At 57.7% G+C, this 57,671-nt stretch carries 53 protein-coding genes and 1 pseudogene; 27 read left to right on the top strand and 27 right to left on the bottom strand.

Translation table 11 applies throughout. The annotated features are described in order from the left end of the window. Positions 1-800: 800 nt before the first annotated feature. Complete coding sequence (locus tag RRF55_RS01290) at positions 801-929, top strand: hypothetical protein (protein ID WP_032409999.1); 129 nt, start codon at positions 801-803, stop codon at positions 927-929. A gap of 647 nt (positions 930-1,576) precedes the next feature. Continuing rightward, entirely contained in the window at positions 1,577-2,779 is a 1,203-nt protein-coding gene (gene dacC / locus RRF55_RS01285; protein WP_004191175.1) for a serine-type D-Ala-D-Ala carboxypeptidase, read from the top strand. A 38-nt stretch (positions 2,780-2,817) separates the two neighbouring features. Here dacC and deoR read toward each other — a convergent pair whose 3' ends face one another. Both deoR and ybjG read right to left on the bottom strand, forming a co-directional pair. Beyond that, positions 2,818-3,576: a DNA-binding transcriptional repressor DeoR gene (gene deoR / locus RRF55_RS01280; protein ID WP_004151717.1), complete on the bottom strand. Its 759-nt coding sequence runs from the start codon at positions 3,574-3,576 to the stop codon at positions 2,818-2,820. A gap of 101 nt (positions 3,577-3,677) precedes the next feature. Continuing rightward, positions 3,678-4,271 (bottom strand): undecaprenyl-diphosphate phosphatase, encoded by a 594-nt coding sequence (gene ybjG / locus RRF55_RS01275; RefSeq protein ID WP_004141974.1) that lies wholly within the window; start codon positions 4,269-4,271, stop codon positions 3,678-3,680. A 327-nt stretch (positions 4,272-4,598) separates the two neighbouring features. Here ybjG and kdeA point away from each other — a divergent pair, with 327 nt between their 5' ends. Further along, positions 4,599-5,831, top strand: coding sequence for a multidrug efflux MFS transporter KdeA (gene kdeA / locus RRF55_RS01270; protein WP_004141972.1), 1,233 nt, complete (start codon positions 4,599-4,601; stop codon positions 5,829-5,831). Positions 5,832-5,868: 37 nt separating this feature from the next. Here kdeA and RRF55_RS01265 read toward each other — a convergent pair whose 3' ends face one another. Then, on the bottom strand, positions 5,869-6,681 hold the full coding sequence (locus RRF55_RS01265) for a Cof-type HAD-IIB family hydrolase (protein ID WP_004141971.1): 813 nt from the start codon (positions 6,679-6,681) through the stop codon (positions 5,869-5,871). Continuing rightward, positions 6,681-7,883, bottom strand: a complete 1,203-nt coding sequence (locus RRF55_RS01260) for an MFS transporter (protein ID WP_004151719.1) — start codon at positions 7,881-7,883, stop codon at positions 6,681-6,683. Before RRF55_RS01260 ends, RRF55_RS01265 begins: the two co-directional genes overlap by 1 nt. 82 nt (positions 7,884-7,965) lie before the next feature. On the opposite strand from RRF55_RS01260, the gene RRF55_RS01255 reads away from it, so the two are divergent. Beyond that, complete coding sequence (locus RRF55_RS01255) at positions 7,966-8,529, top strand: TetR/AcrR family transcriptional regulator (RefSeq protein ID WP_004223846.1); 564 nt, start codon at positions 7,966-7,968, stop codon at positions 8,527-8,529. A gap of 177 nt (positions 8,530-8,706) precedes the next feature. Here RRF55_RS01255 and RRF55_RS01250 read toward each other — a convergent pair whose 3' ends face one another. Then, entirely contained in the window at positions 8,707-10,392 is a 1,686-nt protein-coding gene (locus RRF55_RS01250; protein WP_060613111.1) for an aspartate:alanine antiporter, read from the bottom strand. A gap of 266 nt (positions 10,393-10,658) precedes the next feature. Here RRF55_RS01250 and ybjM point away from each other — a divergent pair, with 266 nt between their 5' ends. After that, positions 10,659-11,042: an inner membrane protein YbjM gene (gene ybjM, locus RRF55_RS01245; RefSeq protein ID WP_002896351.1), complete on the top strand. Its 384-nt coding sequence runs from the start codon at positions 10,659-10,661 to the stop codon at positions 11,040-11,042. A gap of 6 nt (positions 11,043-11,048) precedes the next feature. Here ybjM and RRF55_RS01240 read toward each other — a convergent pair whose 3' ends face one another. Next, positions 11,049-11,312 (bottom strand): GrxA family glutaredoxin, encoded by a 264-nt coding sequence (locus tag RRF55_RS01240; protein WP_002896352.1) that lies wholly within the window; start codon positions 11,310-11,312, stop codon positions 11,049-11,051. A gap of 202 nt (positions 11,313-11,514) precedes the next feature. Between RRF55_RS01240 and RRF55_RS01235 the strand changes: the two genes are divergently transcribed. From RRF55_RS01235 to RRF55_RS01180, 12 genes are all read left to right on the top strand, one after another. After that, positions 11,515-11,802, top strand: coding sequence for a YbjC family protein (locus tag RRF55_RS01235; protein WP_002896354.1), 288 nt, complete (start codon positions 11,515-11,517; stop codon positions 11,800-11,802). Further along, complete coding sequence (nfsA, locus tag RRF55_RS01230) at positions 11,786-12,508, top strand: nitroreductase NfsA (protein ID WP_016529763.1); 723 nt, start codon at positions 11,786-11,788, stop codon at positions 12,506-12,508. Before RRF55_RS01235 ends, nfsA begins: the two co-directional genes overlap by 17 nt. 114 nt (positions 12,509-12,622) lie before the next feature. After that, the gene (rimK, locus tag RRF55_RS01225; protein WP_002896363.1) at positions 12,623-13,525 is read left to right on the top strand and encodes a 30S ribosomal protein S6--L-glutamate ligase; all 903 of its coding nucleotides are present in this window, start codon (positions 12,623-12,625) and stop codon (positions 13,523-13,525) included. Between the two features lie 88 nt (positions 13,526-13,613). Beyond that, on the top strand, positions 13,614-14,093 hold the full coding sequence (locus tag RRF55_RS01220; protein ID WP_002896365.1) for a YbjN domain-containing protein: 480 nt from the start codon (positions 13,614-13,616) through the stop codon (positions 14,091-14,093). A gap of 348 nt (positions 14,094-14,441) precedes the next feature. Continuing rightward, complete coding sequence (gene potF, locus RRF55_RS01215; protein ID WP_002896368.1) at positions 14,442-15,554, top strand: spermidine/putrescine ABC transporter substrate-binding protein PotF; 1,113 nt, start codon at positions 14,442-14,444, stop codon at positions 15,552-15,554. Between the two features lie 163 nt (positions 15,555-15,717). Next, the gene (potG, locus tag RRF55_RS01210) at positions 15,718-16,851 is read left to right on the top strand and encodes a putrescine ABC transporter ATP-binding subunit PotG (RefSeq protein ID WP_002896370.1); all 1,134 of its coding nucleotides are present in this window, start codon (positions 15,718-15,720) and stop codon (positions 16,849-16,851) included. A gap of 10 nt (positions 16,852-16,861) precedes the next feature. After that, positions 16,862-17,815 (top strand): putrescine ABC transporter permease PotH, encoded by a 954-nt coding sequence (potH, locus tag RRF55_RS01205; protein ID WP_002896371.1) that lies wholly within the window; start codon positions 16,862-16,864, stop codon positions 17,813-17,815. Further along, on the top strand, positions 17,812-18,657 hold the full coding sequence (gene potI / locus RRF55_RS01200; protein WP_002896372.1) for a putrescine ABC transporter permease PotI: 846 nt from the start codon (positions 17,812-17,814) through the stop codon (positions 18,655-18,657). Before potH ends, potI begins: the two co-directional genes overlap by 4 nt. A gap of 57 nt (positions 18,658-18,714) precedes the next feature. Then, on the top strand, positions 18,715-19,203 hold the full coding sequence (locus tag RRF55_RS01195; RefSeq protein ID WP_002896376.1) for a YbjO family protein: 489 nt from the start codon (positions 18,715-18,717) through the stop codon (positions 19,201-19,203). Positions 19,204-19,244: 41 nt separating this feature from the next. Next, entirely contained in the window at positions 19,245-20,372 is a 1,128-nt protein-coding gene (gene rlmC / locus RRF55_RS01190; RefSeq protein WP_002896378.1) for a 23S rRNA (uracil(747)-C(5))-methyltransferase RlmC, read from the top strand. A 78-nt stretch (positions 20,373-20,450) separates the two neighbouring features. Further along, positions 20,451-21,167 (top strand): response regulator transcription factor, encoded by a 717-nt coding sequence (locus RRF55_RS01185; protein ID WP_002896380.1) that lies wholly within the window; start codon positions 20,451-20,453, stop codon positions 21,165-21,167. Next, entirely contained in the window at positions 21,164-22,636 is a 1,473-nt protein-coding gene (locus RRF55_RS01180) for a sensor histidine kinase (RefSeq protein WP_016531909.1), read from the top strand. The genes RRF55_RS01185 and RRF55_RS01180 overlap by 4 nt, the downstream gene beginning before the upstream one ends. Before the next feature lie 86 nt (positions 22,637-22,722). On the opposite strand, the gene artJ is transcribed toward RRF55_RS01180, so the two are convergent. The 7 genes and pseudogenes from artJ to yahO all read right to left on the bottom strand — a co-directional run bounded on the left by artJ (position 22,723) and on the right by yahO (position 27,774). Continuing rightward, the gene (gene artJ / locus RRF55_RS01175; protein WP_002896384.1) at positions 22,723-23,454 is read right to left on the bottom strand and encodes an arginine ABC transporter substrate-binding protein ArtJ; all 732 of its coding nucleotides are present in this window, start codon (positions 23,452-23,454) and stop codon (positions 22,723-22,725) included. Positions 23,455-23,638: 184 nt separating this feature from the next. Beyond that, entirely contained in the window at positions 23,639-24,307 is a 669-nt protein-coding gene (gene artM, locus RRF55_RS01170; protein ID WP_004141917.1) for an arginine ABC transporter permease ArtM, read from the bottom strand. Continuing rightward, positions 24,307-25,023, bottom strand: a complete 717-nt coding sequence (gene artQ, locus RRF55_RS01165; RefSeq protein WP_002896386.1) for an arginine ABC transporter permease ArtQ — start codon at positions 25,021-25,023, stop codon at positions 24,307-24,309. Before artQ ends, artM begins: the two co-directional genes overlap by 1 nt. A gap of 6 nt (positions 25,024-25,029) precedes the next feature. Further along, entirely contained in the window at positions 25,030-25,761 is a 732-nt protein-coding gene (gene artI / locus RRF55_RS01160; protein WP_002896390.1) for an arginine ABC transporter substrate-binding protein ArtI, read from the bottom strand. Between the two features lie 20 nt (positions 25,762-25,781). Continuing rightward, entirely contained in the window at positions 25,782-26,510 is a 729-nt protein-coding gene (gene artP / locus RRF55_RS01155; RefSeq protein ID WP_002896392.1) for an arginine ABC transporter ATP-binding protein ArtP, read from the bottom strand. A 226-nt stretch (positions 26,511-26,736) separates the two neighbouring features. Next, the gene (locus RRF55_RS01150) at positions 26,737-27,252 is read right to left on the bottom strand and encodes a lipoprotein (RefSeq protein WP_002896394.1); all 516 of its coding nucleotides are present in this window, start codon (positions 27,250-27,252) and stop codon (positions 26,737-26,739) included. 252 nt (positions 27,253-27,504) lie between these two features. Next, positions 27,505-27,774: pseudogene (gene yahO / locus RRF55_RS01145) on the bottom strand (DUF1471 family periplasmic protein YahO). A gap of 356 nt (positions 27,775-28,130) precedes the next feature. On the opposite strand from yahO, the gene RRF55_RS01140 reads away from it, so the two are divergent. Beyond that, positions 28,131-29,270: a GGDEF domain-containing protein gene (locus RRF55_RS01140; RefSeq protein ID WP_048987165.1), complete on the top strand. Its 1,140-nt coding sequence runs from the start codon at positions 28,131-28,133 to the stop codon at positions 29,268-29,270. Positions 29,271-29,301: 31 nt separating this feature from the next. Further along, a complete protein-coding gene (locus RRF55_RS01135) occupies positions 29,302-30,132 on the top strand; it encodes an N-acetylmuramoyl-L-alanine amidase (protein WP_004209681.1) in 831 nt (276 codons plus the stop codon). Here the strand turns inward: RRF55_RS01135 and RRF55_RS01130 are convergent. The 4 genes from RRF55_RS01130 to poxB form a co-directional block, all read right to left on the bottom strand. Beyond that, positions 30,129-31,142: an NAD-dependent epimerase/dehydratase family protein gene (locus RRF55_RS01130; protein WP_064153589.1), complete on the bottom strand. Its 1,014-nt coding sequence runs from the start codon at positions 31,140-31,142 to the stop codon at positions 30,129-30,131. The two genes, RRF55_RS01135 and RRF55_RS01130, sit on opposite strands and share 4 nt — an antisense overlap. 87 nt (positions 31,143-31,229) lie before the next feature. After that, a complete protein-coding gene (locus RRF55_RS01125) occupies positions 31,230-32,672 on the bottom strand; it encodes an SDR family oxidoreductase (protein WP_021313342.1) in 1,443 nt (480 codons plus the stop codon). A 10-nt stretch (positions 32,673-32,682) separates the two neighbouring features. Then, positions 32,683-33,684, bottom strand: a complete 1,002-nt coding sequence (ltaE, locus tag RRF55_RS01120; RefSeq protein ID WP_004176702.1) for a low-specificity L-threonine aldolase — start codon at positions 33,682-33,684, stop codon at positions 32,683-32,685. Between the two features lie 38 nt (positions 33,685-33,722). After that, entirely contained in the window at positions 33,723-35,441 is a 1,719-nt protein-coding gene (gene poxB, locus RRF55_RS01115; RefSeq protein ID WP_004176700.1) for a ubiquinone-dependent pyruvate dehydrogenase, read from the bottom strand. A gap of 151 nt (positions 35,442-35,592) precedes the next feature. On the opposite strand from poxB, the gene RRF55_RS01110 reads away from it, so the two are divergent. Then, positions 35,593-36,027 carry a DoxX family protein gene (locus RRF55_RS01110; RefSeq protein ID WP_012068500.1) on the top strand — a complete coding sequence of 145 codons (435 nt, stop codon included), beginning with the start codon at positions 35,593-35,595 and terminating at the stop codon, positions 36,025-36,027. Positions 36,028-36,238: 211 nt separating this feature from the next. Here the strand turns inward: RRF55_RS01110 and hcr are convergent, their stop codons facing one another. From hcr to aqpZ, 4 genes are all read right to left on the bottom strand, one after another. Further along, positions 36,239-37,207 (bottom strand): NADH oxidoreductase, encoded by a 969-nt coding sequence (gene hcr / locus RRF55_RS01105; RefSeq protein WP_004147771.1) that lies wholly within the window; start codon positions 37,205-37,207, stop codon positions 36,239-36,241. 10 nt (positions 37,208-37,217) lie between these two features. After that, positions 37,218-38,870: a hydroxylamine reductase gene (gene hcp, locus RRF55_RS01100; protein ID WP_004176696.1), complete on the bottom strand. Its 1,653-nt coding sequence runs from the start codon at positions 38,868-38,870 to the stop codon at positions 37,218-37,220. Between the two features lie 143 nt (positions 38,871-39,013). Further along, positions 39,014-39,913, bottom strand: a complete 900-nt coding sequence (locus tag RRF55_RS01095; RefSeq protein WP_004147773.1) for a lysine exporter LysO family protein — start codon at positions 39,911-39,913, stop codon at positions 39,014-39,016. Between the two features lie 115 nt (positions 39,914-40,028). After that, positions 40,029-40,724: an aquaporin Z gene (gene aqpZ, locus RRF55_RS01090; RefSeq protein ID WP_002896434.1), complete on the bottom strand. Its 696-nt coding sequence runs from the start codon at positions 40,722-40,724 to the stop codon at positions 40,029-40,031. Between the two features lie 419 nt (positions 40,725-41,143). On the opposite strand from aqpZ, the gene RRF55_RS01085 reads away from it, so the two are divergent. From RRF55_RS01085 to macB, 3 genes are all read left to right on the top strand, one after another. After that, positions 41,144-42,802, top strand: a complete 1,659-nt coding sequence (locus RRF55_RS01085; RefSeq protein WP_004176693.1) for an ATP-dependent endonuclease — start codon at positions 41,144-41,146, stop codon at positions 42,800-42,802. Positions 42,803-42,948: 146 nt separating this feature from the next. Further along, positions 42,949-44,064: a macrolide transporter subunit MacA gene (gene macA / locus RRF55_RS01080; RefSeq protein WP_002896440.1), complete on the top strand. Its 1,116-nt coding sequence runs from the start codon at positions 42,949-42,951 to the stop codon at positions 44,062-44,064. Continuing rightward, positions 44,061-46,001 (top strand): macrolide ABC transporter ATP-binding protein/permease MacB, encoded by a 1,941-nt coding sequence (macB, locus tag RRF55_RS01075; RefSeq protein ID WP_004150848.1) that lies wholly within the window; start codon positions 44,061-44,063, stop codon positions 45,999-46,001. The genes macA and macB overlap by 4 nt, the downstream gene beginning before the upstream one ends. Positions 46,002-46,077: 76 nt before the next feature. Here the strand turns inward: macB and cspD are convergent, their stop codons facing one another. After that, positions 46,078-46,299 (bottom strand): cold shock-like protein CspD, encoded by a 222-nt coding sequence (cspD, locus tag RRF55_RS01070; RefSeq protein WP_002896516.1) that lies wholly within the window; start codon positions 46,297-46,299, stop codon positions 46,078-46,080. A 325-nt stretch (positions 46,300-46,624) separates the two neighbouring features. Here cspD and clpS point away from each other — a divergent pair, with 325 nt between their 5' ends. Together clpS and clpA are read left to right on the top strand one after the other, a co-directional pair. Next, on the top strand, positions 46,625-46,942 hold the full coding sequence (gene clpS, locus RRF55_RS01065) for an ATP-dependent Clp protease adapter ClpS (protein WP_002896520.1): 318 nt from the start codon (positions 46,625-46,627) through the stop codon (positions 46,940-46,942). A gap of 30 nt (positions 46,943-46,972) precedes the next feature. After that, complete coding sequence (gene clpA / locus RRF55_RS01060; protein WP_002896522.1) at positions 46,973-49,252, top strand: ATP-dependent Clp protease ATP-binding subunit ClpA; 2,280 nt, start codon at positions 46,973-46,975, stop codon at positions 49,250-49,252. Positions 49,253-49,370: 118 nt separating this feature from the next. On the opposite strand, the gene infA is transcribed toward clpA, so the two are convergent. The 5 genes from infA to trxB all read right to left on the bottom strand — a co-directional run bounded on the left by infA (position 49,371) and on the right by trxB (position 55,260). Beyond that, entirely contained in the window at positions 49,371-49,589 is a 219-nt protein-coding gene (infA, locus tag RRF55_RS01055; RefSeq protein ID WP_001040187.1) for a translation initiation factor IF-1, read from the bottom strand. A gap of 353 nt (positions 49,590-49,942) precedes the next feature. Then, positions 49,943-50,644, bottom strand: coding sequence for a leucyl/phenylalanyl-tRNA--protein transferase (aat, locus tag RRF55_RS01050; RefSeq protein ID WP_032414724.1), 702 nt, complete (start codon positions 50,642-50,644; stop codon positions 49,943-49,945). Positions 50,645-50,688: 44 nt separating this feature from the next. After that, entirely contained in the window at positions 50,689-52,410 is a 1,722-nt protein-coding gene (gene cydC / locus RRF55_RS01045) for a heme ABC transporter ATP-binding protein/permease CydC (protein ID WP_032414725.1), read from the bottom strand. After that, positions 52,411-54,177, bottom strand: coding sequence for a heme ABC transporter permease/ATP-binding protein CydD (gene cydD, locus RRF55_RS01040; RefSeq protein ID WP_021441488.1), 1,767 nt, complete (start codon positions 54,175-54,177; stop codon positions 52,411-52,413). Between the two features lie 114 nt (positions 54,178-54,291). Beyond that, positions 54,292-55,260, bottom strand: coding sequence for a thioredoxin-disulfide reductase (gene trxB / locus RRF55_RS01035; RefSeq protein ID WP_002898019.1), 969 nt, complete (start codon positions 55,258-55,260; stop codon positions 54,292-54,294). Between the two features lie 532 nt (positions 55,261-55,792). On the opposite strand from trxB, the gene lrp reads away from it, so the two are divergent. Together lrp and RRF55_RS01025 are read left to right on the top strand one after the other, a co-directional pair. Further along, entirely contained in the window at positions 55,793-56,287 is a 495-nt protein-coding gene (gene lrp / locus RRF55_RS01030; protein WP_000228469.1) for a leucine-responsive transcriptional regulator Lrp, read from the top strand. A gap of 135 nt (positions 56,288-56,422) precedes the next feature. Next, positions 56,423-57,671, top strand: a 1,249-nt coding sequence (locus RRF55_RS01025; protein WP_020317985.1) for a DNA translocase FtsK 4TM domain-containing protein, incomplete at its 3' end; no start/stop codon positions are given.

Here is a 57,671-nt window from a genome sequence, read left to right as displayed (position 1 = left end):
GGGTAAGTGGTATATAATGCAATAATCAGTATTTGAATCTATAGCGTTAAACGAGCAGAGCCTGGTAGAGGACTTTACTTTCCCCGGAAGGATTTGAAAAAGGCGGTTAAAATGAATGACTGATAAGGATGGCCAGCATACTATCGCGGTGCTATCAAAACATCCCTGCAAAACGAAATAGGGATAAAAGAAGCACTGGCGAACTGCAGTCTGGAAGAGCGAGTCGTAGAGCTCGATATGGCATCGGACGAGACGGGTAGGATATTACCCGGGAAGAGATGTTAACCTTTTCATCAAACCGGCGTGATTAATAACGGGCAACAGTATCAGAGCGGCCCGGGGTTTTGAGAGCAATACTTCTGTAAAGGCCACGGCTGTGGATGCGCTGTTATGAATGTATTTGTAAAATTTATCACCATCCAGAGTCGCCTTGAAAAAAAAAGCCCAGCGACAGGCTGGGGTGTAATTACACGCATAAAGGGATATGCCATTTTCAACACAATATGCGAATCTTAATTTATGGAATAACTGCGGGTGAGCTACCCGCTTCCATAAAGATTGCAGGGGAAACTATACTGTATTTAATGACCAGGAATCCATCCTTATCGATGTGCTATTTTTCTTACTTGTGTAATACGGAAAGGGAAAATAGCCCGATAAACTATCTTTTACCGATATGCCGACTAAAACAGGAAAGCCGTCTGCCTGCTTATCCAGTGGGCGAATAATTCATATCATTAGCGGGAGGCTCTCCCTTCCTGACCTCAATTCCTGAGGGTGGCGTATAGGGGGATAGCTGATTGATATGCTTTATCAAGGATATTGCGCCTCCATCGGCGGAATGCTATGGCAATCGAAGCCCTGCTGAACATGGCGATCGGGCAGGCCCGATGGAGAGAAAAGTGCGGGCGTTGTTGCTAATTTCCTGAGACGGGCGTAATGACCGTCTCAAGCATAGCCCGGGAGTTCTCAACTGCATTTCAGGCGTAAATAGGGCCTACAGAACCTTCAGGTTTATATTTAAGCGTCTGAGACTTCTACAGCAGCAAGTCAGATGTGGTTATTGTGAGTTCGGAAGTTGAGCTGGGCCTCATGGAATGCAACCGGGCCGACATTTTGAGTTTTGTGAAGGGTATCAGCAGTAACAACCATCCCCGGTTCTCAGGTGAAGGGGGGCGAGGCGACTGGATATCACTGGCCAGGCTTTCGCTTACCCCACACGCTCCCGCCATAATGTGAATCTATAACCAGGCAAACCACAATGAAAGACACGCTTGCGACCTCTCTTTAGTAGCATTTTTCCCGAAGAGAAGTGAGCTATGTCATTGAAATTTCGGTGACTAATTGGTTTTGAAAGGCGATTTTTTTCTTGCCATAATAAAGTTAACATTAAGGCGATTTCGATCAAAAAAATTGTTCTGATTAAAGCACAGCGGCATGTTATTGCGTAAACTTTAAAAACTTTACCAACTCGCTGTTTCTTTAAGGTCATTTGTACGCTTTACTCACCGGTTGCTGCGGCGCGGTCAGAGTGGCGCGGCATATTTTGTTTGGAAAGGATACTTGGGTGGCTCTTATGATGCATGACGCTTTTTCCCTTCGCGGCCTCGCGGCAGGTTGCGCGCTGTTATTTCTTGTCGCACCTGCGGTGCAGGCTGCGGAACAACTCCCCGACGCCCCTTCAATTGACGCTCGCGCCTGGATCCTGATGGACTATGCCAGCGGGAAGGTGCTCAGCGAAGGCAATGCCGATGAAAAACTCGACCCGGCCAGTCTGACGAAGATCATGACCAGCTACGTGGTAGGGCAGGCAATAAAAGCGGGAAAAATCAAACTGACCGATATGGTGACCGTTGGACGCGATGCCTGGGCGACCGGCAACCCGGCGCTGCGCGGCTCATCGGTGATGTTCCTCAAGCCTGGCATGCAGGTTTCCGTAGAAGATCTGAACAAAGGGGTGATCATTCAGTCCGGTAACGACGCCAGCATTGCAATTGCTGACTACGTAGCGGGCAGCCAGGACGCTTTCGTTAGCCTGATGAACGGCTACGCCAAAAAAATGGGGCTGACCAACACCACCTTTATGACCGTCCACGGCCTTGACGCGCCGGGGCAGTTCAGCACCGCCCGCGATATGGCGCTGCTGACCAAAGCGATGATCCACGACGTACCGGAAGAGTATGCGGTACATAAAGAGAAAGAGTTCACTTTCAATAAAATTCGCCAGCCGAACCGCAACCGCCTGCTGTGGAGCAGCAACCTCAACGCCGATGGCGTGAAAACCGGGACCACCGCCGGGGCCGGCTATAACCTCGTCTCCTCGGCCACTCAGGGTGATATGCGTTTGATCGCCGTGGTGCTGGGGACCAAAACCGACCGCATTCGCTTTAACGAGTCAGAAAAACTGCTGACCTGGGGCTTCCGCTTCTTTGAAACCGTGACGCCGATTAAACCAGATGCCACCTTCGTTACCCAGCGCGTGTGGTTTGGCGATAGCAATGAAGCGAAACTGGGGGCTGGCGAGGCGGGCTCTATCACTTTGCCGAAGGGCCAGCTGAAAAACCTGAAAGCCAGCTATACCTTAAATCAGCCGCAGCTTACCGCGCCGCTGGAGAAGGGGCAGGTGGTCGGGACTATCGACTTTAAGCTAAATGATAAAACCATTGAACAGCGTCCGCTGATTGTCATGGAGTCGGTAAAAGAGGGCGGCTTCTTCAGCCGGATGATCGACTTCGTGCTGATGAAACTGCACGGCTGGTTCGGCAGCTGGTTCTCCTGATGCCTGCCCGCGCCCTGCGGGGCGCGGGCAGCGACGCTTCAATACAGTAGGGAAATCTGCTGCGCCTTCGCCAGCGCGACCAGCTCATCATCCGGGCAGATATCGCTGGCGATCACGTCAAATTTCGCTAACGCCCCCATGCGCGCCGGACGCACTTTGCCAAACTTGCTGTGGTCGACCACCAGCACGTGGTAGCGCGCGTGACGCATCGCCCAGTGCTTAACCGGCAGCTCTTCCAGGTTATAGCAGGTCGCCCCCTGCTCGCAGTCGATCCCCGCCGCCGAGTAAAAGGCGATATCAGGGCTCAGATGGCTGAGGGTATCCTCAAGGCTCAGCGGCATAAAAATCGCGTTGCTGGCATGAAACTCCCCACCGCACAGGACCGCGCGGCACTGGGGTTTTTCCTGCAGGGCCAGAAAGGTGTTCAGGGAGTAGCAGACGCCGGTGAAGGGCAGGGCATCGTCAATGGCGTCAATAATCCACGGCGTGGTGGTCCCGCAGTCGAAGAAGGCCATCTGATGGGCCTCCAGCAGCGCGGCCGCATGGCGAGCGGCACGGCGTTTTTCCTCGACCAGCCGGGTTTTTTGATCGCTGAGCAGGTAATGGGTGGCGCTGCGCGGCTCCAGCACAATGTATCCGCCGAGCAGCACAACCGGGCCGCTGTGACCATTGAGGTCGCGACGAATGGTCATTTCCGACACCCCAAGCAGGGAAGCGGCTTCTTTCAGATGCAGCTTATCGCTGCGTTTAAGTGCCTGAATGAGCTGACTGATACGTTCGTCACGGCGAGTTTCCATATTCCCTCTGCGCTAAAATCGCCCTGCAAGGGCAGGGCGTTAGCGGGATTTTACCTGTCGCTTGCGGGTTAGTCACGCGGTGGCCGCAGCGACGGCGGCGTTTAGCCGCGCACCCAACCTTTGCGGATTGGCAAGGAGAAGCAGAGACGATACAGCCGCTGCAGCTGATGGTATAGCGCCGGGCCGAACGTATGCCAGATCAGCGCCGCGCCAAGGCAGCCGCACATCCCGGCCAGCAGCCCGCCGACCATATCCAGCGGCCAGTGCACGCCGAGATAGACACGGGACCAGGCGATGGCGGCGGCAATGGCCATCAGCAGGGCGCCGGACCACAGGCGATGCCAGAACAGGAAGGCCAGGGCAAAGGTAAAGCTGACGGTGCCATGGTCGCTGGGGAAGGAGTCGTCCGCCGCGTGGTGCAGGAAGTTATAGCCTACGCCGGCGACAAACGGCCGATCGTGCGGATAGAGGTGGCCGATCGCCCACGACACGGTCAGGCTGATCGTCAGCGCCAGCATCAGCTTAAACACCATCTGCCGCTGGGCAGGCCCCCACAGCCACAATGTCACCACCAGCAGAGGCACGATCAGAATCAGATCTTTAGCGATGAAGATCGCCATCTCAATGGCCCACTGCGGCGAGGCAGGCGTCGCGTTGAGCAGGGCGAACAGCGCATAGTTAATATTTTCCAGCATAGACTTCCAGGCTCGTTGGTCCGATAGCAATTAAGCCGCCTACCCTAAATAAAAGCGGTGCGGAGATAAAGGCGGCATTGTCTTAAAGATCAGGTTGTTATGAAATCCACTACCATAAAGTCTACGGCTAACAGCCTGAAAAACGTCAGTATATCGTTTGTCACATTGCTGAAACATAAACGGAATATATACACAGGCTGAATAACAGGGGAGAGGCGGGACGATGGCGCACGGCTCGTAATATTGTGCGGTGTCACCCACAATTCACTATCTCCGCGCCGGGAGTTTCATTACACTTTGCGCGATTTTTGATAGATAAGAGATTTCATGCAAAATTATTCGCTTTCAGGCCGCCGCCTCGGAAGGCAGGCGCTGTTGTTCCCGTTATGTCTGGTGCTGTACGAGTTTTCCACTTATATCGGCAACGATATGATTCAGCCGGGCATGTTAGCCGTGGTGCAGGAATTTCAGGTGGGCAACGAATGGGTACCTACCTCAATGACTGCCTATCTGGCAGGCGGCATGTTTTTACAGTGGCTGCTGGGGCCGCTGTCGGATCGTATTGGCCGCCGTCCGGTGATGTTGACCGGCGTAGTATGGTTCATCGTTACCTGCCTGGCGACGCTGCTGGCGCAGACCATTGAGCAGTTTACCCTGCTGCGCTTCCTGCAGGGGATCAGCCTGTGCTTTATCGGCGCGGTGGGCTATGCGGCGATACAGGAGTCCTTTGAGGAGGCGGTATGTATCAAAATCACCGCCCTGATGGCTAACGTGGCGCTGATTGCCCCGCTGCTGGGGCCGCTGGTGGGCGCCGCCTGGGTGCATATCCTGCCGTGGGAGATGATGTTTGTCCTGTTCGCCGTGCTGGCGGCCATCTCGTTCTTCGGCCTGCAGCGGGCGATGCCGGAGACCGCGACGCGGCTGGGCGAAAAGCTGTCGGTGAAAGAGCTGGGCCGCGACTATCGGCTGGTGCTGAAGAACCTGCGCTTCGTCGCCGGCGCGCTGGCCACTGGCTTTGTCAGCCTGCCGCTGCTGGCGTGGATTGCCCAGTCGCCGGTGATTATTATCAGCGGCGAACAGGCCACCAGCTATGAGTACGGCATGCTGCAGGTGCCGATTTTCGGGGCGCTGATTGCCGGCAACCTGGTGCTGGCGCGCCTGACTGCGCGTCGGACCGTGCGCTCGCTGATTATCATGGGCGGTTGGCCGATCATGTTTGGCCTGATCCTCTCTGCGGCGGCGACTGTGGTCTCTTCCCACGCTTATCTGTGGATGACGGCCGGTCTGAGCTTCTACGCCTTCGGGATTGGCCTCGCGAACGCCGGCCTGGTGCGTTTAACCCTGTTCGCCAGCGAGATGAGTAAAGGCACGGTCTCGGCGGCGATGGGAATGCTGCAGATGCTGATCTTCACCGTCGGCATCGAGCTCAGCAAACATGCTTACGAGCTGGGCGGCAACGGGCTGTTCAGCCTGTTTAACCTGCTGGGTGGGGTACTATGGCTGGGGCTGATGATTTACTTTCTGAAAGATAAAAGCGTGGGCAATTCGCAGCAGGGGTAGTTGTTTTCAACCCGGATGCGCTCGCATCCGGGTCTTATCAGGCGAACGGCGCTTCGCGATCCAACACCTTATCAATAATCTGCAGGACACCTTCTTCGTTGTTATGCGGCGCCTGATAGCGGGCGACGGCTTTGACGTCTTCCCGGGCGTTGGCCATGGCAAAGCCAAACCCGGCGTGCTGCAGCATTTCGATATCGTTGCCGCTGTCGCCGAACGCCACCACCTCGTGATCCTCAATGCCCCAGCGCTGCTGCAAAATGCGCAGCCCGTTGGCTTTGTGCACACCCGGGATAATTAAGTCGATGCTGCCGTAGCCGGTGGCCACCGCGGTGACCATGTCCCCCAGCGCCGCGTGCAGCTTCGGCTGAATTTCCGGGATCAGGCTGTCTGGCACGTTGAGACCAAATTTGAGGATGGTGTCATCGAGATGGTTAAAATCATCCACCAGTTCTAGGCGGTGATAATACTTCGCCGCCACCGTCTTCAGCGCGTCGTTGTAGCGATTGAGGGTGTAGGCGCTGCGCTTCCCGCAGGCGATGATTTCGATATTCGGCAACGTCTGCAGATGGTCGACCACGGCGTTGAAGTGGTGAACCGGCAGTTGGCAGTTGAAGACGTCTTCATTGCCGCTCACCACCCAGCCGCCGTTTTCCGCCACGAAGGCGATCTGATGGGCGATCTCCGGGAAAAAGGAGATCAGCTGATAATATTGGTTGCCGCTGGCGACCACGAAGCGAATATTCTGTTCGCGCATTCGCTGGTACTGGGCGAGGAAGCGCGGCCGGTTGTAAGTTTTGGCATCGCTTAAAAAGGTGCCGTCCATATCCACCGCAATCAGTTTGATGCTCATTAGCTGTTCTCCATAACGGGTTCAGATTGTGGCTTAGCCACCGCGCGGGCGACCAGCGCCGCCACCATCACCAGACCCAGCACCACCATCATGGCGCTGCGCAGGCCGAAGTGTTCGCCGAGGAAACCCAGCAGCGGCGGCCCGACGAGGAACGCGAGATAGCCGGTGATCGCCACCACGCTGACGCGCTTGGGCGCGTCCGGCCCGGTATCGCTGGCGGCGGAGATGGTCAGCGGGAAGCCGAGCGAGGCGCCAATGCCCCACAGCAGCACCGAGATGCCCGCCACCCAGGGGTTATCGACGAAGATGATCAGGCCTATGCCGAGGGCGCCCATCACTGCGCTGCCGCGGACCACCGCCACCCGGCTGTAGCGATCGATAAACCAGCCGCCGGTAAAGCGGCCCAGCGTCATGCCGAGGGTGAAACCGGCATAAATCAGGGAGCCGGAGGTGGGGCTAAAGCCGTGGCCATCCACCATCAGCAGCGGCAGCCAGTCGTTGGCCGAGCCTTCGGCAAAGGCCATCGCCAGGACAATGACGCCGATCAGCAGCAGCTGCGCGTCGCGCCACACCGGCAGACCTTTCGCCTCACCGTGGGCGACTTCGGCGGCATTTTTACCGGTGCCGTCGGGAATGGCGCGGATAGCAATGGCGATGGGCAGGATAGCCACCAGCGCAGCCGCCAGGATGTGCGGGGCGGCCGGCAGACCGAATCCGGTCACTGCCATGCCCACCCCGGCGCCGAACAGGGTGCCAAAGCTGTAGAAGCCATGCATCATCGGCAGCACCGTTTTATTCATCTCCCGCTCGATCGCCGCGCCTTCGACGTTGATAGCGACCTCTGCGGAGCCGAAGCTGGCGCCGAAGATAGCCAGACCGAAGGCGAACAGCGGGGCGGAAGTGACCCACAGCGCCAGGCTGAGCACCAGCATGCCAAGCACGGCGAAGGACATGGTGGTGCGGATGACCTTGCGGGTACCAAAGCGCTTCACCAGCCACGCCGAGCAGAGAATACCGCTCATCGACCCCACCGACAGACCAAACAGCACCACGCCCATCTCTGCGGTGGATAGCGCCAACAGATCGCGGATCGCCGGCGTGCGGGTGGCCCAGGAGGCCATTAACAAGCCGGGGATGAAAAAGAACATAAACAGCGCCCACAGCCGAAGCTGCAGCGCTCTGCGCGAGGATTGCGTCGTCATCCGTAAACGCCTTAAAGGAGAAGAGTGAAGACAACAGTAGCAAGTAAGTGTACATTTGTACATAAACCGGAAGAGGAAAATCATGGCCCGTAGACCAAACGATCCGCAGCGCCGCGAGCGCATCCTGCAGGCGACGCTGGATACCATCGCGGCGCACGGCATCCATGCGGTGACGCACCGTAAAATCGCCACCTGCGCGAATGTGCCGCTGGGATCGCTGACCTACTATTTCAGCGGCATTGAGGCGTTAATTGAGGAGGCGTTCAGCCTGTTTACCGCCGAGATGTCGGCGCAGTATCAGCAAGGCTTCGTCGGGGTAACGAACCGGGAACAAGCCTGCGATGCCATCGCGGATCTGATCTTCAGCGCCCAGGTGACCACGGCGCGCAATATGGAGCTGATGTACCAGCTGTACGCGTTCTGCAGCAGTCAGCCGGCGCTGAAGGCGGTGATGCAGAACTGGATGCGGCGCAGCCAGCAGACGCTGGAACAATGGTTTGCCCCCGATACCGCCCGCGGTCTCGACGCCTTTATTGAAGGGATGACCTTGCACTTTGTCACCGACCGCGCGCCGCTGTCGAAGGCGGCAATCCGCATGATGGTCGGGCAGCTGGCAGGGGAGAGGGCGCAGGAAGAGAGGCGCTGAAGCGGCGTTTCACCCGGAATGGCTAAACGCAGGCAACAAAAAACCCATCAACCTTGAACCGAAGTGGCGGGGTTGATGGGCTCCACAAAATGGGGACATCAAAGAAAAGCAGTGGCATTACTTATGACTGATGCCCTGAGAAAAAGTTCTGCCTGTGACGGCTTTTTTCTCAAAAAATTATTGTAGCCCTGGCCAGATGATCACGATGAGCGTCCCGGCAAGGGTAAGCAGCACGTTGGCGATGGCGTAGGTGCCTGCGTAGCCGAGCGCTGGAATATTGCTGCGCGCGGTATCGCTGATGATCTCCATCGCCGGGGCGCAGGTGCGGGCTCCCATCATGGCGCCGAACAGCATCGCCCGGTTCATGCGCAGCACGTAGGCGCCGAACAGGAAGCAGATCACCACCGGCACCAGGCTGACGATAAGCCCTGCCGCCAGCATCTGGCCGCCGACGGCGCCCAGCCCGTTATTGATCCCGGCCCCGGCGCTGAGACCGACCCCGGCCATAAACACCATCAGACCAAACTCTTTCACCATGTTCAGCGCCCCCTGCGGGATATAGCCGAAGGTTGGGTGGTTGGCGCGCAGGAAGCCAAGCATGATGCCGGCGAACAGCAGGCCGGCGGCGTTGCCGATGCCGAAGCTGAAGGAGCTGAACTGGAAGGTGATCATGCCGATCATCAGGCCAACGATAAAGAAGGCGCAGAAGGCCAGCAGATCGGTCACCTGGCTGTGAATGGAGATAAAGCCGATGCGGTCGGCCACGGTTTTTACGCGGCGGGCGTCGCCGCTGACCTGCAGCACGTCGCCTTTGTTCAGTACGACGTTATCGTCGATAGGCATCTCGATCTGGCTGCGAATAACCCGGTTTAAGAAGCAGCCGTGGTCGGTAAGCTTGAGCTGCGCCAGGCGGCGGCCGACGGCGTTGTGGTTTTTGACCACTATCTCTTCAGTGACGATGCGCATGTCGAGCAGATCGCGGTCGAACACCTCTTTACCGTTGCGGAAGCTCGGGTCGAGGCGGGCGTGGGCGTCCGGGTAGCCCACCAGCGCAATATCGTCACCCATCTGCAGCACCGCGTCGCCGTCCGGGTTGGCCAGAATGCCGTTGCGACGAATGCGTTCAATATAGCAGCCGGTCTGGCGGTAAATACCCAGTTCGCGCAGATTTTTGCCATCCGCCCAGGCCACCAGCTCCGGGCCGACGCGGTAGGCGCGGATCACCGGCAGGTAGACTTTACGTTTGGAATCGGTATCGAGGCCGCGCTCGCGGGCGATTTGCTGGGCGCTGGTCTGCAGATCCTGATGCTGCAGCTTGGGCATATAGCGGGCGCCGACGATCAGGCTCACCAGACCAACCAGATAGGTCAGGGCATAGCCGAGGCTCAGATGGTCAAGCGACTGCGCCAGCTGAGCGCTGGGCAGGCCGAAATGGCGCAGGGTGTCGCCCGCGCCCACCAGCACCGGGGTGGAGGTCATGGCGCCTGCCAGCATACCGGCGGTGAGCCCGATATCCCAGCCGAACACTTTACCCAGCACCATGGCGATCAGCATCGCGCTGCCGACCATCACCAGCGCCAGCATCAGGTAGTTTTTCCCGTCGCGGAAAAAAATAGAAAAAAAGTTGGGCCCGGCTTCTACGCCAACGCAAAAAATAAACAGCATAAAGCCGAGATTAAGGGCATCGGTGTTAATCGCGAAATGCTGCTGGCCTAATAATAGAGAAACGACTAAAACGCCAATGGAATTACCAAGTTGTACTGAGCCGAGACGCAGTTTTCCCAGGCATAGTCCTAATGCAAGTACAACGAATAATAACAGGATGTAATTCCCGTTTAACAAATCTGCGACGTTTATATTCACGAAAGCCAACTTCTCATTTACTAGTAAGTTGTTGAAGGAAATGGTTATTTGGTCTAAGGTTGCTCAGGCGTTCGCGTTGTCGCGAACCTATTCTGGCACCCTGTTATAACCAGCAAAAATATACCGCTAGTTTAATCCTTCCTGGATGCGGCGGCTAGTGACAATCGTTTTTAGGCTGGTAGGGGAGTTATTGGCATGGATTGCCGAAATGCTTTATCTGACTGGGCGACGTGGACGTGAGTTAGAGGCAACATCAGGAGGATACGGTGAAATCTGAGCGTAGTTGGGCCGGCATTATCTGTGGCTTCGTTCTGTTCATTGTGGTGTGCTTATCGTTGTTGTTACATATGAAAGGGGCATTTCGCGCCAGCGGCAACCCGGAGCTGGGCCTGCTCTTCTTTTTGCTGCCAGGGGCGGCGGCGAGCTGTCTCTCTCCCGGACGGCGGGTGCTGCGTCCTTTGCTCGGCGCGATACTGGCGGCGCCGGTCTGCATGGTGACGATGCGGCTGTTCTTCGTGACCCACCGGACGTTCTGGCAGGAGATGGCGTGGGTGTTGAGCGCCGTGTTCTGGTGCGCGCTTGGGGCATTGTGCTTTTTGTTTATCTGCGCCTGGCTTGATACCTGGCGCAGTCATTCATCGAGCAAATAAATTGACTCAGGCAAACAGGCCGAGATTCTCTTTTGCCCAGGCTTCAAAATCGGTGCAGCCGCCGATGTGTTTCTGGTCGACGAAAATCTGCGGCACGGTTTCAACCGGTTTGCCAACGGTTTTTTCCAGGTCAGCTTTGCTGATGCCTTCGGCATGAATATCCACGTAGCGGTAGTTGAAATCATCACGCTCGTTGGTCAGTTTTTCTGCCAGTTCTTTAGCGCGAACGCAGTAAGGGCAGCCTGGACGACCAAAAATAACGGTAAACATTGCTTCTCTCCTTAAACCTCAGCCGGATGGCGAATGGCGCTTATGATGCCTGCAACGGGCGGGGAGGGAAAGAAGGTTCTGCCTTTTACTTCGATGGTTTACGGCTATGTTTGATAAATGTCGGACTGTCAAAACCCGTATACTGGCCCGACGGCGCGGTGGAATTGGCTGGCGCGCCGCGTTTATCAACCGGAGAGGCGTGATGCGAAAATTTGCCCCATTGCCGAAAAGCATTCTGCTGGTTGAGATCCTCGGGATGGGGCTGTTAACCCTCGCCTGGCTCTCCCTTAACCAGTATGTCCAGCTGCCTGCGCCCATTGCCAGCCCGACCGCGGCGCTGGTGATGCTCTTTGCCGGGATCGTGCTGATGATCCCCGCCGCCCTCGTCGTTATGTGGCGGGTGGCGCAGATCGTGGCCCCGCAGTTAACGCACTCACCTAAGCCTGAATCCTTGTCTGACAGAGAAAAACGAAATGACGCCGACCATTGAGCTGCTGCGCAGCCACCGTTCTATCCGCCACTTCACCGATGCGCCCGTGAGCGACGAACAGCGCGCGGCGATTATCGCCAGCGCGCAAGCGGCATCTACCTCGAGTTTTTTACAGTGCACCTCCATCATCCGTATTACTGACCCGGCGCTGCGTGAACGTCTGGTCCCGCTGACCGGCGGCCAGCAGCACGTCGCCCAGGCGGCGGAGTTTTGGGTCTTCTGCGCCGACTTTAATCGCCACCTGCAGATCTGCCCACAGGCGCAGCTGGGGCTGGCGGAACAGCTGCTGATCGGCGTTGTCGATACGGCGCTGCTGGCGCAAAACGCGCTGACCGCCGCCGAGTCCCTCGGACTAGGGGGCGTCTATATCGGCGGGTTGCGCAACAGCATTGAGGCCGTCACAGAGCTGCTGGAGCTCCCGCAGCACGTCCTGCCGCTGTTCGGTCTTTGCCTTGGCTGGCCGGCGGATAACCCGGATATCAAGCCGCGGATGCCGGCGGCCATGCTGGTGCATGAGAACCGCTATCAGCCGCTGGATAACGCGCTGCTGGCGGAGTATGACGAACAGCTGGCGCACTATTATCTGTCGCGCGGCAGCAACGCCCGCCGCGATACCTGGAGCGACCATATCCGGCGCACTATCGTGAAAGAGAGTCGTCCGTTTATTCTTGACTATCTGCATAAGCAGGGATGGGCAACGCGCTGATTACGTGTACACTGCTGCTCCGGCCAGGTGATATCCGCCGCCGGCCGCAGGAAAGGTGAAAGTATGTTCGATAGCTGAGGCCCGCCAGAGCGGGTCTTTTCGCAGAGGTGCAGGATGAAAATTGCCATATTATCCCGGGATGGAACGCTTTATTCATGTCGGCGCCTGCGCGAAGCAGCGCAACAGCGCGGTCATCAGATCGAGATCCTCGATCCGCTTTCCTGTTATATGAACGTCAGCCCGGTGGCCTCGTCGATCCACTACAAAGGGCGTCAGCTGCCGCACTTTGATGCGGTGATCCCGCGCATTGGCTCGGCGATCACCTACTATGGCACCGCGGCCCTGCGCCAGTTTGAGCTCCTGGGAAGCTATCCGCTGAATGAGTCGGTCGCCATCACCCGCGCTCGCGATAAGCTGCGCTCGCTGCAGCTGCTGGCGCGCCAGGGCATCGATCTGCCATTGACCGGCATCGCTCACTCCCCGGATGACACCAGCGATCTGATCGCCATGGTGGGCGGCGCGCCGCTGGTGGTGAAGCTGGTGGAGGGCACCCAGGGGATCGGCGTGGTGCTGGCGGAGACCCGCCAGGCGGCGGAGAGCGTGATCGACGCCTTTCGCGGACTGAACGCTCATATTCTGGTGCAGGAATACATTGCCGAAGCGAAAGGGTGCGATATCCGCTGCCTGGTGGTCGGCAATGAGGTGGTGGCGGCGATCGAGCGGCGGGCGAAAGAGGGGGATTTCCGCTCTAACCTGCACCGCGGCGGCATGGCCACGGTGGCGCAGATTAGCGACGAGGAGCGGGCCATTGCCATCAAGGCAACGCAAACTCTCGGGCTGGACGCCGCCGGTGTCGATATTTTACGCGCCGCCCGCGGGCCGCTGGTGATGGAGGTGAATGCCTCGCCGGGGCTGGAAGGGGTGGAAACCACCACCGGCGTGGATGTCGCCGGCAAGATGATCGCCTGGATCGAGCGCCAGGCGACGCCGGAATTCTGTTTGAAAATAGGCGGCTAACCGCCGGATGCAAGACGGCCATGGTATGCGGCGCTTTTTTTGCGTAAGCTATGGCGTCGTTTTTCCACTGTAAGAGGTCACAGGCACTATGGATTCACTGGTCGTTCCAGGTCTGGATACGCTACGTCGCTGGCTGGACGAGATCGGCATCAGCTTTTTTGAGTGCGATTCCTGTCAGGCATTGCACCTGCCGCATATGCAGAATTTCGACGGTATTTTTGATGCCAAAATTGACCTGGTGGACAACGTGGTGCTCTTTTCCGCCCTGGCGGAGGTGAAGCCGTCTGCCCTGCTGGCGCTGTCGGCGGATCTCTCGGCCATCAACGCCAGCTCGTTAACCGTGAAGGCGTTTATCGACATTCAGGACGATAATTTGCCCAAGCTGGTGGTTTGCCAGTCGCTGTCTATCGGCCCAGGGGTGACCATGGAGCAGTTCGCCTGGTTCTTCCGCCAAAGCGAAGAGCAGATCTCGATGGTAATCCTTGAAGCCGGCGCAAATCAGCTGCTGTACAAAGGCGAAGAAGAAGAGCCTGCGGCGGAAAACGTGCAATACCATTTTCTTCACTAAACCTGCCTAAAATTAGCGCAGCCACTACCGCAGCGGCTGCGTATTACCCGCTTTTATTCTGCATTTAACCTTTCTTTAAAGCATTATTCACCGCCATTCAGGCCGTTTTGGCTTATCACGTAGACCGTTATTGCATAAAAATTTGATAAAAGGCGTTTTTTTACCTGGGCTATAGCCTCTTATTCTGGCTACAGTTATTCTGGCGATGCTTCCAGTTGCGAGCAACCACTCCGGGAGAGATCCGCTCTCCTTTTCTCAGGCAATGAAAAAATATGCATGATTTTTGCATGCGTAGAAATGCGTATATTTGAGCCCGTAAGTTAACGGGTGTTGAGAAGGAAAAGAGATATGACCGCCTTTGGTAAAAAATGGTTAACAGGTCTGGTTACGGGTGCGCTGATGGCCGTCTCTGCCGGTTCGCTCGCCGCCGAACAAAAAACCCTGCATGTTTATAACTGGTCTGATTATATCGCGCCGGACACGGTAGCGAATTTTGAAAAAGAGACCGGGATTAAAGTGGTGTATGACGTTTTTGATTCCAACGAAGTGCTGGAAGGCAAATTAATGGCGGGTAGCACCGGTTTCGACCTGGTGGTGCCGTCGGCAAGCTTCCTCGAACGCCAGCTGGCGGCGGGCGTGTTCCAGCCGCTGGATAAAAGTAAGCTGCCCAACTGGAAGAATCTTGACCCCGAAGTGCTGAAGCTGGTCGCCAAGCATGACCCGGAGAATAAATACGCCATGCCTTACCTGTGGGCGACGACGGGCATTGGCTACAACGTGGATAAGGTGAAAGCCGTTCTCGGCAAAGATGCGCCGGTGGACAGCTGGGATCTGGTGCTGAAGCCGGAGAACCTCGAAAAACTGAAAAGCTGCGGCGTCTCCTTCCTCGACGCGCCGGAAGAGATTTTCGCCACCGTGCTGAACTACCTCGGCAAAGATCCGAACAGCAGCAAAGCGGATGATTACACCGGCCCGGCGACCGATCTGCTGCTGAAGCTGCGGCCGAATATTCGCTACTTCCACTCTTCGCAATATATTAACGACCTTGCCAATGGCGACATCTGCGTGGCGATCGGCTGGGCAGGGGACGTCTGGCAGGCGGCCAACCGCGCGAAAGAGGCGAAGAACGGCGTCAATGTCTCCTACTTTATTCCGAAGGAAGGCGCGCTGGCGTTCTTTGACGTCTTTGCCATGCCGGCCGACGCGAAGAATAAAGATGAAGCCTATCAGTTCCTTAACTATCTGATGCGTCCGGACGTCATCGCCAAAATCAGCGACCAGGTGTTCTACGCCAACGGCAACAAGGCTTCCACGCCACTGGTCAGCGAGACTATCCGTAACAACCCGGCGATTTATCCGCCAGCGGATGTGTTCGCCAAACTGTTCACGCTGAAGGTGCAGGATCCGAAGATTGACCGCGTGCGCACCCGCGCGTGGACCAAAGTGAAGAGCGGCAAATAATTCCTGACGGCCCGTCGAACACGGGCCAAATCAGATCTGCACTCGCCGGGAAATAGCAGCGCGCCCGGCGAGCAGAAGCACCAGGATGGTGCAAATGCACTGTTAAGCACGAAGTATGGCACCGGACCATATGGTGATCGTTTTTTTGCCGGAGAGCACCCGATTGAACGACGTAATGCCCCGCCCACAGGCGAAAGCCCCCAAAGCGCTGACCCCGCTACTGGAAATCCGTAACTTAACCAAGTCGTTTGATGGCCAGCATGCGGTCGACGACGTCAGTCTCACTATCTACAAAGGCGAAATTTTTGCTCTGCTGGGCGCGTCAGGCTGCGGGAAATCGACGCTGCTGCGCATGCTGGCGGGCTTTGAACAACCGACCGCCGGGCAGATTATGCTCGACGGCGTGGATCTGGCGCGCGTGCCGCCCTATCAGCGGCCTATTAATATGATGTTCCAGTCCTATGCCCTGTTTCCCCATATGACCGTTGAGCAGAATATTGCCTTCGGCCTGAAGCAGGACCGCCTGCCTAAGGCGGAAATCACCGCCCGGGTGCAGGAGATGCTGGCCCTGGTACATATGCAGGAGTTTGCCAAACGTAAGCCGCACCAACTCTCAGGCGGCCAGCGGCAGCGCGTCGCGTTGGCGCGCAGCCTGGCGAAACGGCCCAAGCTGCTGCTGCTTGATGAACCGATGGGGGCGCTGGATAAAAAGCTGCGCGATCGCATGCAGCTCGAGGTGGTGGATATTCTTGAGCGCGTTGGCGTGACCTGCGTGATGGTGACCCACGATCAGGAAGAGGCTATGACCATGGCGGGCCGTATCGCCATCATGAATCGCGGCAAGTTTGTGCAGATTGGCGAACCGGAAGAGATTTACGAGCACCCGACCACCCGCTACAGCGCCGAGTTTATCGGCTCGGTGAACGTCTTTGAAGGGCTGGTGAAGGAGCGTCTGGAAGACGGTCTGGTGCTAAGCTCCCCGGGACTGATGCATCCGCTGAAGGTCGACCCCGACGCCTCGGTGGTGGACAACGTGCCGGTCTGGGTGGCGCTGCGTCCGGAGAAGATCATGCTGTGCGATGAACCGCCGGCGGACGGCTACAATTTTGCCGTCGGCGAGGTGATTCATATCGCCTATCTGGGGGATCTCTCTATCTATCATGTGCGCCTGCAAAGCGGGCAGATGATCAGCGCCCAGCTGCAGAATGAACACCGCCATCGGAAAGGGACGCCCACCTGGGGCGATGAGGTGCGTTTATGCTGGGATGCTGACAGCTGCGTTGTGCTGACGGTGTGAGGAGAGGGCGATGAATACCGTTGAATCCCCGTCAGGGGCGAAAAAACCGGGCGGCTTCGCGCTGTGGGCGGCGCGCCTGCAGATGGCGCATGGCCGCAAGCTGGTGATTGCGCTGCCCTATCTGTGGCTGATCCTGTTGTTTATGCTACCGTTCCTGATCGTATTCAAGATAAGTCTTGCCGAGATGGCGCGGGCGATCCCTCCCTACACCGAGCTTATGGAGTGGGCGGACGGCCAGCTGACGCTGACGCTTAACTTTGCCAACTTCCTGCAGTTGACTGACGATCCGCTCTATTTTGAAGCTTATCTCCAGTCGCTGCAGGTGGCGGGTATCTCGACGATCTGCTGCCTGCTGCTGGGCTATCCGCTGGCCTGGGCGGTGGCGCACAGCAAGCCGTCGACGCGTAATATTCTGCTGCTGTTGGTGATCCTCCCGTCGTGGACCTCGTTTTTGATCCGCGTCTATGCCTGGATGGGGCTGCTGAAGAGCAACGGGGTGTTGAATAACTTCCTGCTGTGGTTAGGGGTTATCGATCAGCCGCTGGAGATCCTGCACACCAACCTGGCGGTGTACATCGGTATCGTGTATGCCTATCTGCCGTTTATGGTGCTGCCTATCTACACCGCGCTGACCCGCATCGACTATTCGCTGGTGGAGGCCTCGCTGGATCTCGGCGCCCGGCCGCTGAAGACCTTCTTCCAGGTGATCGTCCCGCTCACCAAAGGCGGCATTATCGCCGGCTCCATGCTGGTGTTTATCCCGGCGGTCGGCGAGTTCGTGATCCCGGAACTGCTGGGCGGGCCGGACAGCATCATGATTGGCCGCGTGCTGTGGCAGGAGTTCTTTAACAACCGCGACTGGCCGGTCGCCTCGGCGGTGGCGATTGTCATGCTGCTGTTGCTGATCGTGCCGATCATGTGGTTCCACAAGCACCAGCAAAAACAGATGGGAGAGCAGGGATGAACGACTTGCCGGTAGTACGCTCGCCGTGGCGCATTCTGATCCTCGTGCTCGGATTCACCTTCCTCTACGCCCCGATGCTGATGCTGGTGATCTACTCGTTCAACAGCTCGAAGCTGGTAACGGTCTGGGCCGGATGGTCGACGCGCTGGTATAGCGAACTGTTCCACGATGATGCGATGATGAGCGCGGTAGGATTGAGCCTGACCATCGCCGCCTGCGCGGCGACGGCGGCGGCGATCCTCGGTACCATCGCCGCGGTGGTGATGGTGCGCTTTGGGCGTTTTCGCGGCTCCAACGGCTTCGCGTTTATGATCACCGCGCCGCTGGTCATGCCGGACGTGATCACCGGTCTCTCGCTGCTGCTGCTGTTCGTGGCGCTGGGACATGCCATCGGCTGGCCGTCGGACCGCGGCATGTTGACCATCTGGCTGGCGCATGTCACCTTCTGTACCGCCTACGTGGCGGTGGTGATCTCCTCGCGCCTGCGCGAGCTGGACCACTCTATTGAAGAGGCGGCGATGGATCTTGGCGCCGCGCCGCTGAAGGTCTTCTTCGTCATCACGCTGCCGATGATTATGCCGGCGGTGATCTCCGGCTGGCTGCTGGCCTTCACGCTGTCGCTGGATGACCTGGTGATCGCCAGCTTTGTCTCCGGTCCCGGGGCCACGACCTTGCCGATGCTGGTCTTCTCCAGCGTGCGCATGGGGGTCAACCCGGAGATCAACGCCCTGGCGACGCTCATCCTCGGCGTGGTCGGTATTGTTGGTTTTATCGCCTGGTATTTGATGGCCCGCGCAGAAAAGCAGCGAGTGCGCGATATCCAGCGTGCAAGACAAGGCTGAACCACCTAAAATCGGTACAGCAGCCTCCGGTCGGCGCCACCCTGTGGCGCCGTTTTCATGGAAGACATTACGTTGGGATTGTTTACGAAAACTCGCTCATCGCATGCCCGCCTTAACGTCCCTGCGCTGGTGCAGGTGGCGGCCTTTGCTATTATTTTGATTCGTGGCCTGGATCTGCTGATGATCCTCAATCTGTTGGGCCTGCAGGGGCTGAACGAATTCATACACCGCAGCGTTCAGACCTGGAACCTGACGCTGGTCTTCCTCGGCAGCCTGGCGCTGGTGTTTATCGAGATCTGGTGCGCCTTCTCGCTGGTGAAAGGGCGCAACTGGGCGCGCTGGATCTATCTGCTGACGCAGATTATCGCTGCCGGCTACCTGTGGGCGGCGTCGCTGGGCTACGGGTATCCGGAGCTGTTCAGCATTCCCGGGGAATCAAAACGAGAGATTTTCCACTCGCTGGTGATGCAAAAACTGCCGGATCTGCTGGTTCTGACGCTGCTGTTCGTGCCGGCGAACTGCCGTCGCTTTTTCCGCCTGCAATAACGGTGATACAATCCCCGCCCCTGGATTTTTGAAGGTCAATTATGCATTGCGCACTCTACGACGCCGGCCGTTGCCGCTCCTGTCAATGGCTGGAGCGGCCGGTCCCGCAACAGCTCGCCGATAAAATGGCCGATCTGCGCACGCTGCTGGCGGCGATCCCGGTCGCAGCCTGGGGCGAGCCGGTCAGCGGGCCGGAGGCGGCTTTCCGTAACAAGGCTAAAATGGTGGTCAGCGGCAGCGTTGAGCGTCCGCTGCTGGGGATGCTGCACCGCGATGGCACTCCGGTGGACCTCACCGACTGCCCGCTCTATCCCGCCGAGTTTGCCCCGGTTTTTGCTGCCCTGAAGCCCTTTATCGCCCGCGCCGGGTTAACACCTTACAACGTCGCGCGCAAACGCGGGGAGCTGAAATACCTGCTGCTGACCGCCAGCCAGCAGGGGGAGATGATGCTGCGCTTCGTGCTGCGCTCAGAGGCCAAGGTGGCTCAGCTGCGCGCCGCGCTGCCGTGGCTACAGGCACAGCTGCCGCAGCTCAGCGTGATCACGGCGAATATCCAGCCGGTGCATATGGCAATCATGGAAGGTGAGCAGGAGATCTTCTTCACCGAACAGCAGGCGCTGGGGGAGGTCTTTAATGGGGTGCCGCTGTGGATCCGCCCGCAAAGCTTCTTTCAGACCAATCCGGCGGTAGCCAGCCGGCTGTACGCCACGGCCCGCGACTGGGTGCGCGCGCTGCCGGTCCAGCATATGTGGGATCTGTTTTGCGGCGTTGGGGGATTTGGCCTGCACTGCGCGACGCCGACGATGCGCCTGACCGGTATCGAGATCGCCCCGGAAGCCATCGCCTGCGCCAGACAGTCAGCCGCGCAGCTGGGACTCAGCAATCTGCATTTTCAGGCGCTGGACTCGACGCAGTTCGCCACTCACGAAGCGGATGCCCCGCAGCTGGTGCTGGTTAACCCGCCGCGCCGCGGTATTGGCGCTGAACTATGCGACTATTTAAGCCGCATGGCGCCGCCCTATATTATCTATTCCAGCTGTAACGCCCGCACCATGGCGACCGATATCGCTCGTCTTAGCGGCTATCGCGTTGAGCGGGTCCAGCTGTTTGATATGTTCCCCCACACCGCCCACTACGAAGTGCTGACCCTGCTGGTCCGCGAAGTTTAAACAAAATGTGAAGGCTTTGCGCCGCTGAAATCGGGTAAGCTTGATGCAGCATGTTTTGTTATTGGTGGGGGGAATCTAATGGCCAAAACCATTCTGCTGGTGGAAGATGACGAGGATATAGCCACGCTGCTGCGGCTCAATCTTCAGGATGAGGGCTATCAGATCGTCCATGAAGCCGACGGCGGCCAGGCCCTCGCCCGGCTGGAGACGCAGGTCTGGGATGCGGTGATCCTCGATTTGATGCTGCCCGGCGTCGATGGTCTGGAGATCTGCCGGCGTATCCGCCAGATGACCCGCTACCTGCCGGTGATTATCATCAGCGCTCGCACCAGTGAAATGCACCGCGTGCTGGGCCTTGAGATGGGCGCCGACGACTATCTGGCGAAGCCCTTTTCACTGCTGGAGCTTATCGCCCGCGTCAAAGCGCTGTTTCGTCGCCAGGAGGCGATGGGGCAGAATCTGCTGATGGACGCCGGGCGCCTGTCCTGCCATGGCCTGAGCATCGACCCGCTGTCGCGCGAAGTGAAGCTGCGCGGCGAGACGGTGGACCTCACGCCGCGTGAATTCGACCTGCTGTATTACTTCGCCCGCCACCCCGGGGAAGTGTTTTCCCGCCTGGCGCTGCTGGAGCAGGTCTGGGGATATCAGCACGAGGGCTATGAGCATACCGTCAATACCCATATCAACCGCCTGCGCAGTAAAATCGAACGTGACCCGGCCGAGCCGGACATCATTCTTACCGTCTGGGGAAAAGGCTATAAGTTCGCCCCGGTGACGCAAGAGGCCGCCCCGTGATCCGCCGCCTGAGCCTCAGCCAGCGTCTGGCGCTGGTGGTGGTTTCCCTGCTGATGCTATGCGCGGTGGCGGTATGCGCCGTCCAGTTACACAGCAGCGCGCAGTATGGCAACGCCATGGTGCAGCGTCTGTCGTCCGGGCTGGCTCAACAGATTGTCGCCCGCGAGCCGTTGCTGGACGTCCACGGCGAGGTCAACCGGCAAACCCTGAAGTCGCTGTTTGACCGACTGATGACCTTTAATCCCAGCGTGGAGCTCTATCTGCTGTCGCCGGATGGCGACCTGCTGGCCGATGCGGCGCCGCCGGGCCATATCCAGCGCCAGCGTATCGACATGGCGCCGGTGCAGGCTTTTCTCACCGGCAGTGCGTCGCCGGTGTATGGCGACGATCCGCGCAGTCCCGACGGACGAAAAGTCTTCAGCGCCGCCCCGCTGCGCGTCGACGGCCAACTGCGCGGCTACCTGTATATCATTTTGCAGGGGGAGACGTTTAATCAGCTGGCGGCCGACGCCTGGCAAAAAACGCTGTGGAGCATTGTTCTGTGGACGCTGCTGCTGGTGGCCCTGTTTGGCCTGCTGGCAGGGGGGCTGGCATGGTTCTGGGTTACCCGGCCGGTCCGCCTGCTCACCGCCCAGGTGGCGGCGAGCGGCCAGGACAGCATCAGCGCCATCAAAACCCTGGCGGCCCGCAGGCCGGAGCCCCGGCCTGGTAACGAGGTGGCGGTGCTCGAGAACCGCTTTATTGACCTTGCCCGGCAGATTGCCGATCAGTGGGATCGGCTGGCCGACAGCGATCGCCAGCGCCGTGAATTTGTGGCCAATATCTCTCACGATTTGCGCACGCCGCTGACTTCGCTGCTGGGGTATCTGGAAACGCTGACCCTGAAGGATGAATGGCTGACCGCCGAGGAGCGCAGGCAGTATCTCACCATCGCCCTGCGCCAGGGCAACAAAGTGCGCCATCTTTCGCAGCAGCTGTTTGAGCTGGCGCGACTGGAGCATGGTGGCATTAAGCCGCAGCGCGAGCGTTTCGCGATGGGGGAGCTGATTTCCGACGTGGCGCAGAAGTTTGAATTAACTGCCCGCACGCGCGAGGTGAACCTGCATATTGATGTACCGGGACCGCTGCCGCTGATTAACGCCGATGTGTCGATGATTGAGAGGGTGGTGACCAACCTGCTCGATAACGCGATGCGGCATACTCCCGTCGGCGGGGAGATCCGTCTGGCGGTCTGGCAGGAGAATCAACAGCTTCAGGTCGAAGTGGCAGACAACGGAGCGGGCGTCGATGCCGCGTTGCGCGACGATCTGTTCCAGCGGCCGTCGGCGTTGTCAACCCAGGCATCGCGGGAGGATCGCGGCGGGTTAGGACTGCTGATTGTGAAACGAATGCTGGAGCTGCACGGGGGCGATATCAGACTGGTGGAGTCGGTAAGCGGGGCGCGGTTCAGGTTCTTCGTGCCACTTTGAGAAATCGCCGGGTGGCGGCTACGCCTTACCCGGCCAACGTGGAAGAACGGTGGCCGGGTAAGCGCAGCGCCACCCGGCGAAAAAAGTTACTCCGGGAACCACTGGTTGCTAATTTTCTGGTAGGTACCGTCGGCCTTAATCGCTTTCAGCGCGGCGTTCAGTTTCTCCAGCAGCGCCTTGTTATCCGGGCGCACGGCAATGCCGAGTCCGGTGCCGAAGTATTGCGGGTCGGTCACTTTCGGCGTGGCTGCCCCCAGCTGCGGGTTAGTTTTCAGCCATTCGTTGACCACCGCGGTGTCGCCGAACACGCCGTCGATACGGCCATTTTTCAAATCGATAATCGCATTCTGGTAGCTGTCATAGGCGACGGTCTTCACCTCAGGATGCTTATCCTGCAGATATTTCTGGTGGGTGGTGCCGTTTTCCATGCCGATCCGTTTGCCTTTCAGGTCATCGAAAGAATGGAACGCATCTTTTTTGGCGATCACCAGCGCCGAGTTGGCGTAGTACGGGTCGGTGAAGGCCACCTGCTTGCTCCGCTCCGGCGTAATATCCATTCCGGAAATCACCGCATCATATTTCTTGAACTTCAGCGCCGGGATCAGGCTGTCAAACGCGTGGTTGGTAAAGGTACATTCTGCCTGCATTTGTTTGCACAGCGCGTGGGCCAGATCGATATCAAAGCCGACAATCTGGTTATTAGCGTCCATCGATTCAAACGGCGGATAGGTTGCGGAGACGCCAAAGCTGATTTTTTCCGCGGCAGCAGCGCCGAACGCGAAAGAGGTGAGCAGTGCAGCCAGAACTAACTTTTTCATCGTGGAACTCCCGTCTGTCTATCTTATGATTATTCGCCGTGTCTGCGGCATAGAGTGACAATGCCATTAAATGAATTTATATGCAATAAATTTGATTAAATATTTTTATGGGCATAAAAAAAAGACGGACAAGTGTTAGACTTATCCGCCTTGCTGTTTGCTTTTTATGCAATATGCTCAGGTGCTAGCTACGTCGCTCGAAGGCCAGCGCTTTGCGTTCCACCAGGCGCATCAGCAGCGTCAGCAGTCCATTAACGATGAGATAGATAATCCCGGCGGCGCCGAACACCATCACGTCGTAGGTGCGTCCATACAGCAGCTGGCCGTGGCCCATCACTTCCATCAGCGTGATGGTGTAGGCCAGAGAGGTACTCTTGAAAACCAGCACCACTTCGTTGGAATAGGACGATAGCGCACGCTTAAAGGCGTACGGCAGCAGGATCGCCAGGGTATCCTTTTTACTCATCCCCAGCGCGCTACAGGACTGCCATTGCCCGTCGGGGATCGCCCGGATGGCGCCATAAAACAGCTGAGTGGTGTAGGCGGCGCTGTTGAGCGACAGAGCGATCAGGGCGCACAGCCACGGCTCGGAGATAAGATGCCACAGCCACGGATACTCCTGCAGCGAAGGAAACTGTCCCGGGCCGTAGTAGATCAGGAAGATCTGCACCAGCAGCGGCGTACCGGTAAACAAGGTGATATAGCCGCGAACTATCCATACCAGCCCCGGCGTCTTCAGGGTCAGGATAATGGTGAAGATCAGCGACAGGATCAGCGCCACGATAATCGACGCCACGGTCAGTGTCAGGCTGGTATGCAGTCCTTTCAGCAGTTCGGGTAAATAGTCGAGCATCAGCCTGGTCTCCGTTCGAAGCGCGTCGCACGCTGGTCAATCCGCTTAAGGATGTATTGACTCAACAGGGTGATGACGAGATAGATTGCCGCCGCAATGATATACCAGTTAAAGGGTTCCTGAGTGCGGGTGGCGATGCTTTTGGTCTGCAGCATCAGATCGTTGACGCTGATCAGGCTCACCAGCGCGGTGTCCTTCAGCAGCACCAGCCACTGGTTACCGAGGCCGGGCAGGGCATGGCGCCACATCTGCGGCATCACCAGACGGAAGAATATGGCCGCTTTCGACAGCCCCAGCGCCTGGCCGGACTCCCACTGGCCCTGCGGAACCGCTTTTAGCGCGCCGCGCAGCGTTTGCGAGGCGTAAGCGGCATACAGCAGCGACAGGGCGATCGCCCCGCAGAGGAACGGGCTGACGTCAAAGTTCTCAATCTGCATCTGGACCGGGATCTGCGTGAACCCGAGCGGGATGGTGAAACCGTCAGAGAGCGTCAGCAGCAGCTGGGAAGAGCCGAAATAGATAAACAGCACCACCAGAATTTCCGGTAGCCCGCGCAGGATGGTCACTATGCCGGTTGCAAGCCAGGCTACCGGGCGCCATTTCACTGACTCCAGTACCGCAAAGAGCATCGCCAGGACCAGGCCGATGACGAGCGCGCAAACGGCAAGGCCGACGGTCATCCCGGCGGCGCTTGCTAATGGAAAAATTTCGTTCATTCAGTCTTACTTCTGGAACCATTTGTTATAGATGGTCTGGTAAGTGCCGTCTTTCTTCACTTTTTCCAGCGCAGCGTTAAATTTCTGCTGCAGGTCGGTGTTGCCCTGACGTACGGCAATGCCCAGCCCGGTGCCGAAATAGGCTTTGTCGGTCACTTTATCGCCCACGGCCGCCAGCTTCGGATTGCTCTTCAGCCATTCGGTCACCACGGCGGTGTCACCAAAGACCGCGTCGATACGACCGTTCTGCAGGTCCAGCTTCGCATTCTGGTAGCTGTCGTAAGGCACGGTAGTGATTTCCGGATGTTTATCGGTGATGAATTTCTGGTGGGTGGTGCCGTTCTGCACGCCCACTTTTTTGCCCTTCAGCTGGTCAATGCTGGTGAACTTACCCTGCTGGCCGACGAACAGCGCCGAGTTGTCATAATACGGGGTAGAGAACAGCACCTGCTTTTCACGCTCCGGCGTGATGTCCATCCCGGCCATGACCGCGTCGAAACGGCGGAATTTCAGTCCCGGGATCAGGCTGTCAAAGGCCTGGTTGGTGAAGGTACAGGTGGCGTCGATCTCTTTACACAACGCGTTCGCCAGATCGACATCGAAACCGACGATCTGGTTGTTGGCGTCCACCAGCTCAAACGGAGGGTAAGAGGCCTCGGTGGCGAAACGAATGGTCTGCGCGGCGGAAGCGGAGAGGCTCATGCCTGCGAGCAGGGCGGCAATCAGTACTTTTTTCATCGTCATTTCCCCGAAAAACATCAATGTGAAAGATAGTTTTTAAACGCGTCAGTTTGCGGATGCGTGAAGCAGGAGGCATCCCCTTGCTCGACGATATGGCCATTTTCCATATACACCACCCGGCTGGCCGTCTTGCGCGCCACTTCAACTTCGTGGGTGACGATAACCTGGGTAATGCCGGTTTCAGCCAGCTCGCGGATGATGCTGACGATCTGGGCAGTGATTTCCGGGTCGAGCGCCGCGGTAGGCTCATCGAACAGCAGAACCTGCGGCTCCATCATCAGCGCGCGGGCGATGGCCACCCGCTGTTGTTGGCCGCCGGATAAATGCAGCGGGTAACGATCGCTGTACGGCTTCAGACGCAGGCGCTCCAGCAGCTTCTCTGCGCGAGCCAGCGCCTGATCCTTGCTTAACCCCAGTACGCGACAGGGGGCCTCGATCAGGTTCTGCTGTACCGTCAGGTGCGGCCACAGGTTGTATTGCTGGAAGACCATGCCGACGTTCTGACGCAGTTCGCGAATCGCTTTATCGGACGGCGCTCTGGTGAAGTCGAATTGGTTGCCGGCGATGGATAACGAACCGGACCGCGGCATCTCCAGCAGGTTGAGTACGCGCAGCAGCGAGCTCTTCCCGGCACCGCTGGGGCCGAGCAGCACCAGCGTTTCCCCCTGCGGGCAATCCAGCGTGATGTCGAACAGCGCCTGGTGTGCGCCGTAGAAGCAATTAATGCCGTTTAGTTTAATACTCATCTGGGCAGTCTGATACGAATAGCTATTGAGGCCGCAAATACTACCTTTGGCAGAATAGTTATGCAATATTTATGCGTTAAAAGTTAAATCTAAACCACGTTTAGCTTTAAAGTTAGCACAAAATATGGCCTGGTGGGTGAGGGGGGCGCAAATGTCGGCATTCCTGGGGCGAATACCGACATTTTACCGGGGTTATCGTTTCAGCGGCGTCGCTTCAACTCCGGAATCAGCGTTTCTCCAGACTCTGTCGCAGCGTCCCGGCTGGCGCATGGCTGTTGTTGCCGAGATAGCGAACGTCATCGACGGCCCAGCACTGGCCTTCCTGGATCATCAGCACTTCATCTTTCCAGCTCTGGGTGCCCTGTTTCAGATCGACGCGCAGCGGAATATTGCGCGCATCGCGGTTCGGGATGGTGGAGGCGCTGGCGACCACGGCGCTGTCTGCCGGGGTGCTGCTGCTGGAGAACGGATTAGCCTGCAGTAATTTGCTGTTGGCGGGATCCTGGCGGGCGTCATTGAGTAACTGCGCCAGGCCGTCGCTCAGATAGGGGCGCAGCGCCGCCGGATCCTGAGTACGATTCTGGATCTGGGTGTCGTAGAATTTTTGCGCTACGTCGTCAGGGCCGCCTTCGACGCAGGGGCCGCTGCGGGTGCCATTATCTTTATAAGCCGGGGTGACGGTCGTACAGGCGCTGAGCGCCAGCGCGCAAGGGAGAAGTACAGCAAAAAGTTTGTAGCGCATGATGATTTCCTTATAAGCGAACTACGTTTTCAGTTTCCGTTAAAGCATAGCGTATAGCGTGCGGATTGTACTTGACGCAAAGAGCTAAGACCTTGATGTGGCTACAGCCTTAGGGCGGGAAATCGGCACGGGGATGACAGAATTCCGTCAGGCGCTAAAAGGCAGGGCAGTATAAAAATAAACTTAATTTTCCCGTGAACAAGAAATATTACCCCGTAAAATAGGGAAATGGCTCTTGAAAGATAAGGGTAATTATTTCTTCTTATAGATGCGAGTGGCGACGTGCATTTTTTTATCCGTATTACCGGGCGAGGGGACAATGACGCCCCCCTTTTTCATTTGCTTTTTTAATCAGCTCTTCACGGGCATCGTTGGATCCGGTTTGACCAGTAGAGGAAATGGCGCCGATTTTGGTATATTGCGTATGGACTTTATCAAAAGCTGTTTTGTTAAAATCTCTGCGGAGACGGCATTGGCCGCTTAAAACAATGCTGTACCTGCCACTAAAGCTGCATATTTAATATTCTTAGCCCCTATTGTTTATCTCGCTATCATCATGCTCTTGTTTGCATTCACCAATGAATGATTTCAAATTGAACTCACACTGCTTTTTGAAAGCAAAATGCTGCAATTTAATGACGGTTAGTTAACGCTTTTTAGCGAAAAGATGACGTATTTCGCAGTGCTGATGCTTGTTTTTTGAGCCGGTTACCCATCGGGAGCGGACCAGGCTATTTTCTTCGGTCGTTAGCTGAAAATCACCCTGAGAGGCCGGAGCTGAGGGGATAGGGCGCTGACAGACATTCCCGGTAACATGGTTTATCATATAGAAAGGCAGGGGCTGCGCCCATGGTCATGCAGGTCACCAGGGAGTTAAGATGTTAACAAATAAGCGAGAGCGCGCCCGGCAGCAGCGAGCCGCGTTGTGGGCCACCAGAGATAATGTCCAGCGCCATGCGCTGTCCATGAGTATTCCCTGGCTGGCCTTTGTCAATATCGCTTTTGCGTTAATGATTTTCTTCCGCAATTTTATCTTTACCTATTTTGATAAGAGGCTACTGACGCACCGGGCGGTTATTCCTTATATCGAAGCGGCGTTGATTGCGGTTATTATCATTTCGGCCATTTTAGTGATTATTGCCCTCACGCCGCGACTGGCGCAGGGACGATATACGTTGAATATCATCACCGGGCTGCTGCTGGCGCTCAGTCTGTGCTGGTCCCTGAGTAATTATTGTTTTATTTTTTTCTGGACCTTGCCCTTTGCCTGGCCGCTGCTGGTGATATTAATGACTACCGGCCTCACCGCGCTGTATCACCATTGGCCCGGCATAACCGCTTTTATGCTGCCGCTATGGGTGACCGCCTTGCTGGCGGGAATACAGCTCCACTATCACACCGAGATCCGCTTTTTGATCCTCTGGGCCATTTTTACCGCGATTTTGCTGTATGGCCGACGTATTTTGCAGCGCTGGTATGACGAAGCCTGGGATACCCACCAGGAGAATATGCAGCTTATTCAGCGGCTGGAAAGTATCGCCAACCAGGATGCCTTAACCGGAACCGCTAACCGTCGGGCGCTCAATGCTTACCTGGCGGCGATCTGGCAGCAAAAAACGCCGCTGGCGCTGATGATGATCGATGTCGATTATTTTAAGCGCTATAACGATCGCTATGGCCATCAGGCTGGTGATGAGTGCTTATCTTCTGTCGCGCAGGTGCTTAAAATGGCGGTCCGGGCGGAGGGCGATCTGGTGGCTCGCTACGGCGGCGAAGAGTTTGTCGTCGTGTTGCCCGGGGTGTCCTTAGCGCATGCCACCGCTATTGCCGAGCGCATTCAGCAGAAGATCCGCGAGGCAGGCCTACCGCACGCCGCTTCGGCGGTGGCGTCGGAGGTCACCGTGAGTATCGGGATCGTCGCCTCCGATGGCACGGTCCCGATAGAGACGCTGATCGCCCGGGCGGACAGTGCGCTGTATCAGGCGAAAAATAAAGGACGTAATCAATGGTCTTATTAACCCGGAGACGCTGCCGGGCAAGGGAGAAGGGATGAAACGGATGATGCGGATCGTGCTGCTGGCGCTGCTGCTAACCGGCTGCGCTGGGGAAAAGGGCATTATCGATCGCGACGGATACCAGCTGGACACCCGTCATCCGGCGCAGGCTGCCTATCCGCGAATAAAGGTGTTAGTGATCCACTATACGGCTGACAATTTTGATGTCTCGCTGGCCACGTTGACCGATAAAGAGGTCAGCTCCCACTATTTAATTCCTGAACAGCCCCCGCGTTATCAGCATAAACCGCGGATCTGGCAGCTGGTGCCGGAAGAGGATTTAGCCTGGCACGCCGGGGTAAGCTACTGGCGCGGCAGTACGCGCATTAACGATACCTCCATTGGCATTGAGCTGGAGAACCGCGGCTGGCAGAAGACGGCGGGCGTCAAAAGTTTTACCCCCTTTCATCCGGAACAGATTGCGGCTCTGATCCCGCTGGCGCGCGATATCATCGCCCGCTACCACATCGCGCCGCAGAATGTGGTCGCCCATGCGGATATCGCCCCGCAGCGCAAAGACGATCCGGGGCCGTTATTCCCCTGGCAACAGCTGGCGCAGCAGGGGATCGGCGCCTGGCCTGACGAGCAGCGGGTGGCCTTTTATCTCAACGGGCGGCCGGCCAGCGAGCCAGTGGACCCCGAAATCGTACTGGATTTGCTCTCGCGCTATGGCTATCAGGTGACGCCGGAGATGACCCCCGCGCAGAAGAAGCGGGTGATTATCGCCTTCCAGATGCACTTTCGTCCGCAGCGCTGGGATGGGGTAGCGGATGCGCAAACCGAAGCGATAGCCGAGGCGCTGTTAGAAAAATATGGCCAGGGTTAGCGGTGTAGTTTACCGTGGTCGCGAAGCCAGGCGGCGGTGCGCACGATGCCGTCGTCAAGCGTCACCACCGGCTGATAGCCCAGCTCGTCCTGCGCGCGGGTGATATCGAGCGTAAAATCAAAGTTAAGCTTGGAGACGCCGTAGTGGGTAAACGCGGGTTCTTTGGCGGTTTTATCGCCAAAGCGCTCCATGCTGCGGGCGATAATATCCAGCATCGGATAGGGAACTGAGCGGATCCGGCATTTGATGCCGAGCTCGTCGATCAATTTCTGCACGATGCTCCGCAAGGTGCGCGGTTCGCCGTTGCTGATATTCCACGCGCGGGCGGAGGGAAGATGATCGCAGGCCGGCTGGCTCGCCAGCCACATCGCATGTACGGCGTTTTCATAATAGGTCATGTCGACCAGCGCGCTGCCGCCGCGCGGGAGCAGGACGCTGCCATAATGCTGCATCATTTGCGCCAGCCGGGGGATAAAGACTTTGTCGTGCGGCCCAAACAGGCTCTGCGGCCGCAGAATGGTAAAACGGGTATGCGGGTTAGCCTGCGCCAGCAGGTTGATCACCTCCTCGCTGGCCGCCTTGCTGCGGGCAAACTCGTTGGCGAAGCGGTGTGGACGGAAATCTTCCTGGATATCACGATGATGGTGATAATCAAAATAGAGCGATGTCGAAGAGATATGGACGAAATTGCGCACTCCCCATGCCACTGACCATTCGCCCAGACGACGGGTGGCGCGGACGTTAGCGAGATCGAAAGCCTGCTGAGTGCCCCATGGCGAGGTAAAGCTGGAGCAGTGCCATAGGGTATCGATACCGGCGAGCATCACTTTAGCCTGCGAAGAGACCAGCTCGGTTAAATCTGCCGGGATGAATTCCGCCCCCATTTTGCTCAGAAGCTTGCCCATCGCTTCGTTGCGCCCGGTCGCTCGCACGCTGATGCCCTTGTTGCGCAGATATTCCACTGCGTTGCGGCCTAATCCGCTGGTCGCACCGGTAACCAGTACCTTCATATCACTCTACTGTCCCAGAAAAGAATTTCGTGCGCATTTTTCCGTGATTCTCCCGACTATGCAATGAGAATCATGAAAGAATAACGCTTATCCTTCGACTCTGCCTGAGATTTGTTCGGCCAGCCGGGCGATGCGTTGCGCCATACCGCGGAAAATAAACAGGTGCGCCGGGATCATCAGAAGCCAGTAGATCAGGCCTGGCATACCGTGCGGGTGCCACCAGGCGCGCACGTCCAGTTCACGACGATCGCCTTTATCGTTAATGGTAAAGCTTAATCGGCCCAGCCCGGGCGCTTTCATACCGAATAGCAGGGTGAGCTGTTTTTCTTCCTCCACGATAATTACCTTCCAGCTGTCGACCGTATCGCCGGTTTGCAGATAAGCGCGCTGCGGCCGCCCTTTGGCCAGCCGGTGGCCGACCAGCAGATCCATCGCGCCGCGGGTTTTCCACAGCAGATTGCCGAAAAAATACCCCTCTTCACCGCCGATTTGGTTAACGACCTGCCACAGGGCCTGGCGGCTTGCCTGAGTGGCGACGGTGCAACCTGCCTGCTTCGGATAGTAGCCGTACTCTGGTCGCCAGCGGGCGAAAGCCTGAGCGTCGTAGCCCCAGTCGCTGGAGTTTACTAACTGCTCTTCTTCTTTCAGCGTGCGGCGAACCGCCTGATCGAAGGGGATCAGCGTTTGCGGGATCAGCGCCCGCAGCGCCCGATCGTCAGCGATTAGATCGTGCTTCAGCCCCTGAATCAGCGCCTTGGCGATGGTCGGCGGCACCGAGGTGATGACATTGAGGAACCACACCGAGATCCAGCGCGTCGGCAGGGGAATGGGAATGAGCGGGCGATGTTTACCGCTGACGGCCATAAAGCGAATGAACTGCTGCTGATAACTTAACACCTCCGGACCGGCGGCTTCGAAGACGCGGTGCGCATCGGAGGGATGATTCAGCAGCTCAACCAGGTCAACGAGCAGGTTTTCCAGCGCGACAGGGGTAGTACGCGAACGTACCCAGCGCGGAGGGGTTAGCACCGGCAGGTTATAAACCATGTCGCGCATCACCTCGAAGGCGGCGGAGCCGGCGCCGACGATAATCCCGGCCCGCAGCTCGGTCACCGGCACGCCCGACTCACGCAGGAGATCGCCGGTAATCTGACGAGCGCGCAGATGGTCGGACTGCTCCTGCGCCGGGGCCTGCAGCGAACTGAGAAATATCACCTGGCGCACTGATGACTGACGCAGGGCATCGCGCACATACGTCGCCACCCGCCGCTCATGGGCGATAAAATCACCGCCTTCGCCCATGCCGTGGACCAGATAATAAAGGGTATCGATACCGGTGAGTAGCGCAGGCAGGTCCTGCGGCTGATTGAGATCGACTGACCGGCAGGTAACGCCGGGCAAAGCGAGTTTTTGCAATCGGTCGATATGGCGTGCCGCCGCCAGCACCGGATAGCCCCGCGCGCTTAATGTGCGCACCAAATGCTGGCCAATATAGCCGCTGGCGCCGAGCACCAGAACTGATTGCGACACGCCTGACTCCTTAGCGTTGTAAAAAAGCCTGCCAGTGGGCGACCACCTCGCTCAGCTGCTGACGGTTGACATCCAGGTGAGTGACCAGACGGACAACAGGCGAGGCGTTAATCAATACCCCCTGCGCCTGCATAAACTTGCCGAGCGCCGGGGCCTGCTCTTCGCCGACGCGAACGAACAGCATATTGGTATCGTGACGGGTGACGTCGGCGCCGATAGCGCGCAGCTGCTCCGCCATCCACGCGGCGTTGTCATGATCCTCCTGCAGGCGCTGCACGTTATTTTTCAGCGCGTACAGCCCGGCGGCGGCCAGGATGCCCGCCTGGCGCATCCCGCCGCCGACCATTTTCCGCCAGCGGACGGCGCGGCGAATGTACGCCTCGCTGCCGAGCAGCAGCGAGCCTACCGGAGCGCCAAGCCCCTTTGACAGGCAGATGGTGAAGGAGTCGCAGTATTGGGCGATATCGCGTAACTCGCAGCCGTAGGCCACCACGGCGTTAAAGATGCGTGCGCCGTCGACGTGCAGCGCCAGATTGCGCTGGCGGGTAAACGCCCAGGCTTCCTGCAGATAGTCGCGCGGCAGCACCTTACCGTTATGGGTGTTTTCCAGGCTCAGCAGGCGGGTGGGGGCAAAATGGATATCGTCGGGTTTGATTTTCGCCGCCACTTTATCCAGCGGCAGCGAACCATCCGCCGCGGCGTCGATCGGCTGCGGCTGAATACTGCCGAGGACCGCCGCGCCGCCGGCTTCGTACAGATAGTTATGCGCCCCCTGGCCGACGATATACTCTTCCCCGCGCTGGCAATGGCTGAGCAGGCCAACGAGGTTGGCCTGGGTGCCGGTGGGTAGAAATAGCGCCGCTTCTTTGCCGGCCAGGTCGGCGGCATAGCGCTGCAGTTCATTGACGGTAGGGTCGTCGCCATACACATCGTCCCCGACCGGGGCGGCCATCATGGCCTCCAGCATGGCGCGCCCGGGACGGGTAACGGTATCACTGCGTAAATCGATCACGGCTTTTCCTTGGTCTGGTTCAACGTATTGCTTCTGTTTTACCTGAGCCAGTTGGTTTTCGCCAGTTCGATGACCTCATCGCCGCGCCCGCTGATGATCGCCCGCAGCATATACAGGCTAAAGCCTTTGGCCTGCTCCAGCTTGATCTGCGGCGGGATCGCCAGTTCCTCTTTGGCGACGACGACGTCGACCAGCACCGGACCGTCGGTGCGGAAGGCGGTCTGCAGCGCTTCATCCACCTCGGAGGCTTTTTCAACGCGTATACCTTTGATACCGCAGGCCTCGGCGATGCGGGCGAAGTTGGTATCGTGGAGCTCCGTACCGTCGGTGAGATAGCCCCCGGCCTTCATTTCCATCGCCACGAAGCCCAGCACGCTGTTGTTAAAGATGACAATCTTCACCGGTAGCTTCATCTGCGCCAGCGACAGAAAATCGCCCATCAGCATGCTGAACCCGCCGTCGCCGCACATGGCCACTACCTGCCGCTCCGGCGCAGTGGCCTTGGCGCCGATGGCCTGCGGCATGGCGTTGGCCATTGAGCCGTGGTTGAACGAGCCCAGCAGGCGGCGTTTACCATTCATTTTGAGATAGCGTGCCGCCCAGACGGTCGGGGTGCCGACATCGCAGGTGAAAATGGCATCTTCATCGGCAAAATGACTGATCTGCTGCGCCAGATATTGCGGGTGAATGGCTTTATCGCTGGGTTTAGCCAGATCGTCGAGCCCTTTTCGCGCGTCGCGATAGTGCTCCAGCGCCTTATCGAGGAAGTGGCGATCGGTTTTCTCTTCCAGCAGCGGCAGCAGCGCCTTCAGCGTCGATTTAATATCGCCCACCAGCGCCATGTCGACCTTACTGTGTGCGCCGATGCTGCCGGGGTTGATGTCGATCTGGATAATTTTCGCGTCGGTTGGGTAGAAGGCGCGATAGGGGAACTGGGTGCCCAGCAGGATCAGGGTATCGGCGTTCATCATGGTGTGGAAGCCAGAAGAGAAGCCAATCAGCCCGGTCATGCCCACATCGTACGGGTTGTCGTACTCCACGTGCTCTTTGCCGCGCAGGGCGTGGACGATGGGGGCTTTAATTTTGGCTGCGAACTCCACCAGTTCCTGGTGGGCGCCGGCGCAACCGCTGCCGCACATGAGCGCGATATTGCTGGAGTAGCGAATAAGCTGCGCCAGCTTGCGCAGCTCTTCTTCCGCCGGGGTGACCGTCGGCAGCGGCGCATGATACCAGTGGCTGCTGGCGCTTTCCGGGGCGGCCTTCAGCGCCACATCGCCGGGTAGCACCACCACCGAGACGCCGCGGTTAATCACTGCCTTACGCATCGCCACTGCCAGCACCTGCGGGATCTGCTCCGGCGTGGAGACCAGTTCGCAGTAATGGCTGCACTCGCGGAACAGCTCCTGAGGATGGGTTTCCTGAAAATAGCCGCTGCCGATTTCGCTGGATGGGATGTGGGCGGCGATGGCCAGCACCGGGACATGGTTGCGATGACAGTCAAACAAACCGTTAATCAGATGCAGGTTGCCCGGTCCGCAGGAGCCGGCGCAGACCGCCAGCTCGCCGGTCAGCTGCGCTTCCGCGCCAGCGGCGAAAGCGGCGACCTCTTCGTGCCGGGTGGGCATCCAGTCGATGGTGCCCATGCGGTTAAGGCTATCGCTCAATCCATTGAGGGAATCTCCGGTGACGCCCCAGATACGTTTCACGCCGGCCTGTTCCAGCGTTTTGGCAATGTATGCCGCCACGGTCTGCTTCATGATCTCCATCTCCTTTTTTTGATAACGCCTTCAAGCTTAGATGAAACTGACCGCAATGTAACCGATTACCCCTGATTTTTTGCTGGTTTTATTCCTCTCCGGCTGCGCATACTCTGGAAGTACACAGGATGCAAAACAGGTTGCACATCAAATGGTTAAAGGATTGTTAAACACAGTAAATCGCAGGCTGTCGCATGATGACGCCGGTAAACTCTTGTTACGACTTGCCGTCGGCGGCTTAATGCTTTTCCATGGAATCCATAAGCTGATAGATGGTGTGGATGGCATTAGCGGGATGCTGGCGGCGCAGGGATTGCCCGGGTTTATCGCCTACGGTGTGCTGGTGGGGGAAGTGGTCGCTCCCTGCTTGTTAATTCTCGGCGTCCTGACCCGCCCGGCGGCGTTGGTGCTGGCGTTCACCATGGTGGTGGCGTGGCTGATGGTCGGTCTCGGCAAGACGTTTGCGCTTGATACGGTGGGAGCGTGGGCCATTGAGAATCTGGTCTATTTCTTTGTTGGCGCACTGGCGATTGCGCTACTCGGCGCGGGGCGTTATTCGCTGGCCGGTCAGTCGGCCTGGCGGTAAAAATGCCTCATTCGTCCTGGGGCGTAAAGTCGATACTGTTGGCGATTTGCAATTTTTTCAGTCCGGGAAAGCGTTTATCTCATGTCGCCTGAGCGTTTGTTTATTGTCGCCAGGGATTTTCCCGGAGGCGGCGCATTGCGCCTTCTCCGGGCTACCAAATCGCACAGCGATGTAGCCCCGGTAAGCGGTAGCGCCACCGGGGATTTTGACCTCAGGCGAGAACCAGATCGCTCTGCGGATGACAGGAGCAGGCCAGCACATAGCCGTCGGCGATTTCGGCGTCGGTCAGCGTCATGGTGCTGGTGACGCTGTACTTCCCGGAAACCACTTTGGTTTTGCAGCAGCCGCAGACGCCGGCGCGGCAGGCGACGGTCACCGGCACTTTATTGCTCTCCAGCGCGTCGAGCAGCGTAGTGCCCACCGGCGCGTAAAACTCGCGCGCCGGCTGCAGTTTAGTAAATTTCAGCCCGCTGGTGGCGGCCTCAGCCACCGGGGTGAAGAATTTTTCCTTAAAGAAGCGGGTGACGCCCAGGGCGGCAACATCCTGCTCGACCTTCTCCATATAAGGCGCCGGGCCGCAGGTCATCACGGTGCGGCTGGCTAAATCCGGCACGCTCTGCAGCAGCTCCCGGGTCAGACGGCCGGCGACAAAACCGTGCGTCGCGTTGTGCTCCGCTACCAGGGTGACCGGGTAGTTGCGCCACTCTTCGGCAAAGATTACATCTTCCGGCGAACGCACGTTATAAATCACCTGTACGTCGGCCTGCGGTCGATGCTTAGCCAGCCAGCGGCGCATCGCCATGATCGGTGTCACACCGCAACCGGCGGCCAGCAGCAGGAATTTATCTTCCGCTTTATCGTCGCAGGTAAACTCGCCCATCGCATCGGACAGCCAAAGGTAATCGCCGCGTTTGACCTCGCGGGTCAACCACTGCGAACCCGTACCCTCGTCAATACGGCGAACGGTCAGCGTAATGTATTCGCTGACCCCCGGCGTCGAGGAGAGGGTGTAGGCGCGCAGCGTTTCCGCCGAGTTACGCACGCTAACCAGAGCGTACTGGCCAGCGCGGTACGGATAGTAATCGTGGCACAGCAGCGAAAGGGTCCACACGTCCGGGGTTTCCTGGTGAATGTGGTGAACCTGCATCCGCCACGGGCACTGGGAGGTTGGCATAGTCATCAGGGACTCCTTAAGCGCTCAGCAGCTGCTGCATATCTTGTTCCACGGTGGTCACGGAACGCAGACCAAACTTCTCATTGAGGACCGCCAGCAGATCCGGGGTGAAGAAACCAGGCGCCGTCGGACCGGTGACGATGTTTTTCACACCCAGCGACAGCAGCGTCAGCAGGATGACGATCGCTTTCTGTTCGAACCAGGAGAGCACCAGCGACAGCGGCAGATCGTTGACGCCACAGCCCAGTTTCTCCGCCAGCGTGACCGCCAGAATAATCGCCGAGTAAGCGTCATTACACTGCCCGGCGTCGACCAGGCGCGGCAGCCCTTCGATATCGCCAAAGTCCAGTTTGTTGAAGCGGTATTTACCACAGGCCAGGGTCAGGATCAGGCAGTCATCCGGCACGCTGGTGGCGAAATCGGTGAAGTAGTTACGCTCCCCGCGGGCGCCGTCGCAGCCGCCGACGAGGAAGATATGGCGCAGTTTTTCACGACTGACCAGATCGATCAGCGTATCCGCCGCGCCAAGCAGGGTCTGACGGCCAAAGCCGACGGTGATCAGATGCGGGATTTCGCTGTACGGGAAGCCCGCCATCTGCTGCGCCTGGGCAATGACCGGGGAGAAGTCTTCACCTTCCAGATGGTTCACACCCGGCCAGCCGACAATGCTGCGAGTCCAGATGCGATCGTCGTAGGCGCCGACGGTCGGGTCGATGATGCAGTTAGAGGTCATCACGATGGGGCCCGGGAAGCGGGCGAACTCCACCTGCTGGTTTTGCCAGCCGCTGCCGTAGTTGCCAATCAGATGTTTGAATTTACGCAGCTCCGGATAGCCGTGAGCCGGCAGCATTTCGCCATGAGTATAGACGTTGACGCCGGTGCCTTCCGTCTGCTCCAGCAGGTTATACAGATCCTTCAGATCGTGGCCGGAGATCAGGATGCACTTCCCTTCGGTGGCTTTAACGTTGACCTGAGTCGGCGTCGGATGGCCGTATTTGGTCGTTTCACCGGCGTCGAGGATGCTCATCACTTTGAAGTTCATCTGGCCGATTTCCATCGAACATTCGAGCAGCGCATTCATATCCGCAGGCCAGGTGCCCAGCCATGCCATGATTTTATGGTACTGGGCATAGATAGCGTTGTCGTACTGGCCGAGCACGTGGGCGTGCTCCATATAGGCCGCCGCACCCTTCAGACCGTACAGGCACAGCAGGCGCAGACCGAGAATATTTTCGCCGATGGCGGCTTTATCTTTATTCGGGGTATAGTCCGCCGCCTGACGCTGCAGGTCGCCCAGATCGTCGCTGACCAGCTGCAGGTCGGCGACCGGGCTGTCGACCGCGGCGCTGGCATCGATCGCCAGGCATTGCGCTTTCAGCGCCTCACGCAGGGCAATTGCCTGGCGGGCGTAGCCGACGATGCGCGGGGAATCGAAGTTAACGTTAGTCAGGGTGGAGAAGAAGGCGCGGGGGGCAAAGCTGTCGACCTGATGATCGATAATGCCATATTCGCGCGCTTTAAGCGCCCAGGCGGACAGGCCTTGCAGTGACGCAATCAGCAGATCCTGCAGGTCCGAGGTTTCCGCTGTTTTACCGCACATCCCCTGCGCGTAAGAGCAGCCGTTGCCGGCTGGGGTACGAATGGTTTGTTCACATTGCACACAAAACATGGTCACACCTTTAAAGTTATATTTGATATACATGTTTAAGATTATGCCGCGCGGCAACGGGTGAAAAGGTATTTCTAAGACAACTTAAAGGGAGATTGATTTAGCGCAAATTTGGCGGCAGGAGGGCTGCCGCCAACGGGTGCTCAGGCGGTAAAAAAGGCGATCAGGATCGGGACCAGCAAACTAAGCAGAAAACCGTGCACGATGGCGGCAGGGACGATTTCGACGCCGCCGGAACGCTGCAGTACCGGTAAGGTGAAGTCCATCGAGGTGGCGCCGCACAGCCCCAGCGCCGTGGAGCGGCTGCGGCGAATAAGGCCCGGAATTAACATGATGGCCAGCAGCTCGCGACAGAGATCGTTAAAGAACGCCGCGCTACCGATGACCGGGCCAAAGGATTCGGTGAGTAAAATACCGGAGAGCGAATACCAGCCGAAACCGCTGGCCATTGCCAGACCGGTCTTTAACGGCAGACCGAGAATAAAGGCGTTAAGTATCCCGCCGAGTAATGAACTGGCCGTAACCACCACGGCGACGATCATTCCCCGGCGGTTAAGGACTATTTGTCTCAGACTCATTCCATTATTGCGTAATTGGATACCGACGAGGAACAGGAGAAAAATCAACGTATATTCGCTGGCTTCTGTCGCGTGCTGTAAAAAAGGCAGTCTGGTCAGACCGAGCAGAAAACCGAGCACGACCACACCGCACAGCTGCAGCGATTCCAGGGCCATGGCCAGGCGCGAGGGTAATTTCTCCTGACGATGCTGACTGCGCCATGGCATTTTACTTTCCAGCCACAGCAGGGCGGCGATATTACACAGTAAAATGATAACCACGCTCACCGCGGCGTAATGCAATATTGCCAGCAGGTTGCTGGCCAGATTGTCGAGGAACGCCAGGCTGATACCCATAAAAAAAAGGATTACATAGACAATCCAGCTGAGCATGCGGTTTATCAGCTTTAGCGCGGAGGAGTGACGAAGAGGCAGTAAATAGCCGACGACCAGCGGCAACAGAATAATAAAGAGTCCCGAAAACATGAACGATGCAGCCCTTGCATGATGAGAATAGCGCCCATGACACTACCCAAATCACCGGGCCGAGTAAAGCTGTCGCCAGAAAGAAAAAGCCCGGAGACCCGGGCTTTGAAAAGCGTTAATCGCGTTTTTCCAGCAGGGTGCGATACAGCACGCCGCCGAGGATCCCGCCGACGATTGGCATGACCCAGAACAGCCACAGCTGCTGCAGCGCCCAGCCGCCCTGGAAAATTGCCACCGCGGTGCTGCGCGCCGGGTTGACCGAGGTGTTGGTGACTGGAATGCTGATCAAATGGATGAGGGTCAGCGCCAGGCCGATGGCGATGGGGGCAAAGCCCGCCGGCGCATGTTTATCGGTCGCGCCATGAATAACCAGCAGGAAGCCGCAGGTCAGGACAATTTCAATGACGATAGCCGACAGCATGGAGAAGCCGCCCGGGGAGTGTTCGCCATAGCCGTTGGAGGCGAAGCCGCTGGCGGCGGCATCAAAGCCGGCTTTACCGCTGGCAACCACGTACAGCACCGCCGCGGCAATAATTCCGCCGACCACCTGAGCGATAATATAGCCAATGACCTCTTTTGCCGGAAAACGGCCGCCGGCCCACAGGCCTAAGGTGACCGCCGGGTTGAAATGCCCCCCGGAAATATGGCCGACCGCAAACGCCATGGTTAATACCGTTAAGCCAAATGCCAGCGCGACGCCGGCAAAACCAATACCCAGCTCGGGGAAAGCCGCGGCGAGCACGGCGCTACCGCAGCCGCCAAATACAAGCCAGAAGGTGCCGAAGCATTCGGCTGCTAATTTTCTGAACATAACCACCTCAATTAAATTGTTTACGCGCACGAGCGGACCGTGCCGGTCTTTATTTATCGTGATAAGGGATGACGATAAAAATAAAGCGGCGTTATTCTAGAGATAATCGCCATCCCGGAGCCAGTTAAATATATTGATATTATTTGATTTAGGGCAAGGTGAGTGGATTCCTTTTGCCAGTTTAGCCTTTCCTTTATCCATGGAAGATTATCAATAGTGTAGATCATAACGCCTGAAATAAAACTATTTTGTTTGATGAATAATCAACAGCCGGTAATAGGCGATAAGTGAGTAATTTTATGAATATATTTAATCCGCTGAATATGAGCCACGGATGCGATTAAGCAGAGTGTCATCTTGCCTCCGCCCTCGCTATACTGTTGATTACTGAAGGAGAGTGGTGGTGTAGCGGAGGGGATATGCTTCTTGAGCGCGTAGAAATCGTCGGTTTTCGCGGTATCAATCGTTTGTCGTTGATGCTGGAGCAAAATAACGTCCTGATCGGGGAGAACGCGTGGGGGAAGTCCAGTCTGCTTGATGCGCTGACCCTGCTTTTGTCGCCGGAGTTCGATCTTTATCACTTTGTTCGCGATGATTTCTGGTTTCCCCCGGGCGACATCCAGGGGCGCGAACACCATTTGCATATTATCCTGACCTTCCGCGAAACGGAGCCAGGCCGCCATCGGGTCCGGCGTTTCCGTCCGCTTCAGCGCTGCTGGGTGCCTTGCGATGACGGGTATCACCGGGTGTTCTATCGCCTGGAGGGCGAGCTCGCCGAAGATGACAGCGTGATGACCCTGCGGAGCTTTATCGATGGTGAAGGCGAAGCGTTGGTGCTGGAGGAGATTGATGAGCTGGCCCGACACCTGGTGCGTTTGATGCCGGTGCTGCGCCTGCGCGATGCGCGCTTTATGCGCCGCATCCATAACGGGACGGTACCGCACTCGCCGCAGATAGAGATCACCGCCCGTCAGCTGGATTTTCTCTCCCGTGAACTGGTCAGCCATCCGCAAAATTTATCGGACGGTCAGATCCGTCAGGGGCTATCGGCCATGGTGCAACTGCTTGAGCATTACTTTGCCGAGCAAAGCAGCGCTCAGACGCGGCATCGCCTGATGCGGCGGCGCTCCCATGATGAACAGCGCAGTTGGCGTTATCTGGATATTATCAACCGGATGATCGACAAGCCCGGCGGGCGCAGCCATCGGGTGATCCTGCTGGGGCTGTTTGCCACCCTCCTGCAGGCGAAAGGGACGGTGCGCCTCGATCGCGACGCGCGACCGCTGCTGTTGATTGAAGATCCCGAGACCCGTCTGCATCCGATCATGCTTTCCGTCGCCTGGCACCTGCTGAATTTGTTGCCGCTGCAGCGTGTGACCACCACCAACTCCGGAGAGCTGCTGTCCCTGACGCCGGTAGAGCAGGTCTGCCGGCTGGTGCGTGAGTCGACGCGGGTATCGGCGTGGCGGTTGGGGCCGGGCGGAATGAATGCCGAAGAGAGCCGGCGCATTGCTTTTCACATTCGCTTCAATCGCGCCTCATCGCTCTTCGCCCGCTGCTGGCTGCTGGTGGAGGGAGAGACGGAAACCTGGGTTATCAACGAACTGGCCCGGCAGTGCGGTCATCATTTTGATGCTGAAGGGGTTAAGGTGATCGAATTCGCCCAGTCCGGCCTGAAGCCATTGATCAAATTTGCCCGCCGGATGGGGATCCAGTGGCACGTGCTGGTGGACGGCGATGAGGCGGGGAAAAAATATGCCGCGACGGTACGAGGTCTGCTTAATAACGATCGCGAGCTGGAGCGCGACCATCTGACCAGTCTGCCGGCGCTGGATATGGAACACTTTATGTATCGTCAGGGATTTGATGACGTTTATCATCGGGTGGCGCAGATCCCGGATAATGTCCCGATGAATATGCGGCGGGTGATCACCAAAGCCATCCATCGCTCATCCAAGCCGGACCTGGCGATTGAGGTGGCGATGGAGGCCGGCCGCCGTGGCGTGGACGCTGTGCCGACGCTGCTGAAGAAAATGTTCTCACGGGTGCTGTGGTTAGCCCGCGGTCGTGCCGATTAATCTCACCGCCGTCGTCATTTACGGCGGCACAAAGCTCTCCGGCAGCTAAACAAAACGTCATTGACGAGAAAAATGGGTGTCCTGTTGCCAACGGGTTTCGATAGAATCACCGCCTGGAGCGGCAGGGAAACAGCAGGAATCGGAATATGAAAGTGAAGGGAAAACGCAGGACCGTCTGGTGGCTGTTGGCGATCGTTGTGCTGGGGCTGGCTATCTGGGGATGGCGGATCCTCAATGCGCCGCTGCCGAACTACCAGACGCTGGTAGTTCGCAAAGGGGATCTCCAGCAGAGCGTGCTGGCCACCGGCAAACTGGATGCCCTGCGAAAAGTTGACGTCGGCGCCCAGGTCAGCGGACAGCTGAAAACGCTGCACGTCAATATTGGCGATAAGGTTAAAAAGGATCAGTTGCTGGGGGTTATCGATCCGGAGCAGGCGCAAAACCAGATTAAAGAGGTGGAAGCGACGCTCATGGAGCTGCGCGCCCAGCTCAATCAGGCGCGCGCGGAGAGCAAACTGGCGCAAGTGACTCTGGCCCGTCAGCAGCAGCTGGCGCAGCGCCAGCTGGTCTCGCGGCAGGACCTTGATACCGCGGCCACCGATTTGGCGGTGAAACAGGCGCAGATCGGCACTATTGAAGCGCAAATAAAGCGTAACCAGGCGACGCTCGATACGGCGAAGACCAACCTCGATTACACGCGGATCCTGGCGCCGATGGCCGGCGAAGTGACGCAAATTACCACCCTGCAGGGACAGACAGTGATCGCCGCCCAGCAGGCGCCTAACATTCTGACGCTGGCGGATCTCAGCACCATGCTGGTTAAAGCGCAGGTCTCTGAAGCAGATGTCATCCACCTCAGACCGGGGCAAAAAGCGTGGTTTACCGTGCTGGGCGACCCGCTTACCCGTTATGAAGGTAAACTGAAAGACATTCTGCCGACGCCGGAAAAAGTGAATGACGCCATCTTCTATTATGCCCGCTTCGAGGTTCCGAACCCGCAGGGGATCCTGCGCCTCGATATGACTGCGCAGGTGCACATTCAGCTGGCTGAGGTGAAGAACGTGATTACTATCCCGCTGAGCGCCCTGGGCGACGCGGTAGGCGATAACCGCTACCACGTTCGACTGTTGCGCACCGGTGAGGTCAAAGAGCGTGAGGTTATCATTGGCGCCCGCAATGATACCGACGTCGCAGTGGTGCAAGGTCTGGAAGAGGGCGACGAAGTGATCGTCGGCGAGAGCGCGAGCGGGGCGGCAAAATGACGGCGCTGCTTGAGCTGCGAGATATACGTCGCAGCTATCCTTCCGGCGACGGCAGCGTTGAGGTCCTGAAGGGGATCACCCTCAGCATCCATGCGGGTGAGATGGTGGCGATCGTCGGGGCCTCCGGCTCGGGAAAATCGACGCTGATGAATATCCTTGGCTGCCTCGACAAACCCACCAGCGGCACCTATCGGGTAGCGGGAACCGATATCGCGCAGCTGGATGGCGATGCGCTGGCCCGTCTGCGGCGGGAACACTTTGGCTTTATCTTTCAACGCTACCATCTGCTGTCCCATCTGACCGCCGCGCAGAATGTCGAAGTGCCGGCGGTGTATGCCGGCAGTGAACGGCGCGCGCGCCTGGCGCGCGCTCATGAGCTGCTGGTGCGGCTGGGGCTGGGCGAGCGCGCCGACTATCAACCGTCACAGTTGTCCGGCGGTCAGCAGCAGCGGGTCAGTATCGCCCGCGCCCTGATGAATGGCGGGGAGGTGATCCTCGCTGATGAACCGACCGGCGCGCTGGACAGCCATTCCGGCGAAGAGGTAATGGCGATCCTGCACCAGCTAAAAGCGCAGGGGCACACGGTCATCATTGTGACCCACGATCCGCAGGTCGCCGCTCAAGCGGAGCGGATCGTCGAGATCCGCGATGGCGAGATCGTCCGCAACCCGCCCGCCAGCCGCCAGGGCGGCGGACTGCGCGCCCGTCCGCAGGCGGAGCCTTCGGCGTGGCGTCAGTTTACCAGCGGCTTTCGCGAAGCGCTGGTGATGGCCTGGCGAGCGATGGCGGCGAATAAAATGCGTACCCTGCTGACCATGCTCGGCATTATTATCGGTATTGCCTCGGTGGTGTCGATCGTGGTGGTGGGGGATGCCGCCAAGCAGATGGTGCTGGCAGATATTCGCGCCATCGGCACCAATACCATTGATGTGTATCCTGGTAAGGATTTTGGCGACGACGACCCGCGCTATCAGCAGGCGCTGAAGTATGACGATTTGCTGGCGATCCAGAAGCAGCCGTGGGTGCGCTCCGCCACGCCGGCGGTTTCAAAAAGCCTGCGCCTGCGCGCCAACAATATTGACGTTGCCGCCAGTGCGGAGGGGGTCGGTCCACAGTATTTTAATGTCTACGGCATGACCTTTAGCGAAGGCAATACCTTCAATGAACTGCAGCTCAACAGTCGGGCACAGGTGGTAGTGCTCGACAGCAATACCCGTCGGCAGCTGTTTCCCAATAAAGCGAAAGTGGTGGGAGAGGTGATTCTGGTGGGCAATATGCCGGCCACGGTGATTGGCGTTGCGGATGAAAAGCAGTCGATGTTCGGCAGCAGCAAAATTCTCCGCGTCTGGTTGCCCTACACCACCATGGCGGGAAGAGTAATGGGTCAGTCGTGGCTGAACTCCATCACTGTGCGCGTTCATGAAGGCTACGACAGTGAAACCGCAGAGAAACAGCTGCTGCGTCTGCTGGAGCTGCGGCATGGTAAAAAAGATGTATTCACCTGGAATATGGACAGCGTCTTGAAAACCGCCGAAAGGACCACACATACCTTACAGCTGTTCCTGACATTGGTGGCGGTGATTGCCCTGGTGGTCGGCGGGATTGGCGTAATGAATATTATGCTGGTGTCGGTGACCGAACGAACCCGGGAGATCGGCATCCGCATGGCGGTTGGCGCCCGGGCCAGCGATGTGCTGCAGCAGTTTCTCATTGAAGCGGTGCTGGTTTGCCTGGTCGGTGGCGCGCTGGGCGTAGCATTGTCGCTGATGATCGCCTTTATTTTACAGCTGTTTCTCCCCGGCTGGGAGATTGGTTTTTCTCCGCTGGCGCTGCTGACGGCGTTTCTCTGTTCGACGCTGACCGGGGTGCTGTTTGGTTGGCTGCCTGCGCGCAACGCGGCGCGGCTCGATCCGGTGGATGCCCTGGCGCGAGAATAGGCGGGGCGAGAAATAAAAATGCCAGTCAGAAGGACTGGCATTTTATTAGCAGGATGTACACAATGAAGCAAAAGAGTTATGCAGCCGTTTCCGCTTCCACAGGGACGATCACGCTGGCGTGGTTGCCTTTTGGCCCCTGGTGAACATCAAACCGAACGGCTTGTCCGGCTTTTAGCGTTCTGTAACCATCCATCTGGATGGTGGAGTAATGGGCGAAAATGTCTTCGCCGCCGCCCTCAGGGCAGATAAAACCGAACCCTTTGGCATTGTTGAACCACTTAACAGTACCCATTTCCATACTTCGACATCCTTCGTAAATCTTTATTAGTAAGATGGAATGAACCGGTGGTGGAGTGACGAGTTGTTCAATTGCTCGCCAACTCTCGCCACTACAATTTAGAGAAATACGAAAACGCGTCAAGCGATTGAGGAGGGGGAACGGCGAAAAATGCGTCAAAATTTGAAGCAGTTAACGCTATTGCCGGGGAATGTGACAGCCGTCGCGGATAGAAGCGATAGATGATAGTTATCTATGATCTATTGTAGATTTGTGATGAGCATAACCTCTGGTCATCGACAGGCCTCCGCCTGTTGGCAACAGCAACCGATGATGAACACTGACGATGAGTAAGAGAGATTGGCTGGACTTCGAGCACCTGGTTGACGACGAAGTTCGTGATGCGATTAAACCGCCATCTATGTATAAAGTGATATTGGTCAATGATGACTACACTCCGATGGAGTTTGTTATTGACGTGTTACAAAAATTCTTTTCTTATGATGTTGAACGTGCAACGCAACTGATGCTCACGGTTCACTATGAAGGTAAGGCGATTTGTGGCGTGTTTACCGCGGAAGTGGCGGAGACCAAAGTCGCTATGGTGAATCAGTACGCGAGGGAGAACGAGCATCCATTGCTGTGTACGCTGGAAAAAGCCTGAATACAGGCATGAAAATTGGGGGAGGTGCCTATGCTCAATCAAGAACTGGAACTCAGTTTAAATATGGCTTTCGCCAGAGCGCGCGAGCACCGTCATGAGTTTATGACCGTCGAGCACTTGCTGCTGGCTCTGCTAAGCAACCCCTCGGCCCGTGAGGCCCTGGAAGCGTGTTCAGTGGACCTGGTGGCATTGCGTCAGGAACTTGAAGCCTTCATCGAACAAACCACACCCGTTCTGCCAGCCACGGAAGAAGAGCGCGACACCCAGCCGACGCTAAGCTTCCAGCGTGTGCTGCAGCGCGCCGTCTTCCACGTACAATCTTCTGGCCGCAGCGAAGTGACCGGCGCCAACGTGCTGGTGGCGATTTTCAGCGAGCAGGAGTCGCAGGCCGCCTACCTGCTGCGTAAACATGAAGTGAGCCGTCTTGATGTGGTGAACTTCATTTCTCATGGTACACGCAAAGACGAGCCGAGCCAGTCTTCCGATAACAGCGGAAGCCAGCCTGGCAATGAAGAGCAAGCCGGCGGGGAGGAACGTATGGAAAACTTCACCACCAACCTCAATCAGCTTGCTCGCGTCGGCGGCATTGATCCTCTGATCGGCCGTGAAAAAGAGCTGGAGCGCGCGATTCAGGTCCTGTGCCGTCGGCGGAAAAATAACCCGCTGCTGGTGGGGGAATCCGGCGTCGGTAAAACCGCGATCGCCGAAGGCCTTGCCTGGCGTATTGTGCAGGGCGATGTGCCGGAAGTGATGGCCGACTGCACTATCTACTCGCTCGACATTGGCTCTTTGCTGGCAGGGACCAAATATCGTGGCGATTTTGAAAAACGCTTCAAAGCGTTGCTCAAACAGCTGGAGCAGGATACCAACAGCATCCTGTTTATTGATGAAATCCACACCATTATCGGTGCGGGGGCGGCGTCTGGCGGCCAGGTCGATGCGGCTAACCTGATCAAACCGCTGCTTTCCAGCGGCAAGATCCGGGTGATCGGCTCCACCACTTACCAGGAGTTCAGCAACATCTTTGAAAAAGATCGTGCGCTGGCCCGCCGTTTCCAGAAGATCGATATTACCGAACCGTCGGTGGAAGAGACGGTCCAGATTATCAACGGCCTGAAGCCGAAGTACGAAGCGCACCATGATGTGCGTTATACCGCCAAAGCGGTGCGTGCGGCGGTTGAACTGGCGGTGAAATACATTAACGATCGTCATCTGCCGGATAAGGCGATTGACGTCATTGACGAAGCGGGCGCGCGGGCGCGCTTAATGCCGGTCAGCAAGCGTAAGAAAACGGTTAACGTGGCGGATATCGAATCAGTGGTGGCGCGCATTGCGCGGATCCCTGAGAAGAGCGTCTCCCGCAGCGATCGCGACACGCTGAAAAACTTGGGCGACCGTCTGAAAATGCTGGTCTTTGGACAGGATAAAGCCATCGAGGCGCTGACCGAGGCTATTAAAATGGCGCGCGCCGGGCTGGGCCATGAGCACAAGCCGGTGGGATCGTTCCTGTTCGCCGGGCCGACCGGGGTCGGGAAAACCGAAGTGACCGTCCAGCTGGCGAAGGCGTTAGGGATTGAGCTGCTGCGCTTTGACATGTCCGAATATATGGAACGTCATACCGTCAGCCGTTTGATCGGGGCGCCTCCGGGCTACGTCGGCTTCGATCAGGGCGGGCTGCTGACCGATGCGGTGATTAAACATCCGCACGCGGTATTGCTGCTTGATGAGATCGAAAAAGCGCATCCGGACGTGTTCAACCTGCTGCTGCAGGTGATGGATAACGGGACGCTGACCGATAATAACGGCCGTAAAGCGGACTTCCGCAACGTGGTGCTGGTGATGACCACCAACGCCGGGGTGCGGGAAACCGAGCGTAAATCGATTGGCCTTATTCAGCAGGACAACAGTCCGGATGCGATGGATGAGATCAAAAAGATCTTTACGCCGGAGTTCCGTAACCGCCTCGACAACATCATCTGGTTCGATCATTTGTCTACCACGGTGATCCATCAGGTTGTCGACAAGTTTATCGTCGAGCTGCAGGTCCAGCTGGACCAGAAAGGCGTCTCCCTGGAAGTGAGTCAGGAAGCGCGCGACTGGCTGGCGACGAAAGGCTACGATCGGGCGATGGGGGCACGTCCAATGGGACGCGTCATTCAGGACAACCTGAAAAAACCGCTGGCGAACGAGCTGCTGTTTGGCTCGCTGGTCGACGGTGGTCAGGTCACTGTCTCTCTGGACAGCGACAAAAATACGCTGACTTACGACTTCCAGAGCGCTCCGAAGCACAAACCGGAAGCGGCCCACTAAGGCGATATCTTCAATGTAAAAAACCGGCCAGGGGCCGGTTTTTTTTGCTGACGGCAGAAATGAAAAGACCGGGAATTATCCCGGCCTTCAGCATCTGACGCCTTAGGGGCGAAAACAATCAGCGACTACGGAAGACAATGCGGCCTTTGCTCAGGTCGTACGGGGTCAGCTCAACAGTCACTTTGTCGCCCGTCAGAATGCGGATGTAGTTTTTACGCATTTTACCGGAGATATGCGCGGTTACCACGTGACCGTTTTCCAGTTCTACGCGGAACATAGTGTTAGGCAACGTTTCAAGTACGGTGCCCTGCATTTCAATATTGTCTTCTTTGGCCATCTAGTCCTCTGGGGTATCACTACCGTAGTTTTGAACCGGCAAGATAATGCCGAAGTTCATCATGTAAGTAAAGTTTTACGTATCTACCCTGAATCATTCACCTTGCCGCAAGGCGCATAGTCAGCGCAGCGGCTACGGAAATATGACGGGTATGAATCGCCGAAGTAGTTTTGGCGCATTGCCCGGGACACACACGGCCATGCCGCGTGACAGGCGCAAACGTAAAGGGGAGTGACAGAACGATGGGCGTTATCTGACTCTTATTATTCCCAAACGGCGGCGGGGCAACAGGCAGAAGCTACTCTACCGCGCAATTATACCATCCTGACGCAAAATGTGCTGAAAACATTTTATTATCCGCCAGGAAATAGCACCCGCGGCACCCAAAATCGCTCGGGCAGTCGGTAGCCGCGTAATACCGACAGATAGTCCAGATAATCGCGGCGGGGAATATCCACTGCGCCTAATGACGCGGTATGGTTGTTCAGTACCTGGCAGTCAATTAATTTACCGCCGCTGTGCGCAAAGTCCTGGCAAAATACCAGCAGCGCGGTTTTGGAGGCATTTTCTGCCCGGCTAAACATCGATTCGCCGCAAAACAGCGCTCCCTGCGCTACGCCGTACATTCCTCCCACCAGGGTATTCTCCTGCCAGACTTCAATGGAGTGGGCATGACCCAGCTCATGCAGCTGGTGATAGGCGCGAACGATACTGCTGGTTATCCAGGTGCCTTCGTCACGATCGCTGGCGCAGCCCTCAATCACTTCGCCAAAGGCGTGGTTGAGCGTGACCCGGTAGGGCGAACGCTGATGAAAGCGCTTCATGCTGCGGCTAAGATGGAAGTGCTCTGGCCAAAGTACCGCCCGGGGGTCGGGCGACCACCAGAGGATCGGGTCGCCAGGGGAAAACCAGGGAAAAATACCACGCTGATAGGCCATCAGCAGCCGCGCGGGGCTCAGATCGCCGCCGAGCGCCAGCAGGCCATTAGGTTCTCGCAAGGCGCCTTCCGGAGAGGGGAAGGCGATAGAGTGCCGGGAGAGCTGAACCAGACGCATTTTAACCTCAATACGCATCAGCAAAAATTAGATAATAGAATAGCCTACAGACGCTGTTTAAACTGGAAGTACCGGCCCTGTTTAGCGAGCAGCTCCGCGTGACTACCTTGCTCAATTATCTGGCCGTTGTCCATGACTATTATCTGATTAAAACCCGCCAGGCCCCGCAGGCGATGGGTCACCATCAGCACGGTTTTGTCGCGCATGACATCTGCCAGCAGATGCAGGATCTGGCTTTCGGTGGCCGCATCCAGACCTTCTGTCGGTTCATCGAGCAGCATCAGCGGCGCATCGTGGAGCAGCGCGCGGGCAATGGCCAGTCGGCGCAGTTCGCCGCCGGAGAGCTGACGCCCGCCTTCGCCCAGCCAGCCGTTAAGACCACCATCTTGCAGCAGTTTTTCGAGGCCCACCTTCTCAAGGGTAGCGCTGAGATGAGCGTCATCCGCTTCAGGCGCCGCCAGCAGCAGGTTGTCGCGCAGGGTGGCGCTGAACAGGTGCACGCGCTGCGGCACTACGCTCATTGCCTGCCGCAGAGTGGCTTCGCTGAGGCCGGAGAGCGGCTGATTGTTGAGCAGAATCTCTCCCTGTGACGGGTCCCAGGCGCGGGTAAGCAACTGCAACAGCGTCGATTTTCCGCAGCCGGTCCGGCCAAGAATGGCGATGTGCTCTCCGGCGGCAATCTGCAGGGAAATATTCTCCAGGGCAGGGGAGGGCTGCTGAGGATAGCGGAAGGTGACCTCCTGAAGCGTTAGGGCCACCTGCGCTGGCGGACTGGCTTCATCTTCGACAAAGGTGACCTCCGGCTGCTGGTCGGTAATCTGCGAGATCCGCCGCGCGGAGGCCATCACCTGGCCTAAATGCTGGAAAGCGCCAGTGACTGGCGCCAGGGCTTCAAAAGCCGCCAGCGCGCAGAATACGAATAGCGCGATCAGCGCCCCGGGCTGACTATTGCCGCCGACGCCGTCTGAGGCCAGCCAGAGCATGGCCACCACGGCGATGCCACCGATTAACAGCATTACCGCCTGCGAAACCGCGGTCAGCTCGGCCTGGCGCCGCTGTGCATCCTGCCAGCTCAGCTCGGTCTTTTCCATTTGTGCGCGGTAGCGGTCGCTGGCGTTAAATACCATCAGCTCCGCCTGACCCTGCAGCCAGGCGGTGAGCTGTTGGCGATACTGGCCGCGCAGCTGCGTCATACTTTCGCCGGCTGGCTTACCTGCGCGATAGAACAGCGGCGGCATAACCAGCAGAGTCGCCAGCATGATACCGCCGAGCGTCAGCGCGAGGGGGACGTCGAGCAGACTTAATCCGCAGGTGACGACCACAATCACCACCAGCGCGCCGACCAGCGGCGAAATGACCCGCAGGTAGAGATGATCCAGGGTGTCAACGTCGGCCACCACCCGGTTGAGCAGCTCACCCTGGCGAAAGCGCGCCAGCCCCGCCGGAGAGAGGGGGAGCAGTTTGCTGAAGGTGAAAACGCGCAGGTGCTGCAGCACGCGAAAGGTAGCGTCGTGGCTGACCAGGCGCTCAAAGTAGCGCCCGGCGGTACGGATAATTGCCGCGCCGCGAACGCCCGCGGCAGGCAGCATATAGTTAAAACTGTAGATCCCGGCGACGCCCACCACCGCTGAAGCGGAGAGGAACCAGCCGGAGAGCGTCAGCAGGCCGATGCTGGCCAGCAGGGTCACAATGGCCAGCACGACGCCAAGCAGCAGCATCCATTTATGGCGCTTATAGAGCGCCAGATAGGGTAAAAGTGCGCGCATTTAAATCTCCTCCTGACGATGGGCCAGCAGCGCCGAGAAGACCCCACCAGCACGGGCCAGCGTGGCGTAGTCGCCTTGTTCGATAATCTGTCCGTCTTGCATCACCCAGACGTCGTCCCAGTCGGCCAGCCCCTCAAGCTGATGGGTGACCAGCAGCGTGGTTTGCTCACTGGAAGCGTGGATCAGGGCCTGCATGACTCGCTGTTCGCTATGGGCGTCAAGGCTGGCGGCAGGTTCATCCAGCAGCAGCAGGCGGCACGGCACCAACAGCGCGCGGGCGACCGCGATACGCTGCGCCTGGCCTACCGACAGACGCCCCGCCTGATCGCCTACGGCGGTATGGATCCCCTGCGGCAGCAGGGCGATAAACTCGCTGACCCAGGCCTTGTCCAGCGCCAGCCTAAGCTGTGCTTCGCTAGCTTCGGGCCACGCCAGCAGCACGTTTTCCCGCAGCGTGGCGGCAGGTAACTGCGGATTCTGTCCTACCCAGCTCAGCAGGCGGCGCCAGCGCTCAGCGTCCAGCTCGCGCAGCTCTACGCCGTTGACCATCAGCGACCCCTCATAGGGCAGAAAGCCGAGCAGTGTATTCAGCAAAGAGCTTTTCCCGGATCCGCTCTGGCCGACCAGCACCACGCGAGCGCCGGCGGGCAGCGCAAAATTAAGCGGCCCCGCCAGAACTTTACCTTCCGGAGATTTGATCACCAGGTCGCGCGCTTCCACGCTAATCAGATCGTTGTCATTTAACGTTTTCTCGCCACGCTCTACCTGGGTCAGCGGCGTTTCCATAAACGTTTTCAGGCTGTCTGCGGCGCCCACGGCCTGAGCTTTGGCATGGTAGAAGGTACCCAGGTCACGTAACGGCTGGAAAAATTCCGGGGCGAGGATCAGCGTCAGGAATCCGGCCATCAGCGTGACGCCCGCGCCATAGTGGCCGAAGTTCAGCTCGCCAAGGTAAGAAAAGCCAAAATACACCGCTACCAGCGCAATGGAGAGGGAGGTGAAAAACTCCAGAACCCCGGAGGAGAGGAAGGCCAGACGCAGGACTTCCATGGTGCGTTGGCGAAAATCCTGCGAGGCGTCGCGAATATTATCGGTTTCTGCCTGACCGCGATGAAAAATACGCAGGGTTTCCATGCCGCGCAGGCGGTCGAGGAAGTGGCCGCTGAGGCGGGCCAGCGCCTGGAAGTTACGCCGGTTGGCGTCGGCGGCGCCCATCCCGACCAGCGCCATGAAAAGCGGGATCAGCGGGGCGGTGCCGAGAAGGATCAGCGCGGCGGCCCAGTTAATCGGAAAAATAGTAATAACGATCAGCAGCGGTACGCAGGCCGCCAGCGTCATCTGGGGCAGGTAGCGGGCATAATAGTCGTGCATGTCGTCGATTTGCTCAAGAATAAGCGTTGCCCAGCTGCCGGCCGGTTTGCCCTGGATCCACGCCGGGCCTGCCTGCTGGAGGCGGTCAAGAACCTGGCGGCGAATTTCATAGCGAATATGCTGCCCGGCCTGAAAGCCGACCCGCTCACGCAGCCAGACCACCCAGGCGCGTAGTACAAAGATCAGCACCAGCAGCGTGAGCGGCAGCAGCAGGGCGGTCGCTGGAATATTCTCCATCACCATCCGGTGCAGGATCCGCGCCAGGAACCAGGCCTGCGCCACGATCAGCAGACCGCTCGCCACGCCAAGCAGGCGGGAAATCATCAACCAGCGACGGGAGATAATGCTTTGCTGTTTTAACCAGCGGGTTAACTCTTGTTGACGGGTTTTATTCATTGCGCGCTTTGCAGGTGTCGTTATCGGAGTATTGGGCACGGCAATGTTACATCGCAGCAAAAATAAAGGCGACTTTTCGTCGCCTTCTTTACCTTTGTTACTGACTTGTAAAGATTATTTGCAAGCGTCAGCCAAACCGTCGAGGTAACGCTCCGCATCCAGCGCCGCCATGCAGCCGGTGCCCGCAGAAGTGATGGCCTGACGATAGATATGGTCCATGACATCGCCGGCGGCGAACACGCCCGGGATGCTGGTCTGGGTCGCATTGCCGTGGATACCGGACTGCACTTTGATGTAGCCGTTCTCCAGCTCCAGCTGGCCCTCAAAGATGGCGGTGTTCGGGCTGTGGCCGATGGCGACAAATAAACCAGCCACTTCCAGGGACTCGACATTGTCGCTGTTTTTGGTATCGCGCAGGCGCAGGCCGCTGACGCCCATCTGGTCGCCGGTCACCTCTTCGAGGGTACGATCGGTATGCAGCACGATGTTGCCGCTTGCCACTTTATCCATCAGGCGTTTGATGAGGATTTTTTCCGCACGGAAGGAATCGCGACGGTGGATCAGGTGTACCTCAGAGGCGATATTCGACAGATACAGAGCCTCTTCCACTGCGGTGTTGCCGCCGCCGATCACCGCCACTTTCTGGTTGCGATAGAAGAATCCGTCGCAGGTAGCGCACGCGGAAACGCCGCGGCCTTTGAAGGCTTCTTCGGAAGGCAGGCCCAGGTAACGGGCGGAAGCGCCGGTGGCGATGATCAGCGCGTCACAGGTGTACTCGCCGCTGTCGCCTGTCAGACGGAACGGGCGGTTTTGCAAATCGACGCGGCTGATATGGTCGAAAATGATCTCGGTTTCAAATTTTGCGGCATGCTCGTGCATGCGCTCCATCAGCAGCGGACCGGTGAGATCGTTCGGATCGCCTGGCCAGTTTTCCACTTCCGTCGTGGTGGTCAGCTGACCGCCTTTTTCCATCCCGGTGATCAGCACCGGCTGCAGGTTGGCGCGTGCGGCATAGACCGCCGCGGTGTATCCCGCAGGTCCAGAACCAAGGATAAGCAGTTTACTGTGTTTGGCTGTGCCCATGAGATCCCCATAATAATTGGCATACATTGTGCTGGGATTGTAGGGAATTTGTTGTCGTAAAAAAAGAGCACAGCGATTTTGTTAACGATGTGTGCAATAGAAGCTGCCAATGAATTGGTGATTTTCCCGGCAAGGAATATAACTATTTCTACTGTCGGCGGGACAATTATAAGACGAAAAAATGAGAATCAACCAGGGCGGATGATGAATATCTGGCATCTTGTACTAAAAATCGATGTTTTGCTTTGACAATCACCTGTGCTTTTGCGAAAACATTCAAGGAAGAAGAAAAGCAGTATTTAGCGTGCGGCGAATTTTCATGCACGCAAATGCCATTTTTATCCGGGTTAACGAAATCTACGCATGGTGTGGACAGACGCCATGCGTGATGTCGGTGACTGCCGTCAGGCAACGGGCTTCTCACGTACCCCTGGGTTACCCAATGTCGTACGGGTGATAACAGGATGGGCTCTGGCAGTGAAGGCTCAGAGCCGGAACAGGAGTAGGGAAGGAATACAGAGAGACAATAATAATGGTAGATAGCAAGAAGCGCCCTGGCAAAGATCTCGACCGCATTGATCGTAACATCCTGAATGAATTGCAGAAAGATGGGCGAATTTCTAACGTCGAGCTTTCTAAACGGGTGGGACTTTCTCCGACGCCTTGCCTTGAGCGTGTGCGTCGTCTTGAAAGACAGGGTTTTATTCAGGGCTATACGGCGCTGCTCAACCCGCATTATCTGGATGCATCACTTCTGGTATTTGTTGAGATTACTCTGAATCGTGGCGCACCGGATGTGTTTGAGCAATTTAACGCCGCAGTGCAAAAACTTGAAGAAATTCAAGAGTGTCATCTGGTTTCCGGTGATTTCGACTATCTGTTGAAAACCCGTGTACCGGATATGTCAGCGTATCGTAAATTACTGGGCGAGACCTTGCTGCGCCTGCCGGGCGTTAACGACACCCGTACCTACGTGGTAATGGAAGAAGTCAAGCAAAGTAATCGTCTGGTTATTAAGACGCGCTAACACGGAACAGGTGCAAACTCGACGTAGTTTGATTACACTCCTGTTAATCCATACAGCAACAGTGCCGGGGAGACCCGGCGCTGTTGTCCGTTTTAGCAGCAGGCAGGAAACAGCCTGATACCTGGAGAGCCTTTCTTGAGCCAGGAATACACCGAAGACAAAGAAGTCAAACTAACCAAACTCAGCAGCGGGCGCCGACTCCTTGAGGCGATGCTCATCCTTTGCTCCCTCTTCGCCATCTGGCTGATGGCGGCACTACTGAGCTTTAACCCCTCGGACCCCAGCTGGTCGCAAACGGCATGGCATGAGCCTATTCATAATTTAGGCGGCGCCCCCGGCGCGTGGCTTGCCGATACCCTCTTTTTCATTTTTGGCGTCATGGCCTACACCATCCCGGTGATCATCATCGGCGGATGCTGGTTTGCCTGGCGGCATCAGGAAAACGACGAATACATTGATTATTTTGCCGTTTCCCTTCGCCTCATCGGTGCGTTAGCCCTGATCCTGACCTCCTGTGGTCTGGCGGCGATTAACGCCGATGATATCTGGTACTTCGCCTCCGGCGGGGTGATCGGCAGCCTGCTGAGCACCACGCTGCAACCCCTACTGCACAGCAGCGGCGGCACCATCGCCCTGTTGTGTATCTGGGCGGCCGGGCTGACGCTGTTCACCGGCTGGTCGTGGGTCAGCATTGCGGAAAAGCTGGGCGGCGGCATCCTGTCCGTTCTCACCTTTGCCAGCAACCGTACCCGTCGGGATGATACCTGGGTCGATGAAGGCGAATACGAAGACGACGAGGAAGAGTACGACGACGAAGAGGCGGCCAGGCCGCAGGAATCGCGTCGCGCCCGTATCTTACGCAGCGCGCTGGCGCGGCGTAAGCGTCTGGCCGAGAAGTTTACCAACCCTATGGGGCGTAAAACCGACGCTGCGCTTTTCTCCGGCAAACGGATGGATGACGGCGAAGAGGTGGTGCAATACAGCGCCAGCGGGGCGCCTGTTGCCGCCGACGATGTACTGTTTTCCGGCGCCAGCGCCGCGCGTCCCGCAGAGGATGATGTGCTGTTCTCCGGCGCCAGCGCCGTGCGCCCGGGCGATTTCGACCCTTACGATCCGTTGTTGAATGGCCACAGTATCGCTGAGCCGGTAAGCGCAGCGGCGGCGGCTACTGCCGCGCCGCAGGCGTGGGCAGAATCACCGGTGGGCCATCACGGCGCTGCGCCAGCTTATCAGCCGGAAGCCAGCTATCCGCCGCAGCAGGCGTATCAGCCTGAACCCGCTCCGTTCCAGCAGGCTGCTTATCAGCCGCCAGCGGGGCAAACCGCACCGCAGGCGTATCAGCCTGAGCCAGCGCCGTATCAACAGCCGGTTTACGATCCGCGTG

The sequence above is a fragment of the Klebsiella sp. K47 genome (assembly GCF_051858335.1).
Lineage (GTDB): Bacteria > Pseudomonadota > Gammaproteobacteria > Enterobacterales > Enterobacteriaceae > Klebsiella > Klebsiella pneumoniae.
This window is presented reverse-complemented; position numbering and strand designations above follow the sequence as displayed.

Coding starts and splice junctions, on each gene's coding strand:
- macA (WP_002896440.1), top strand. CDS start 42,949: ATGAAAGTGAAGGGAAAACGCAGGACCGTCTGGTGGCTGTTGGCGATC.
- cspD (WP_002896516.1), bottom strand. CDS start 46,299: ATGGAAATGGGTACTGTTAAGTGGTTCAACAATGCCAAAGGGTTCGGT.
- lrp (WP_000228469.1), top strand. CDS start 55,793: ATGGTAGATAGCAAGAAGCGCCCTGGCAAAGATCTCGACCGCATTGAT.
- RRF55_RS01140 (WP_048987165.1), top strand. CDS start 28,131: ATGTTAACAAATAAGCGAGAGCGCGCCCGGCAGCAGCGAGCCGCGTTG.
- deoR (WP_004151717.1), bottom strand. CDS start 3,576: ATGGAAACTCGCCGTGACGAACGTATCAGTCAGCTCATTCAGGCACTT.
- artI (WP_002896390.1), bottom strand. CDS start 25,761: ATGAAAAAAGTACTGATTGCCGCCCTGCTCGCAGGCATGAGCCTCTCC.
- ybjG (WP_004141974.1), bottom strand. CDS start 4,271: ATGCTGGAAAATATTAACTATGCGCTGTTCGCCCTGCTCAACGCGACG.
- artP (WP_002896392.1), bottom strand. CDS start 26,510: ATGAGTATTAAACTAAACGGCATTAATTGCTTCTACGGCGCACACCAG.
- kdeA (WP_004141972.1), top strand. CDS start 4,599: ATGCAAAATTATTCGCTTTCAGGCCGCCGCCTCGGAAGGCAGGCGCTG.
- RRF55_RS01150 (WP_002896394.1), bottom strand. CDS start 27,252: ATGCGCTACAAACTTTTTGCTGTACTTCTCCCTTGCGCGCTGGCGCTC.
- RRF55_RS01235 (WP_002896354.1), top strand. CDS start 11,515: ATGCGAAAATTTGCCCCATTGCCGAAAAGCATTCTGCTGGTTGAGATC.
- RRF55_RS01240 (WP_002896352.1), bottom strand. CDS start 11,312: ATGTTTACCGTTATTTTTGGTCGTCCAGGCTGCCCTTACTGCGTTCGC.
- nfsA (WP_016529763.1), top strand. CDS start 11,786: ATGACGCCGACCATTGAGCTGCTGCGCAGCCACCGTTCTATCCGCCAC.
- potH (WP_002896371.1), top strand. CDS start 16,862: ATGAATACCGTTGAATCCCCGTCAGGGGCGAAAAAACCGGGCGGCTTC.
- clpS (WP_002896520.1), top strand. CDS start 46,625: ATGAGTAAGAGAGATTGGCTGGACTTCGAGCACCTGGTTGACGACGAA.
- artQ (WP_002896386.1), bottom strand. CDS start 25,023: ATGAACGAAATTTTTCCATTAGCAAGCGCCGCCGGGATGACCGTCGGC.
- poxB (WP_004176700.1), bottom strand. CDS start 35,441: ATGAAGCAGACCGTGGCGGCATACATTGCCAAAACGCTGGAACAGGCC.
- artM (WP_004141917.1), bottom strand. CDS start 24,307: ATGCTCGACTATTTACCCGAACTGCTGAAAGGACTGCATACCAGCCTG.
- cydD (WP_021441488.1), bottom strand. CDS start 54,177: ATGAATAAAACCCGTCAACAAGAGTTAACCCGCTGGTTAAAACAGCAA.
- RRF55_RS01220 (WP_002896365.1), top strand. CDS start 13,614: ATGGATTCACTGGTCGTTCCAGGTCTGGATACGCTACGTCGCTGGCTG.
- dacC (WP_004191175.1), top strand. CDS start 1,577: ATGATGCATGACGCTTTTTCCCTTCGCGGCCTCGCGGCAGGTTGCGCG.
- RRF55_RS01135 (WP_004209681.1), top strand. CDS start 29,302: ATGAAACGGATGATGCGGATCGTGCTGCTGGCGCTGCTGCTAACCGGC.
- trxB (WP_002898019.1), bottom strand. CDS start 55,260: ATGGGCACAGCCAAACACAGTAAACTGCTTATCCTTGGTTCTGGACCT.
- hcr (WP_004147771.1), bottom strand. CDS start 37,207: ATGACTATGCCAACCTCCCAGTGCCCGTGGCGGATGCAGGTTCACCAC.
- RRF55_RS01255 (WP_004223846.1), top strand. CDS start 7,966: ATGGCCCGTAGACCAAACGATCCGCAGCGCCGCGAGCGCATCCTGCAG.
- RRF55_RS01110 (WP_012068500.1), top strand. CDS start 35,593: ATGGTTAAAGGATTGTTAAACACAGTAAATCGCAGGCTGTCGCATGAT.
- RRF55_RS01195 (WP_002896376.1), top strand. CDS start 18,715: ATGGAAGACATTACGTTGGGATTGTTTACGAAAACTCGCTCATCGCAT.
- hcp (WP_004176696.1), bottom strand. CDS start 38,870: ATGTTTTGTGTGCAATGTGAACAAACCATTCGTACCCCAGCCGGCAAC.
- RRF55_RS01260 (WP_004151719.1), bottom strand. CDS start 7,883: ATGACGACGCAATCCTCGCGCAGAGCGCTGCAGCTTCGGCTGTGGGCG.
- potI (WP_002896372.1), top strand. CDS start 17,812: ATGAACGACTTGCCGGTAGTACGCTCGCCGTGGCGCATTCTGATCCTC.
- artJ (WP_002896384.1), bottom strand. CDS start 23,454: ATGAAAAAGTTAGTTCTGGCTGCACTGCTCACCTCTTTCGCGTTCGGC.
- rlmC (WP_002896378.1), top strand. CDS start 19,245: ATGCATTGCGCACTCTACGACGCCGGCCGTTGCCGCTCCTGTCAATGG.
- RRF55_RS01265 (WP_004141971.1), bottom strand. CDS start 6,681: ATGAGCATCAAACTGATTGCGGTGGATATGGACGGCACCTTTTTAAGC.
- macB (WP_004150848.1), top strand. CDS start 44,061: ATGACGGCGCTGCTTGAGCTGCGAGATATACGTCGCAGCTATCCTTCC.
- cydC (WP_032414725.1), bottom strand. CDS start 52,410: ATGCGCGCACTTTTACCCTATCTGGCGCTCTATAAGCGCCATAAATGG.
- aat (WP_032414724.1), bottom strand. CDS start 50,644: ATGCGTCTGGTTCAGCTCTCCCGGCACTCTATCGCCTTCCCCTCTCCG.
- clpA (WP_002896522.1), top strand. CDS start 46,973: ATGCTCAATCAAGAACTGGAACTCAGTTTAAATATGGCTTTCGCCAGA.
- RRF55_RS01095 (WP_004147773.1), bottom strand. CDS start 39,913: ATGTTTTCGGGACTCTTTATTATTCTGTTGCCGCTGGTCGTCGGCTAT.
- rimK (WP_002896363.1), top strand. CDS start 12,623: ATGAAAATTGCCATATTATCCCGGGATGGAACGCTTTATTCATGTCGG.
- potF (WP_002896368.1), top strand. CDS start 14,442: ATGACCGCCTTTGGTAAAAAATGGTTAACAGGTCTGGTTACGGGTGCG.
- aqpZ (WP_002896434.1), bottom strand. CDS start 40,724: ATGTTCAGAAAATTAGCAGCCGAATGCTTCGGCACCTTCTGGCTTGTA.
- RRF55_RS01185 (WP_002896380.1), top strand. CDS start 20,451: ATGGCCAAAACCATTCTGCTGGTGGAAGATGACGAGGATATAGCCACG.
- infA (WP_001040187.1), bottom strand. CDS start 49,589: ATGGCCAAAGAAGACAATATTGAAATGCAGGGCACCGTACTTGAAACG.
- RRF55_RS01130 (WP_064153589.1), bottom strand. CDS start 31,142: ATGAAGGTACTGGTTACCGGTGCGACCAGCGGATTAGGCCGCAACGCA.
- RRF55_RS01085 (WP_004176693.1), top strand. CDS start 41,144: ATGCTTCTTGAGCGCGTAGAAATCGTCGGTTTTCGCGGTATCAATCGT.